We start from the raw sequence: 56,284 nt of genomic DNA on the forward strand, positions 1-56,284 counted from the left end.
CGGATCACCTCGTACTCGCCGAGGTTCACCTCCCGTGTCGCCCGGCGGAACTCCGCGGTCGTGCCCGGCCAGACGGTGGTGTTGCGTCCGGCGTCGTCGAGGTACCAGCTGGTGCAACCGCCGGTGTTCCACACTGTCCGGGCCATCCGTCGCTGCACCCGGTCGTTCCAGGCGCGCACGGCCGCCGGACGCGGCCCGAGCGCGACCCGTCCGGCGCCGGCGTCCCGGCCGCCGAGACCGTCCAACTGCCTGAGGTAGTCGGCCATATAGGCGAGCTGGGCCTCGATCATCAGGATCATCGAGGAGTTCCCGAGGCCGGTGTTGGGCCCGATGATCGTCATCCAGTTGGGGAAGCCCGCGGCGGTCGCGCCGCGCAGCGACCGCGCCCCGTCCTTCCACGCCTCGGCCAGTGTGATCCCGGCCGCGCCCACCACCCGCTCGGCGATCGGCATGTCGGTCACATGGAAGCCGGTGCCGAACACAACGGCGTCCGCCTCCGTCTCCGTACCGTCGGCGGCGACGAGTGTCGAGCCGCGCACCTCGGCGAGACCGGAGGCGACCACATCGACATCGGGACGGGCGAGCGCCGGGTAGTAGGTGCTGGAGATCAGGATGCGCTTGCAGCCGATGCGGTACGACGGGGTGAGCCGGGCCCGGAGCGCCGGATCCTTGATCGACTTCGCCATGTCGGCCTTCGCGAGCGACTCGACCAAGCCGAGCACACCGGGCCTCCTGGTGAACGCGTGGATCTGCAACTCCCGTATTCCCCAGAGTAGTTCACGCCGTATGCGACCGGTGAGCGGCAGTGCCCGGTGCAGCCTCCGCTCGATCCCGGAGATCGCCCGGTCGGCGCGCGGCATCACCCAGGGCGGAGTGCGCTGGAAGAGGGTCAGGTGCGCGGCCTCGGGCGCTATCTCGGGGACGATCTGGATCGCGGAGGCGCCCGTACCGATCACGGCGACACGCTTGCCGCGCAGGTCGTAGCCGTGGTCCCAGCGCGCGGAGTGGAAGACCTTGCCGGGGAAGGAGGCGAGCCCGGGGATCTCCGGGATCTTCGGGTCGGAGAGCGGGCCGGTCGCGGAGACGACCACATCGGCCGTGAACGTCCCGCGCGAGGTCTCGACCTCCCAGCGCAGCTCGTCGGTGTCCCACCGCATCAGCAGCACCTCGTGCCCCAGCCGCAGATGCGGGCGGAGGCCGAAGGTGTCCGCGACATGCTCCAGGTACGCCCTGATGTGCCGCTGCCCGGAGAAGGCGCGCGGCCAGTCGGGGTTGGGCGCGAACGAGAAGGAGTAGAGATGCGAGGGGATGTCGCAGGCGCACCCCGGATAGCTGTTGTCGCGCCAGGTGCCCCCGACGGAGTCGGCCCGTTCCAGTACGACGAAGTCCGTGATCCCCTCCCGCCGCAGCCGCACGGCCGCGCCGAGCCCCGCGAACCCCGACCCGATCACCGCCACACGCACATGCCGACCGTCGCCCCGACCATCACCCCGGCCGCCGTCGCCCCGACCACCGCCGTCCCCCTGCCCGGCGCTCCGCCGCCCGGCACTCCGCTGCCCGTCGTCCCGCTGCCCCATGTCGCCTCCGACCCCACCGCCGAACTACGCCAGCAATCACTGGCACAGTCCGGAGCGTAGAACAGTCGCGTATCCCTGGGTAGAGGTCGGGCGTTACCGGCAGTACGACATAAGCTGCCCGGCATGGCAGAGGGGCATACGGCCGACGGGCATATCGCCGACGGGCGCGGACACCGCGAGTACCGCATGGCGGAGCTGGCCCGCGAGGCGGGCATCACGGTCCGCACCGTGCGCTTCTACCGCGAACGCGGCCTGATCGCACCGCCCCGCCGCGAGGGCCGGATCGCCTGGTACGACGGGAACCACCTGGCCAGACTCCGTACGATCACCGCCCTCCTGGAGCGCGGCCACACCCTCAACGGCATCGCCGACCTCGCCACCGCCTTCGAGACCGGCCGGGGCGTCGGCGAGGTCCTCGGCCTGGGCGGGGCCCCCGGCGAGGAGACCCCCGTCCGGCACTCCCCCGAGGAGCCGGCGGACCGTTCCGGGGCCGAGGTCACCCCCGAGAACCTCACGACGGCGCTCGCGCTCGGCCATCCGGCCACCGACGGCACCGACGGCACCGACGGCACCGACGGCACCGACGGCACCGACGGCACCGACGGCACCGAGATCATCCACCTCGGCCGACACCTGCTCGACGCCTCGGCAGCCCTGGTCCGCGAGGGCATCCCGCTCGCCAAGGTCCTGGAGGCGGGCGGCCGGGCCCGGGTCCACACCGAGGCCCTGGCGGAGATCTTCGCCTCGGTCATCCGGGAGAGGACCACCACCACGACCGTTGCCGAGCTCAGACCGCTGGCCCAGAGCGTCGTGGCGGCGGAACTGTCACTGGCACTCGACCGCCACCTCCGGAACGACAACGACCGCATCCGGAACACCGCGGACTGAACACGGACCGAACACACGGACCGAACACACGGGCTGAACACACCGGCTGAACACACGGACCGAACACCGATCACACCCGGGGAAGCCGGGGCACACTCGCGATCAACTGCCGTGTGTACGAGTGGGACGGCGTCCCCAGCACCGCCGAGGTCTCCCCCTGTTCCACCAGCCGCCCCCGCTCCAGCACCGCCGTCCACTCGCAGAGCGCCGCCACCACCGACAGGTCGTGGCTGACCATCGCGATGGTCAGCCCCCTGGTCTCCTTCAGCTCGATCAGCAGATCGACGATCCTGACCCGTGTGGTCACATCCAGCGCGCTCACCGGCTCGTCCGCCAGCAGCACCCGTGGCTCGCACACCGTGGCCCGCGCGATGGCGATGCGCTGGCGCTGACCGCCGGAGAACTCGTGCGGATAGCGCCGCGCCGCGTCCGCCGGAAGCCCCACGGCCTCCAACGCGGCCCCGACCCGAGGATCGTCCGCCCGGGGCCCCCGGAGCACCAGAGCCCCCCGGGCCCGCCCCGCCGCCAACCCCAGGGAGCGCAGCGGCTCCGAGACGATCCTGCCGACGCGCTGGCGGGGATCGAGCGAGGAGTACGGGTCCTGGAAGACGCTCTGCACCCCGCCCCGGAACCGGCGCATCTGCTCCCGGTCGCGCAGCCGCAGCTCGTCCCCGTCGAAGAGGATCCGCCCGCTGGTCGGCCGGGCCAGCCCGAGCAGCAGCCGCAGTACGGTCGTCTTCCCGGCCCCCGACTCACCGACCAGCCCGACGCTGCGCCCCGCCGTGATGTCGAGCGAGACACCGTGCAGTACGGGCGGCGCGCCCCGGTACGCGAACCCCGCGTCATCGGCGGCGAGCACCGGGACACCGTCCGGCACAGGCTTCGGCACGGGCTTGCGCACAGGCTTCGGCACGGGCTCCCCCACGGGCTCCGGCAAGGTCATCGGATGATCCGTTCCAGTGCGCTTTCCAGGTGCCGGGCGCTGTTCACCAGGTCCCGGGTGTACGGATGCCGGGGCCGCCGCACGATGTCGTCCACGCTCCCGGACTCCACCGCCGAGCCGTCCTTGAGCACCAGCACATGATCGGTGACGGCGGAGACGACGGCCAGGTCGTGGCTGATGAACAGCAGCGCCATGTCCTCCTCCGCGACCAGCCCGTCCAGCAGCGCGAGCACCTCGGACTGCACGGTGACGTCGAGCGCGGTGGTCGGTTCGTCCGCGATCAGCAGCGCGGGTTCGCAGGCCAGCGCCATGGCGAGGGCCACCCGCTGGCGCTGTCCGCCGGAGATCTCGTGGGGGTACGCGCGCGCGATCCGGCCGGGTTCGGGCAGTCGTACGCGGTCGAGCGCCTCCTCCACCGCCCGGCGCAGCGCCGCTCCCCGCAGCCCGTGGCGCCGGCGCAGGGGTTCGGCGAGCTGGGCGCCGAGCCGCATGAGCGGGTCGAGGGCGGTCAGCGGCTCCTGGAAGACGACGGTGGCCACACGTCCCCGTACCCCGTTCAACCGCTGTTCGGTGGCGCCGACGATCTCGGTGGCCGGGCCGTCCGGGGCCCGGAGCCTGAGGGAGCCGGTGGCGGTCATCCCCGGGGGCAGCAGCCCCAGCACGGCCAGCGCGGTGAGCGACTTGCCCGAGCCGGACTCGCCGACGAGCCCGAGCCGGGAGCCCGCGCGGATCGAGAAGGAGACGTCGGAGACCAGGGTGCGCCCGTCTCCCGTACGAATGGACAGCCCGTCAACATCCAGCACATCCGGCACGTCCGGCACATCCGGCACGTCCGGCGCATGGACCGCGTCGGGCCGGCTCATCGTGTCCTCCGTCGGGTCGGATCCAGTGTGTCGCGCAGCCCGTCCGCGATCAGGTTCACGCCGACGACCAGCATCACCAGCAGGACACCGGGCGCGATGACCCCGGTGGGCGCGGTGAACACGGTCGCCTGGGCCTCCTGGAGCATCCGCCCCCAGGACGCGTTGGGCGGCGGGGCGCCCAGGCCCAGGAACGACAGGCTCGCCTCGGCCATCACGGCGAGGCCGAACTGGAGCGCGAGGTTGACCACCAGGGTGGGCCAGATGTTCGGCAGCACATGCCCGGTGATCACCCGGGGCCAGGAGGTCCCCGAGGTCCTGGCGGCCGTGATGTAGTCCTGCGCCAGCACCCGCTTGACCAGGACCCGGGTGAGCCGGGCCACCACCGCCGTCATCGCCAGCCCGATGGCCAGGATCGCGGAGCTGAGCGAGGCCGACCGGGCCGCGACCATCAGCATGGCCAGCAGCAGCGTGGGGAAGGCGATCAGCACATCGAGCAGGGTGGAGAGCGTGTCGTCGAGCCAGCGGGTCGCGAAGCCCGCCGCCAGCCCGATCGTGATCCCGAGCGCCGCGCCGATCGCGGTCGCGCCGAGCCCGGCCGCCAGCGCGATCCGCGCGCCGATCATCAGTTGGGTCAGCAGGTCGCGCCCGAGCTTGTCCGTACCGAGCAGATGGTCGAGTTCGGGCGGGGCCAGCCGGGTGCCGGAGGTGTCGTCCGGGGAGTACGGCAGCCAGAACAGCGAGACCAGCGCGATGGCGACGATCAGCCCGACGAGGACGCAGCCGGTCAGCAGCGCGGGCGAGCGCCGCCGCCGCGAGGGGCGGCGCTCGGCATCGTCGGGCCGCCCCTCGACCATCTCGACCAGCAGATCCTTCGTCTCACTCATCGGGAATCGCCTCCCGCCCCCGTCGACAGCTGCCCCCGCAGCCGGGGATCGACCAGCCGCTGGGCGAGGTCGCTGACGAACCCGATGACCAGCACCGCGAAGGTGGATACGAAGAGCACACCCTGAACGGTCGGATAGTCGTGCTGGGTGACGGCCTGCGCCAGCATGCTGCCGAGCCCCGGCAGCGCGAACACGGTCTCGACGACGACCGCGCCGAGCAGCGTGGTGGCCAGCTCGATCCCGAGGACCGATATCACCGGTACGGCGCCGTTGCGCAACCCGTGACGCCACATCGCGTGGTGGAAGGAGGAGCCGAGCGCCCTGGCGGTACGGAGGTAGTCGCTGCCCAGGACGTCCAGGGCGGCGGACCGTACGTACCGGATGAGCGAGGCGGACATCACCAGCGCGACGGTGACGACCGGCAGCACCAGCGACCGGAACGCCTCGCCCGGGTCCGACCAGCCGTCCTGCGGGAACCCCCCGGCGGGCAGGACGCCCAGCCGCAGGGCGAAGACGGTGATCAGGAGCAGCCCGACCCAGAAGACCGGCACGGCGATGCCGAGCTGGGAGACCCCGCTGATGACCGTGCCGTAGCGGGTGCGGGACTTGAGCGCGGCGACGTAGCCGACGGGCACCGCGACGACCACCGCGAGCACGAACGCCATCAGCGTCAGCGGCACGGTCACATTCAGCCGTGAGGTGATCTCCGGGCCGACCGGCAGCGAGCTGATGAAGGAGTTCCCCAGGTCGAAGGTGGCCAGCTGGTGCAGCCAGTGGCCGAACTGTTCGGGCAACGGCCGGTCGGAGCCGATCTGGTGCCGCGCGGCGGCGATCTGCTCCGGGCTCGCGCCGACCGAGAGCAGCGAGTTCGCCGGATCGCCGGGCAGCAGCCGCAGCAGCAGGAAGAGCACCACACTGGCCAGGAACAGCGAGCCGACCAGGAAGGCCAGCCGCCGCAGCAGGTAGGAGAGCATCAGGGGCGGACCCGATCGACGGAGGCGGTTGTTCCACGGTTTGTTCCACGGACTTGTTCCACGGACTTGTTCCACGGATCTATTTGCACGGATCTATTTGCACGGATTCCGCCGGGCGGCGGGTTCTCGTACACACGCCCGAGACCCACTCGCGCGCACGAGACCCACCACCCCAGGCAGAACCACACACCAAGAGAACCCGACTGATCAGCTCTTCTTGATGTCGTACGCGTAGAACTGCGAGTTCAGCCCGTTCAGCGGGTACCCCGACAGCTTGGTACTGGCCACCACGATCTGCGGGTACAGATACAGCCAGTCACTGGCCGCGTCCTCCGCGATCTTGGTGTTCACCTTCTTCAGCAGGGCCGTCTGCTGCTCGGTGGTGTCGGACCGCTCGGCTTCCTTCACCCACTGGATGACCTGCTTGTTGTCGTACCCCCAGTAGAAATTGGGGTCCCCGTACCAGACGATGTCCCGGTCGTTGACGTGCTCCTGGAGCGTCGCGCTGAAGTCGTGGTTCTTGTAGACCTTGGTGTACCACTCGTCTGGCGTAATGATGTTGATCTTGACCGTGATGCCGACCTTGGCCAGCTCCGACTTGATGAAGGTGGCGGCGGTCGGGTGCGGGTCGTAGTTCGGGGTGTCGAGCGTGAAGCTGAAGCCCTTGGCATAGCCCGCCTCGGCCAGTTCTTTCTTGGCGAGCGGGACATCGTACGGATTGACCTTGGTCAGGTCCTCGTACCAGGGGTCGGTCGGCGGGACAATCGAGCCGATCAGCTTGCCGTGGTCGCCCCAGACCGATTCGAGCAGCTTCTTGTTGTCGATCGCCGAGGTGACGGCCTTGCGCACCTTGACGTTGTTGAACGGCTTGACGCGGTCGTTGAAGGCCAGCAGCAGCTTGGTCGTCGAGTTGCCGTCGTTGACCTTGTAGTTCTTGTTGTTCTCGAACTGACCGAGGGCGTCCGGACTCTGCTCACTGGTGACCACGTCGACGGCGTTGGTGATCAGCGCGTTATTGAGCGCGGTCGCGTCCTTGTAGTAGTGGAAGACGACCTTCTCGTTGGTCGCGGGGGTGCCCCAGTACCCCGGGAACCGCGTCAGGCTGAGCGCCGAGCCGCGGGTCCACTTGTCGAGCTTGTACGGGCCGGTGCCGTCCTCGGAGGTCTTGAGGTTCTTGGCGGCGGAGTTGATGATCCACACGTAGCTCAGGTTGTACGGGAACGAGATCGACTTGGACGAGAGCTTCACTTCGACCGTGTCCGCGTCCGGGGTCGCGATCGACTTGATCATGCTGAAGCTGCTCTTGCGCGCCGACTGGGAGTCCTTGGCCGTCACCTTCTCGATGCTGTACTTCACATCGGCCGAGGTGAGGGCCTTGCCGGAGTGGAACTTCACGCCCTTGCGCAGGGTGAAGGTGTAGGTGAGCCCGTCCGCGCCGACCTTGTAGTCCGTGGCGAGCAGCTTCTCGACCTTGCCGCTGTCGGTGAGCTTGAAGAGGCCCTCGTACACGTTCCCGTTGAGCGCCTCGGTCACGCCCTGCCCGCCGCCCCCGGTGTTGTCCAGGTTCTGCGGCTCGTACAGCGATCCGATGTTGATGGTGGCGTTCTTGTCGTACGAACCCGATGACCCGGTGCCCTTGTCGCCCCCCGAGCCACCGCAGGCGCTGAGGGTGAGGGACAGGGCGACCACGAGAGCACCGCCGAGCAGCGGTACGGACTTCGTTCTCATCACTTTTTCTCCTGTTGCGCCGGCCGTGGGGTGAGCCAAGAGGGTGAGCCTGCGGCTTCGGCTCAGTGCACCGCGTAGCCGCCGTCGAAGACCGGAAGCCTCTCGCCCGCGAGGACGGGAAGGTGGATCCGGTTCTGTCGCGGCGGCAACGGACAGTTGTACTGGGCGGAGAAGCCACAGGGCGGCACAAACGCGCGGTTGAAGTCCAATACGACGGTCGAGCCGTCCTCGGCGCCCCGGTCCACGAAGAGGAACCGCCCGGCGCCGTACGTACTGTCGCCGTTGGTGGGGTCGCCGAAGACCAGCAGAAGCGTTCCGTCGTCGTCGAACGCGGACAGCGTGTAGTCGACGCCGTCCAGCGTGACCCGGATATCGCCCGGGACGACCAGTTCCCGGCTGCCCCCGCTGTCCCGTATGTGCTCGAACGGCACCCGGCGATCGGCGGCGACCGGCGTGAACACCGCCTCGACCACCCACCGGGGATCGAACGGGAAGGTGTCGATGTACGAGAAATGACGCATCGCCGGAGCGTCCGCGTCCCAGAACCGCAGCCCGTGCTCGGGCCCCCCGGTCCGCAGATCGGTCCGCCGCACCGAGGTCACGACGACCCCGTCCCCCGCTTCCCCCCGAGCCCGCTCCAGAGCCGCCCCGGCGTCAACGCCCACCGGCAGCCACCGCGTCTCGACCAACGCCAGATTCCCCGGACCACCCGCCACAGCGGCCCGCCGCGAGGCCCTCCAGGCGTCGTGTTCTCCCTGCGCTGAGGACATACGGGACCAGCTCCGGTCTTGTACGGAACGACGATCGATCCGGCGCACCGTCGCAGCCAGGTCTTCAACGGAAGAATCGTACATACGGAGAACATTTCGAGCCGCGACGCCCACAATCCGAGACGCCTGTCTCGTATCCGGACCCATACGGGATGCCACACCATTGACGGCCACGCGGAATCCCGTTTCGGGGAACATGCCCCCTGGCGTAGCTTCGGAAGCACGGCTACTGAACACGTGGGTGACCGCATCGCGAGATCACACCGCCGCGCCGGCCTCACCCGAGAGGCACTGGCGGCTGGACGCTCTGCCACGACGCCGAGTCCGGACGGCTCGTGGGCGTGTTCCCGGGGATCGTCGCGGACGGCCCGCCCGACGGCCGCCGCGGGCGGCGACGACGAGCGGGAACACACCGGCACGGCGGAGGGCGTCCGGGCGTGGGGCGGCGCGACACCGTCACTCGACTGACGCCCACTCACCGAACGAAGCGACGTCCTAATCCCTGACCTTGAGGGAGCGCATCCGGGTTGCGCCATTGCTGTCGGTGCCACCGGCCTCGGCGTTGGAGATCTTGCCGCCGGTGAGGACGAACATCAGGTGCAGGCGGACCGTCCGGGGGCCGGAGGCGACCGCGTACTCGGTCATGATGTGTGTGGTTCCGCCCTGCTGCTCCTGCCCCACCGCGTTGATCGCCGCGATCTGGGTGAAGCTCGTCAGGAGGGTGTCCGTGGTCTCGTCCCTGAGCCAGCCGATGATGTAACCGCTGCCGCCGGTGGCGGACCCGAGCGCGTACCGTACATCGCTGTCGATGTGGTACACCCCGGCTTCCGGGAGCACGATGTCGGACTCGGGGATCGGCACGTCGGTACCGGTCCGGGCCAGGAGGTTGGCGTTCTGCCGCTCGGCGTTGAGGAACGCGCTCACCGGCGTGAGGCGGGCGCCGATCTCCCACCTTTCGGGGCAGCCGGGCGTCCCGGTGACATCGATGTCCACCGACCGTTCGATGCTGCTGTTGCCGCCAGGAGCGATGCCCGTCAGGGCGATCCGCGGCACGAGCAGCCCACCGGTCGTGTTCCGTGCGGCATTGCACGGGGACGGGTCCAGAGCGGGCGTGTCGGGCGCGTACAGACACCCGTCACTGCCCCGAGTGATGGCGTTGCCCCGGTCGGTGGAGATGCACGGAGGGCGGGCGGTGGAGCATCCGTCCTGGCAGGAGGCGACCGGGACGACCGGCGGGACCGCGGCGTAGGGAGTCGAGCCGTCGAGGGTGTCGGTCGTACAGGTGACCGCGCCGTCGCAGTTACGGCAGGTCGTACGGAGGAACGACCTGCCGCAGCCCGGGGCGGACGCCTGGACGGTGAGGACGAAGCTGTCGACGGTCCACTGCTTGGGGCCGACTCGGCAGGTGTCGTCGTTGCCTGTCTCCAGGTTGAGCTCGACGACGATCTTTCCCGCGAGGACGTCCGCGAGGGACACGGTGGTCGGTGGGATGACGCCGTTGTCGTCGCCACCCGCCGGCAGATCGGGTGGGCCCAGGAGATCGGTACGGATCGGGGTTGTGCCGTTCCACAGGGCGAAGCGGCCGTAGAGCTGGCAGGCCGTGTTCCTGCCGTCGTTGTGGACATGGACCGAGGCGCTGATCGTGACGCTGGTGGGGTTGCCGCGCAGTGACGCGGGGTCGATGCGCACGACGCCGGCGAGCCAGGTGTGCTGGCCGTTGTGCGTTCCGTCGTCGGCCGGGAACGTGCCCGTGCCGCTGTTCAGGATGGTCTGGGCGACGACAGGGTCCAGTGCGGCATGGGTGTTGGCGATGGTGTAGTACGGCGTCGGGTCGGTGCTGCTCGCGGTCGCCACGACCCGGTACGGCGCGGAGTCGCGCAGTGGGGTCGTCTCGCAGTGCTCGCCCGGCTGGGAGCCGGGACAAGCAACGGGGGGACAGGCCGGCTTGGAGGGCTGACAGCCGCCGATGGTGATGGGGGACTGCCCGCAGCCGCATCCACTCATGGGTCAACTCCTTTTGTGAGGTGGGGTGGTGGCATTGGCGATGCACCCCGCGCCACTTGGCGCGGTTGGGCACGAGAGGGTGGTGCGCCGGCTCGTCGGCCGAAACGGATGAAGTCGAGCGGGCAGGCGCGTTGGGGGATACCGGCGGACCTGAAGTCGGCCGCGCAACCGGGGAGCGGACGAAGACCTCTGGCGGACCACTCACCGGGCCGTGGCCGACATGTCGTCGATCGTCATCCGGCTACGTGTTCCCGCAGCCGGTCATGTCCTTGAGGTGGGAAACAGAAGCGGCCGCGTCGGCCCCTCTTCGCGATTCTGCTACTGGTACTGGTACTGGGCAAACCGCGGTGGGCGCTCGGATATAGGAATACCTGAAGATCAGTCACTTGTCTTCTTCGTTGCCATCCCTAATGTACTATCCCGTGATCTGTCGGGCATTAACCCGTTAGGGTGGCTGATTTCACCGTCAAGATGACAGAGCGCTCGCGTTTCTGCCGACGTACGAGCCGGGAGCGAACAGCCGACCGGGCCCCGCTCCTCCCGGACCTCCATGCCGATGCCCAAAGGGGCGACCGGAGGCTTGGGAAGCGGGCTGCGCCCGCGTCTTCACCGACAGGGCGAGCGCACGGGTGGAGGACGCCACGGGGAGGGTCGGCATCCTGCGGGACGTGATCCCCGACTACGAGGACCCCGCCGAGTCCCCGGGGCTGCGCCGTAAGCGCCCTACGGCGTTCCTGTGGCCCGTGGGCGGGGGCGCTGAGTGGCTGGTGAACCCGGAGCACGTGAGGCGCGCCCGGTGAACCGTACGGCGAGACGGATGGCCGGCCGGATCGCACGGGGGACCGGGGTGACGGTCCGCTGGGGCCTCATCGCACTCGGCATCGTCCTGGCGGTCCGCACCGAATGAGCGAGCAGGACCGCAACGACGGACAGAAGCGCGTGATGGTCGCGCTGATGGCCACCGGACTGCCGGTCATCGCATGCCCTGTCGCTGTAGCGGCAGTCGTCATCGGACTGGTCGTATGGGCCGTGCCCCGTTCGGTCCCGTGCCGTTCGGGGCGTTCCGTTGCCCCTGCCTACAGGTCGAACACCGCCGTCACGGGGGCGTGGTCGCTCCACCGTTCGGCGTGGCCGGCAGCACGCTCCACGTACGCCTTGACCGCGCGGTCCGCCAAGCGAGGCGAACCGACGACAAGGTCGATGCGCCAGCCGGAGTCGTTGTCGAAGGCCCGGCCGCGGTACGACCACCAGGAGTACGGGCCCTCCTGGTCCGGGTGGAGCGCCCGTACGACATCGGTGTATCCCGCCTCGTCGAAGACCCGGGTCAGCCAGGCGCGCTCCTCGGGGAGGAAGCCGGAGGACTTGCGGTTGGCCTTCCAGTTCTTGAGGTCGGCCTCCCGGTGGGCGATGTTCCAGTCGCCGCAGACGACCACCTCGCGCCCGTCCGCCGCCGCGCGCGCCTTCAGCCGCTCCAGGTACGGCAGGAACTCGTCCATGAAGCGGATCTTCTCGTCCTGGCGCTCCGTGCCGACCTCCCCCGAGGGCAGGTACAGGCTGGCGACCGTGACCCCGGGGAGGTCGATCTCCGCGTACCGCCCGCTCGCGTCGAACTCCGCGCTGCCGAATCCGATCCGCGTACGCTCCGGCTCCCGCCGCGAGTACAGCGACACCCCGGCCCGCCCCTTCGCGGTCGCCGGCGCGTGCAGGGTGTGCCAGCCCTCGGGGGTACGTACCTCCTCGGCCAGCTGCGCGGGCTCGGCCCGTACCTCCTGGAGGCAGATCACATCGGCGGAGGTGTCCGCGAGCCACTCGACGAACCCCTTCTTGGCGGCGGCGCGGAGCCCATTCACATTCACGGTGGTCACTGTGAGCATTCCGGCACACTACCCGGCCGCTCCGGACCGCGTAAATTCGTGCGATTTCACCCAGGGCCGCGAGAAATGATCTCCGAGGTGTGCAATTCACACTCGGAGCGCCATAGAAGCAGCATCGGAGCGCCAAGAGACCACACCCCCGGAATCAGAAGTTCCGCGCTCCCCGGGAATCGTCGCCGTCGTCCGGGTCCCGGTCGGGACAGATCGGGTTCCCGCACCGGCACTTGGGCCACCGTAACCCTGAGCCTGGCACCAAGTCACTTCCATCAGCGGCCAGTTCGGCCTTCGGGAGAATCAGCACACCGTCCGAACCGAGAACCTCCGTCAGTTGGGAGAGGTACCGCCGAGCCTCACTACCGCCACTCATTCGCCAGCCGTTCCCATCCGAGCGCGACGCGCTCAATCAACTCCCCTGCGTGCACAGGGAAATGCCGGAGCACTCACTCCGGGACCGGTCCGTGCGCAATTCCACGTTCCTCCACCCAGAGTGACCGGTGACCACTATTCTGAATAGGGGAAACATGGTTCCAACCCATCCGGAACATGGGGGAGTTGAACGTATGAGCGAGTCCGCCGACCTTGAATCGGAAGAACCTCAGGACGGAGCCGCCTACTTCGGCCAGGAGGTCAGGTACGCGCGCGCGTTCGCCGGGATGACCCAACAGGAACTGGCGGACGCCAGCCACTACAAACGCCCGTATGTGACCAAGGTCGAGGGCGGCACACTGCTCGCCTCCGTCAAGTTCGCGGAGGCGTGCGACCGGGTCTTCAACACCCCGGGCGTCTTCGCGCGATTACGGCGCCGGGTGAGCGAGCGGGGGCATCCGGGGTGGTTCATCCCGTACATCAAGCTGGAGCGCGAGGCGACTTCGGTGGCGGACTACTCGACCACGTTCATCATGGGAATGTTCCAGACCGCCGCCTACGCGGAGGCGGTTTTCCGGGCCATGCACCCCCGCGCCGACGACGGGCGGATCGAGGGCTGGGTCGAGGCGCGGCTACGCCGCCGCGAGGTGATGGAGCGCGAGAAACCCCCGCTGCTGTGGGTCATTCTCCACGAGGGCGCGCTGCGCACCGTGGTGGGCAGCGGAAGCACCATGGCCGGTCAGCTCGACCATCTGACAGCCCAGACCGAGTCGCCGCACATCATGATCCAGGTGCTCCCGTTCAGGGCGGGCGCCCCCGCGTCGCACCTTCCGTTCAATCTGCTCACCCAGGGCGACGGGACAGTCGTCATGTATTCGGAAACCCTGGGCCAGGGGCGAGTGACCGACTCGGCGACGATCGTGTCGAGCGCCCAGGCATCGTACGAAAGGCTGCGCGCCTCCGCGCTCTCGCCGGAGGATTCGTCAGCCTTCATTCGCAAGATCAAGAAGGAGTACGTCACATGATCAACTTCCAATGGGTCAAGAGCAGTTACAGCGGCGGCGACGGCGGCCAGTGCCTCGAATGGGCCCCCGCGCACACCGCCGCACACCACACTGTCCCGGTCCGCGACAGCAAAACCCCCCACGCCCCCATACTGCTGCTCGCCCCCAAAGCCTGGACCGACTTTGTCACCGCCCTTACCCACTGACCCGGACCCGCCGGCCCGGAACCGAAAGCGGTTCGGGGCCTGCGGGTCACACATACGCCGGAGTCATTGCATGCGCCGTACGGATATTCGATAGCCGAACATTCCCGGGCCCGGAAAACTGACCCCATGCGTATCAGGGAAGCCCGTATCGAAGAACTCCCCCTGCTCCAGGACATCGAACGGGCCGCAGGAGAGTGTTTTCGCGGTATCGGGATGCCGGAGATCGCGGACGACGATCCGCCGCCCATCGAGGAACTCGCCCGGTACCAGCGCGCCGGATGGCAGATCCCGCTGTTCTGCGTCGCCTCGTCCGTCGCGTTCGTGACGGGAATCGCCCGGGGCGACTTCGGCTGGCGCTTCTTGGGTCGCCGCCGTGGGCGTACTGGGAGCGGGCCTGCTCTGGGCGGGGGCGCTCCTGCCCGACGCCGAGAGGACCGAGCCCGCACAGCAGCCCTGACCGCCCGTCCCGGTCGGCCGCCCAGGGCCTGTCCGACAAATAGCGCCTGGCTCGCGGCGTCCGGCACGTACTCCCCCGGCCACCTCCCCCGGACTCCGCCCGGGTACCCCCACCGCCTGGCGATCGCACGCACCAGAACGCCGCCGGGCCCGCCCCAGGGGGCGGACGGCGCTATGTGTCGGACAGGCCTGTCGGACAGGCCCTAGTCGACGACGACGACCTTCGTCCCCTCCGTACCGAACGTCCAGATCGCGTCCCCCGCGTCCGTGTCCATCCGTATCGCGCCCGTGTTCAGCCCCGGCGACGGCGCGGGGGAGGCGCCGTCCAGCGCGTTGGAGAAGGCGATCGACACCCCGTCCTTGACGGTGAAGTACACGATGTTCTCGATGGCGACCCCATCGGACCCCGCGCCCTCGGCCCGCTTGAAGGAGACCTGGTACGGCCCCGTCTCGGGGCTGATGGTGCCGGGCCAGACGGCGTACGAGTCGTCGTAGTTGTTGTTGGGGTCGACGAGCCACACCCGCCGCTCCCCGAGCGAGTAAACGATCCGCCGGCCCACACCCGACGCCGTCGGTATCGCGTGCTCCGGGGGCTCGCTCGGCGCGATGGAGGCCAGCGGGCTCGGTGTGGTGGTGGGCTTCGTCCGCGCGACCGGCTCCACGGGCCGGGGGCCGTCATTGGCCTGCACAGCCAGTACGGTGACAGCCGCGAGAGCCCCGACGGTCAGAGTGGTAACCCAGGCCCACGAGGGCGGTCGACGGCCAGACACAGGTGTGGATCTCCTCAACTCTCCTACCAGCAACGACAATCTAGCCGCTGCCCGACACGCGTTTATCGCTGCCCCATGAATTTTCTCACCTCGTGGACGCCGGACCGCCCGGCCCTACGGGACCGTTCGGCCCTAGCGGTGCGCGGGCCCGGCTCGGTTCACTGCCACACCTGAACTTTAAATACGATGATCCGATGCGAGCTGGGAGGGCAACGCGGTGATTTCGGCCGGCGGACACAAGGCTCCGCCCGTACGCGTCTTCGTCCTCGACGATCACGAGGTGGTACGACGTGGTGTGCGCGACCTGTTGGAGGCCGAGGAGGGCATAGAGGTCGTCGGCGAGGCGGCCGACGCCCGCGAGGCGCTGGCCCGGGTGCCGGCCGCGCGGCCCGATGTGGCCGTACTGGACGTACGGCTCGGTGACGACCGGGACGGTGACCACGCGGGCATCGAGGTGTGCCGGGAGCTGCGGGCCCGGATGCCGGACCTGATCTGTCTGATGCTGACCTCGTTCGACGACGACGAGGCCCTCTTCGACGCCATCATGGCGGGCGCGGCGGGCTATGTGCTCAAGCAGATCAACGGCGCCGATCTGGTGGCCGCCGTCAGGACCGTGGCCACCGGCGCCTCGCTGCTCGATCCGCGCACGACGTCCCGGGCGATGGACCGGTTACGCGGCCCCCGGGACGACCCCGCCGCCGCGCGGGAGCCCGAGGCGTCGGAACTGGACCGGCTCTCGCCGAGGGAGCGCCAGATCCTGGATCTCATCGGCGAGGGGCTGACCAACCGCGAGATCGCCGAGCGGCTGTTCCTGGCGGAGAAGACGGTGAAGAACCGGATCTCCACGATCCTGTCCAAGCTCGGCGTGGGCCGCCGGGTGCAGGCGGCGATGATCGTCGGCCGGATCAAGAACCGCCCGGCCCTCGGCGCCCCGCCGCAGCCCGCCCCCTGGCGGCCCTGACCGGGCCGCCGCCGCTCGGCCGTCTCAGCAGGGCAGCGGCACCCGCCACACCACCCGGGTGCCGCCGCACTCCGGCTCCTCCACCGTCAGCGTGCCGCCATACAGCTCGGCGCGGGTGCGCATGTTCGCCAGGCCGCCGGAGTCGTGTCCCGTACCGGACCCGATGCCCACCCCGTCGTCCGTGACGGTGAGGATCACCGTGCACTCCGCGACCAGCGTGACATCGATACGGCTCGCCCGCGCGTGCCTGGCCGCGTTCGAGAGGGCCTCGACGGCGACCGCCAGGATGTGTTCCGCCAGCTCGTCGGGGACGTTGGTGTCCACCGGTCCGTCGATCCGCAGGGACGGCCGGAAGCCGAGCGCGCGGGCGGAGGTCTGCGCGATCTCGGCCATCCGGCGGCGCAGCCCCGACAGCCCGGGGCGGTCCGAGGTCCGCAGGTCGAAGATGGTGGACCTGATGATGCGGATGGTGGTGTCGAGGTCGTCCACGGCCCGGTTGACGCGCTCCGCCGCGTCGGGCCGGTCCGCGATGGAGCGGGTGGTGCTCTGGAGGGTCATCCCGGTGGCGAACAACCGCTGGATCGCGAGGTCGTGCAGGTCCCTGGCGATCCGGTCCCGGTCGTGCAGGACCGCCAGTTCCTCCGACTCGGCCCGCCGCTGGGCCAGTTCGAGCGCTATCGCGGCCTGGTCGGCGAAGCCCGAGACCAGCTCGATCTCCGTCTCGTCGAACGGCGGACTCCCCGTCAGCCGCCCCAGCCGCAGCGCCCCCAGCGCCCCGGTGTCGATCTGGAGCGGTACGGCGACGACGGGGCCGATCCCCTGCTTCAGACCGATGGAGTAGGCCCGCGGATCGGTCCGTACATCGGTGCTGTCCACCGGCCTGCCGGTCCGCGCGGCGATCCCGACGAGCGAGCGCGCGGCCGGTACGGAGAGCCCGATCGCCAGCTCCGCGCCATGGCCGTGCGCGACCTCGACGGTCAGCCAGTCGGCGTCGGGCGACGGCAACAGTACGGACGTGCAGTCGGCGCCCGCCACCTCCATCGCGCGCTCGGCGATCAGGTGCAGCGCCTTGCCCGCGTCCGCCCCGGACAGCAGGGTGCGGGTGATCTCGCCCAGCGCTTCGAGACGGCGCTCCCGACGGCGGCTCTCGTCGTACAGTCTGGCGTTGTCGATGGCGACCCCGGCGGCGATGGAGAGCGTGGTCAGCATCGCCTCGTCGTCCGCGTCGAAGCCCGCGCCGCCGCGCTTCTGGGTGAGGTAGAGATTGCCGAACACCTCGTCACGCACCCGGATCGGCACCCCCAGGAACGTGTGCATCGACGGGTGGTGCGGGGGAAAGCCGTAACTGCGTGGGTGTTCGGTGAGATCGGTGAGGCGCAGCGGTACGGGGTGGCGGATCAGCTCGCCGAGTATGCCGCGCCCACAGGGGGTCTGGCCGATGCGCTCCGCCAGCGGGCCGGGGATGCCGACGGACAGGAACTGCGAGAGGGTCTGGCCGTCACCGACGACGCCGAGGGCCCCGTACTCCGCGTCGGTGAGGGTGACCGCCGCCTTGGCTATGCCGCGCAGCACCTCGGGCAGTTCGAGGCCGTGGCCCAGGCTCATCACGGCGTCCAGCAGGCCGCGCATCCGGTCGGGGCGGCTCGGCTCGGGCCATAACGCGGCGCATCCGCCCCGCGAGTCGTCCGCTGTCTCGGCCATTCCCGCTCCCCGGTCCGGTGCGGTGTCCGCCACCGGTGACTGTTTCCCTGCTCGGTGCGCAGCCTACGACAGCTCCCTGTCATTCTGTCGGCCAGCCCCCGCCCGACGGGCCATAGGGCCGATCGGCCCTATGCGCTTGGCATACACACGCCGAATCATGGTGCAGCCGGGAAGCGCTGGCCCATGTCCCCCGCTTAACCAGTCTTCCCGGCGCATACACGTGGTGCGGCTCCCGGTGGCCCCGAGGCGGGCACGGCAAAGGCCCGGTCCGGCGTACGAAACGCCGGGCCGGGCCTTGCGAGTGTGGGGCAGATCAGTTGTTGCCCGCGCCGTTGCCGGACAGGATCGGGATGTTGTCCAGGATGTGCGACAGCGGCTCGTCACCCTTGGCCTGCGTCGAGTTCTCGACACACTGCTGGTTCTGCGGGTTGGACAGGACGTTGACGTCCTGAACGGCGATCGGGATGAGACCGATGAGCGAGCCCACGTTGGCCTTGAGGGGCAGACCGATGCAAGGCTTGTTCAGCGAGCCCTGGACCAGGCTCAGCTGGGGGCTCATCGCACCCTTGGTCACCTGGTTGCCGAAGGACTGCTCGGCACCGTTACCGCTGAGCGAGATCGGGCCATCGTCGTTACCGATCGCGAGCGCCGGCGACACCGCGGCGGCCGTGGCTCCGACGAGGGTCGCGGCTACAGCAGCGGTTGCCCACAGCTTCTTCATTTAAATGCCTTTCCAGAAGGTCGGATTCCACCGGCGGAATCCGAGCTGTTCAACTTGGGGACAGCTGGATTAGTTTCGGCTGTTCCCTCTAATGGAGTACTGAAAGAGCCGAGAAAAAACCGGCCCGCCGCGAAATTCCAGCAGCGGGCCGGTCAGGTCTGCCCGTGACTCAGTTGTTGCCCGCGCCGTTGCCGGACAGGATCGGGATGTTGTCCAGGATGTGCGACAGCGCCTCGTCGCCCTTGGCCTGCGTCGAGTTCTCGACACACTGCTGGTTCTGCGGGGACGACAGGATGTTGAGGTCCTGGACGCCGATCGGGACGAGGCCGATGAGGGAGCCGAGGTTCGCCTTGGCCGGCAGGGCGATACAGGGCTTGTTGAACGAGCCCTGGATCAGCGCGATCTGCGGGCTCATGTTCCCGTGCGTCGCCATGTTCCCGTACTGCTGGGTGGCGAAGTTGCCGCTGGCGGACGTGGGGCCGCCGTCGTTGCCGATGGCGAGCGCCGGGGCCGCGGCCGCGGCGGACACGCCGACGACGGAGGCGGCGACGGCCGCGCCGGCCATAACCTTCTTGATCACGATCTGAGTCCCCTTCTGAAGGATGCCCCAAAGTCCCCGGGGCTCCCTGAGCAACTCCCCACCACCGGTTTGGTTCCGGCCCTTCACTCCAACGGCCTATTACCCACGATTACGGCCGTGGCAAGGCCACGCCTATCGGCAAGCCGATCGAGTGAAGCAGGAGAACCAAACCGGCGCCGCCCGGTTGTTCAGGTCGCTCCATCTGCTCCATATGTATTTCCTTCAGGAAAAGGAACACACCGTGATCAAGAAGATTATGGCCGGCGCGGCCGTGGCCGTCTCCGTAGTCGGCGTTTCCGCCGCGGCCGCAGCTCCGGCTCTCGCCATCGGTAACGACGACGGCCCCATCTCCGCCAGCGGCAACGGTGCCAAGAGCAAGTTCGGCAACACCGTTACCACCGGCGACATGAGCCCCCAGGCGCAGCTGATCCAGGGCTCGCTGAACAAGCTGTGCGTCGGCGCCCCGGTCAAGGCCAACGTCGGCTCCCTCGTCGGCGTCCTCGTGCCGATCGCCGTCCAGGACGTCCAGGTTCTGTCCAACCCGCAGAACCAGCAGTGCGCCGAGAACTCCACCCAGGCCAAGCAGGACGAGCCGCTGTCGCACCTCATCAACAACATCCCGGTGCTCTCGGGCAACGGTGTGGCCAACGGCTGATCGAGCCCGGCACGCACGACCCCCGGACCCCGGTCCGGGCCGACGGGCCGGCCCCGGGGCAACGACGCCCCCGGTCGGCCCGCCTTTTCACGGCCTGTCCCCCGCCCGTGCCAATCGAGTGAACCGGCTCGGTGGCCCGGCGCGGGACAGTTTCCTCGTACTCGCGCACTCGTTGGACCTCCCGCAGCGGAGACGAGGGAGCCGAGACCCGGGCTCACGCCCCACGACCGTCGTGCGGACGTATTCGCCGCTGCGGAAAGGGCTCAACGATGAAGTGCAAGAAGGCCGCAACGATCGTCGCCGGACTGGTCCTCGCCCTGGGCGCAGCCGCCCCGGCCATGGCCGACGCCCACGCGGACGGCATCGCCGTCGGTTCGCCGGGTGTCCTGTCGGGCAACGTGATCCAGGTACCCGTTCACGTTCCGATCAACCTCTGTGGCAACAGCATCAACATCATCGGGCTGCTGAACCCGACCCTCGGCAACACCTGCATCAACGCCTGACGCTGTAAGGACGCCCCCACGGGTGTCCTCGGCCGGTCACCGGCGCGCCTGTTCGGCAGTCGCGCCGGGGCCGGTCCCCTGTTGCACCGCCCCCACCCAGGAGAACCAGATGCGAGACCTCATCAGCAAAGGACTGCTCACGGCCGCCGCGGCGTCCGGCGTGCTGTCCATGAGCGGCGGCTACGCCCAGGCGGCCGACGCCTCCGCGACGGCGGTCGGTTCACCTGGCGTGCTGTCGGGCAACAGCGTCCAGGTGCCCCTGGACATCCCCGCCAACATCTGTGGCAACACCATCGATGTGATCGGCCTCCTCAACCCCGCCTTCGGCAACGTCTGCGCCAACGTGTCGAGCGGGCCCGAGCAGCACCACGGCGGCGGCTACGAAGGCGGCTACGGCGGCTCCTACGAGAGCGCCTACGGGCACGAGACCCCCGCGGGCGGGAACCAGGGCGCCAGCTCCACCGCCATCGCGAAGGGCTCCCCCGGCGTCGGCTCCGGCAACGGGGCTCAGGTCCCGATCGACATCCCGGTCAACGTCTGTGGCAACTCCATCGACGTGGTCGGCCTCCTCAACCCGGTCTTCGGCAACGGCTGCGAGAACGGCGCCCCCGCCGCTCCCCCGGAGCTCCCGGAGCGTCCCGTGCTGCCCGAGCCCGAGACCCCGGAGGAGGAGCCCGAGGAGTCGGAGCTCCCGCCGACCGACGGCCGTGTCGTGACCCCGTCCACCCCCGGCACCCCCACCGTCCCGGCGAAGCCGCCCGTCACGGAGACGGTCGTGCAGACCCCGCAGGCGCCGCAGGTCGAGTCGGCCGTCCCGGCGGCCCCCGAGGCGCACGCGCCCACCGGTTCACTCGCGTCCACCGGCAGCGACGGCAGCCTCCTCGGCGCCGCCGCGGCGGCGAGCGCGGGTCTGCTGCTCGGCGGAGTGCTCGTCTACCGCAGGAGCACCGCCTCGGCGCGCGTCTGACCCCGCCCCACCCGGCACACCGGCCCCAGCGGCCGTCCGGCCGGGAGAACCGTCGCGAGCGACGCGTTCTCCCGGCCGTCCCCGTTCAGGGCAGCCGCGCCTCCCGGTGCGCCGACGCCGTCTGGACCGCCCGCCGCTGCCGCTGGCCGACCAGCACATCGGGTGACCCGCCGCGCGGGCCGACGCGCTCGCCCAGCCGCCGCCGTACCCCTCGTACCAGACGCTCGGCGGTGTACGACGCGCCGTACACGAAACGCATCGAGGGCCCGAAGGACGGGGCGCTCAGCAGGCCGGCCACGAACAGGCCCGGGTGCGAGGACTCGAAGACCGCGCTCGCCTCGGGGGCGGTGCTGGGGCGTACCGTGCGCAGCCCGTCGCGCAGGGCGTCGTCGAGCAGGCCGAGCCGGTCGAGGCCCGGGGTGAACCCGGTGGCGGCGATGACATGGTCGGTCTCCACGGTCTCCACCCGACCGGTGGTGGCGACGAGTTCCAGCCGTACGCGACCGCCCGCCAGGGCCGCCGACGCCACGCTCTCGCCGAGCCGCGTCTCCACCGCGGGCTCGAAGCGCTCCCGCAGCCACCACGCGCCGGCCGGTCCCAGCGCGGAGGTGAAGACCCGGGTGCGGGTCGGCCCGGGGAGCCGGCGGAAGAGGCCGGGGCTCTCGGCGTACAGCCAGTTCTTCCAGCCGCAGCCCAGGCCGGTGTGGGGGGCGCGGGCGGCTTGGCGGAGGGGGCGGTTCCTGGGGGGCGGGAGGGTGTTCCAGTTCAGCCCGCCGGAGCGGGCCACCACCCGTACGGAGGTGCCCTGTTCGGCGAGGAGCGCGGCGGTCTCCAGCGCCGCCTGGCCCGCGCCGACGACGGTCACGTCGCCGCCCGCGAAGCGCGTCAGATCCGCGTGGTGGCTGCTGTGCGTCACCCGCTCGGGGCCGAGTCCGCGCAGGGCGTCCGGGATGTCGATGAAGGGCATCACCCCGACCGCGAGCGCCACCGTACGGGCGGACACCGTCTCGCCGTCCTCGGTCGCGAGCCGGAATCCGCCGGGGCAGGGCCGGACGGAGACGATCATCCGCTCGTCGACCGGCGGAGCCGCGCGTTCCGCGAACCACAGTCCGTACGAGGCGAAGAAGCCGACCGGCAGCGGTACGCCGTGCCGGGCCGCCACCCCCTGGACGGCCGCGTAGGCGGACAGGCCGTAGACGCCCTTCGGGTCGGAGAGGTTCGACGCCCAGGGCTCGGACTTCAGGAACATCCCGGGCGGCATGTGGTCCCGCCACGAGGCCATCGGTCTGCCGAACACCCGCAGATCGAGGCCGGCCGCCGCGGCGTGCGCGGCGATGGAGAGTCCGTAGGGGCCTGCGCCCACCACTACCAGGTCGTGCATCGTGTCTCCCACTCTCGGGTCGGTGGAGTTCGTGGAGTTCGTGGAGTTCAGAGGGTGGTCATCGGACGCGCCTCGGGACCGGGGCTCCGGTGGTCCGGCTGCCCCTCCGTTGCCGTGCGGGAGGGGTGCGCGAGCGCCCGGTGCCGCCGCCGCTCCGGTGCGGCGGCAGCGTGCGCACCAGGCGGCGCCAGCCCTTCCGTACCGCGTGCAGTGCCCAGGCGGCGGCCATCGCGCACGCGGGCAGGGGATCGTCGGGGGCGAACCACGCGGTCTCCCGGGAGCGCGGCCCGCCGCCGCGCTCCGCGCTCCGCCGGGCGGTGCCGGAGCGGCCGGTGGAGAGGGCGGAGAGCAGCGCGTAGTTCTCCACCACGAAGGTCCTGCCGTGCGCCGCGTCCTGCGCGGGCACGGGCCGGCCGGTGAGATCCAGATGCAGCGCGCGTACGACGTCGAGGCCCGCCCGGTCGGTGAAGAGCCGGAACTGCGCGCCGGGCCTGGGGTTGAAATCGAGCAGGTGGTACGCGCCCGTCGCCGGGTCCCGGCGGAAGTCGAGGTCGAGGATGCCCCGGTAGCCGAGCGCCGCGACCAGCCGCCGCGCCGCCCGCTCCACCTCCTGGTTGGGCAGCCAGCGGCCGACGGCGGTCAGCCCGGCCCCCACCGGCCAGGCCCGTTCCTTGCGCCCGGCGGCGCCGACCGGGCAGCCGGGTCCGGCGCCGCTGTAGCCGTGGAAGAACCAGTCCAGATCGCGTCCGTACGGCAGGAGTTCCTGGAGCAGCAGCCTGCTTCCGGCCTCCGCGCTGCGGCCGTACAGCTCGCGCGCCTCCTGCGAGGAGCGGAGCACCTGGGTGCTGCGCAGCCCTGCGCCGTCCGGCAGGAGCCACGGTTTGCTCCACTTGGCGACGACGGGCAGCCCGAGCGACCAGGCGGCCGCCGCGGCCTCGTCGGCGCCGCCGGGGACCACCGTGCGCGGGTGGGGGATGCCCAGCTCCCCGCAGATGCCCGCCAGCTCGGCCTTGTCCGCGACCCGTTCCGGCAGCCCCGCCGGCTGATCGGGCAGCAGATAACGGCCCGCCAGCCGCTCCCCGAGCCGCCCCACGGCGATGGCGCTGAGGTCGTCCATCGGGATGAGCACCGCCGGGGAGCCGAACCCGTCCGCGATGTCGAGCAGCAGCCTGCCGGTCTCCGCCAGCCCCGAAGGGTCCGTCAGATCCGGTCCCCGCTCGGGCCGTAGATGGGCCGCGCGCAGATAGCGGGAGCGCCCCACGGGGCTGTGTCCCGCCTCGATCACCGCGTGCACCTCGATGCCCGCTCGGCCGAGGGATCTGACGGCGCCCAGCGTGCCGTGGTGGAACGGGTTCCGGTCCAGCCTCATGACGACGGCGGGGACACGGGTGTCAAAGCTCGGCACGGTGGTTGTCCTTCGTCTCGATGGCCCATGCGGGGGATGTAATTCACGGATGGACTACTGGAACGCCGGGCCGGGTTCCCGATCGGCTTATTAGAAATACTTTTGCGCTCAAAGTGACCATGCGGAACTGAGGAGCTGAGGAGCTGACATGTCCCATCGACGTCGACGGCGGCTGACAACCGCTTGCCTGGGTGTGGTCACGGCCGGTCTCCTTTCCTCCGGAGCGGCGCTGGCCGCGCCGGCTCCGAAGCCCGTCCCGGAATCCGCGCCGGATCCGGTCGCCGAATCCGTACCGGAATCCGCACGGGAAGCCGTATCGGATCCGGTGCCCGTTCCGGTGCCGGCGCCCCAGCCCGTACCGGATCCGGTAACGGCTCCGGTCGCCGAATCCGTACCGGAGCCCGCGCCGGTCCCGGAATCCGTACCGCAGTCCGTACCGGAATCGGCCGCGCAGTCGGCCGCGCCGGAGAAGGTCCCGGAGTCCGTCCCCGGTCCTGCCCCGGATCTCGCGCCGGAGCCGGTCCCCGAGGCCGTCCCTTCCGCTCCTCCCGTGCTTTCCTCCGGTGCGGAAATTCCCAGCGGTACGGAGAAACAGAAACCTCCGAGGGCTCCCTCTCCCGCGCTCGGCGCGTATCTCGACTACGGGCCGAAAGGCGTTCAGCGCATCGCCGCCATGGAGAAATGGCTGGGCGGTACGGATCTGCGCGTCGGGCACACCTACCTCCCCGGTGACGTGTGGTCCAACATCGAGGGAAGCCCCGGTTTCCTCGCGGACTGGGCCGCGTGGCGCCAGGCGAGGGCGGACCGGCTGTTCGTCCTCAACGTCCCCATGCTGGAGCGCGCCGAGGGGCGCGTGCCCGACCGTATGGTCCGCCGCGAGTTGCACAAGGGCTCGGCCGGGCAGTACGACAGCCACTTCAGGAAACTGGCGGAACGGCTCGTCGGGCTGGGAGTTCCCGACACGGTGATCGTGCTCGGCTGGGAAATGAACGGGACGACGTACACCCATCGTTGCGGGCCCGATCCGGAGGCGTGGAAGAAATACTGGCATCGCATCGTCACCACCATGCGGGACGTGCCCGGACAGAAGTTCCGTTTCGACTTCGCCCCGAATCGCGGACGGGACGCCATCCCCTGGACCGAGTGTTATCCCGGCGACGACGTCGTGGACATCATCGGTATGGATTCGTACGACCAGCCACCGGGCCGGACCTTTGACGAACAGGTGAATGAGCCGTACGGACTCCAGGAACACGTGGACTTCGCCGCCGCGCACGGAAAGGTTATCTCCTATCCGGAGTGGGGCCTCTTCCGCAACGGCGACAACCCCGAATACGTACGACGCATGATCCAGTGGATCGATACGTACAAGCCGGTGTACAACACGGTCACGGACTACTGCCCGCACGGTATTTGGCAGTGCGACAAGAATCCGAAGTCGTCGCAGGTGTTCCAGTCGATGCTGTACGGCCGCCAGCAGGAACCGGAGACACCGGCGACCCCGGAGCCGGAAGCGCCCGTGACCCCGAAGCCCGAGCCGACGCCGGAACCGAAGCCGACACCGACCCCGGTGCCGACTCCGGTCCCCGAGCCCGCCCGGCCGCAGCAGCACTGCGCCCCGCTGGACCTCGGCCCCTGGGTCGAGAAGTGGCTCGGCGGCAAGCTCTGCGTCCGGCTCGGCCGCTGGGAGCACTGGCGCGGCTGACCCCGGCTCATGGGCCGGTACGGGGCGGTGGCGAGGTCATTCCCGGTCGCCACCGCCCACGGGGTCACCGGCCCCGCCCGTACCGGCCCCGGCGCGCAGCCGTTTGACCAGCGCCGCCGCCCGGTCCCGCCCCGCGGCCCGCGCGACCAGCAGCCGCAGCGACAGCCGCAGGGCGGGCCTGGCCAGCAGCAGCCGCTGGTTGCGGACGGTCTCGGGGCGCCAGTGGTGTTTGTACGGTTCGTTGCCCCGCAGCATGCTCAGCGTCGAGCAGCCGCTCGTGCCGACCCACTCCGCGCCGCTGCGCAGCAGCATCGTGGCCACATCGGCCTTCTTGGCGCGGAGCACCGGATCGGCCCCGTACAGATAGCCGCCCGCCAGGGCGCCGGACATCAGGGTGAGATCGGCGGCCACCACCGTTCCCGACAACCGGAATTCGGTGATCCGCGCGTCGCCGCGCTCGGCCATGGCCCGTACCGACCTGGCCAGGTGCTCGGCGAAGCGGGTGCTGAGGTGTTCGGGGGTGACGCCCCGGCCCTGCCACTGGAGCCGGTGCAGCGCCAGCAGCCGGCCGACCGCGAGGGGGATCTCGTCCCCGGGCACGGCCCGTTCCTCGATGCCGAGGGCGTCCAGCTTGCGCAGTTTCGCGCGGACGCGCTGGGCGCGGGAGGCCGGGAGTCTGCCGAGCAGTTCGTCCATGGGAACGGCGGGCAGTTCGAGGCAGGGCGAGTCCGCGAGCCGCCTGCGCGGGCCGGTCCAGTGGGCGTAGACGCGCTCGGCGGCGGCTCCCGGGCGTACTTCGCGCAGGTCGATCACTGCCGTACGGGCCACCGCGGCGAGGGACTTCGCCAGTTCGGCGGCGACGGTGTCGCCCGCGCCCTCGCCCGCGGTCGCGTAGTCGTCGTCCAGCAGGACATCGGAGAAGTCGGAGATCGTGCCGCCGAGCGGTACGAGTACGGGCAGCGGCCGCAGCACCAGCATCAGGGGCGCCGCCGCGATCAGCTCGCCCCGTTCGCGGACGAGCACGATCCGCAGCCGGCCCGCCGTGCCGTACGACAGCCACCAGGAGTGCAGCCACGCGTGGCTCTGGAAGGGGGTGGCCGCGCGGGAAGCGCGGTGGAGGGCGTTCCACTCCGGGGCGATCTCGGCGAAGCGGGCGGGGTCGGTGCACAGTTCGGTGGTGAAGACGGGGCCCGACCGGGAGGCGGAGAGCAGCGCGGCGACGGGGACGGAGGAGACGGGGGGCCGGAGGGCCACGACGGTCGCGCGCGCCGGGGCGGCCATCAGACCGTTTCCGGCTGCGGTGGCGCGGACACGGGCTGGTTCGGCGCGGCGTGGCCCGCCACCTGGTTCGCTCCCGGCTGGTTCGGCGCGGCCTGGTGGGAGCCGCCCGTCGACGGGCCCGGCACCGGCGCGTGGATCCCCTCGGGCCGCCGCTTGGGCCGGATCAGCAGGGCGAGCCCGCCGAGCAGCCCGCCCCCGCAGCCGCCGACCAGCGCGGCCAGGGGCGCGGAGGGGGAGCTGGGAGCTGTCGGCCTGACCGCGCGGGAGAACTGGACCACGCGGACGTTCGTGCTCTCCTGCATCTGGTTGCCGTTGACGACCAGGGAGCGGGCGACGCCGTTCGCCATGTTGACCGCCGTCGAGGGGCGCGGCGAGGTCGCCGTCACGGAGATCATCGGGGCGTCCGGCGAGGTGGAGGTCCGTACGCTCGCGCGCAGGGTCCGCGCGGACACCCCGGCCCAGACCTGCGCGTCGCCGACCACCGCGACCTGCGAGGCGACCCGTCCGTACGCCGTCGCGAAGCCGAGCGCGGCGGCCGCGTCGGCGCGGTCGGTGGGGACGATGACGACGTAGCTGGTGGCGGTGTACTGAGGGGTACGGAGGATTCCGTACGCACCGCCCGCCAGCGCGCCCGCGAGGACCGCGCCGGGCACGATCCACCGGGCGGCCGGGATCTTCCGCCGGCCCTTCCGCCGGTCCGCCCGCCGGGCCTTCGCCTGCGCCCTGGCCTCCGCCCGCCGGGCCTTCGCCGCGGCCCTGGCGGCGGCCTGCTGGGCTTTCGCCGCGGCCCTGGACTCGGACTGCTCCGCCTTCGCCGCGGCCTTGACTGCGGCCTGCTCCGCCTTGACCTCTGACTGCTGCGCCTTCACCGCGGCCCTGGCTGCGGCCTGCTCCGCCTTCGCCTCGGCCTTCTGCGCCTTCACCGCGGCCCTGGACTCGGACTGCTCCGCCTTCGCTGCGGCCCTGGCTGCGGCCTGCTCCGCCTTCGCCTCGGCCTTGGCCTCCGTCTGCTGCGCCTTCGCCGCGGCCCTGGCTGCGGACTGCTCCGCCTTCGCCGCGGCCCTGGCCTCCGTCTGCTGCGCCTTGGCCGCGGCCCTGGCGGTGACCTGCTCGGCCTTCGCCACGGCCTGCTCCGCCTTCGCCTCGGCCTTCTGCGCCTTCCGGTCCTTCTCCGGGGCCGGTTGGGGGTCCGGGGCGGGGCTGGTCTTCCTGGTCATGAGCAACTCACTTCTCGGGTGGGGGACGCCGGGCCGCGGACGGCGCGCTCATAGACGGCCATCAGCTGTTCGGCACTGTGGGAGATGTCGTAGTGGCGCGCGGACGGGGGGACGGGCAGCCGGGGCCTGCGCGGACCGAGCCCCCGGAACGTCGCCTCGAAGAGCCGCAGCTCCTCGGCCAGTCCCGGCACGGAACCGCTGATCCGGCGCGCCCCCGGCGCGTACCCCGGGGGCAGGTCCTGGAGCGCGGGGCAGGTCACGTACAGCAGCGGCAGTCCGGCCGCGAGGGCCTCGACGGCGGCGAGCCCGAACGCCTCGTCGGGGGAGGTCGAGACGAAGACGTCCATGGCGGCGAGCAGCGCGGGCAGTCCGGGGGCCCCCGGCGACCTCGGCGGATCCTCGCAGGCGCCGGGCAGCAGGATCCGGTCGGCCGCGCCCCGTTCCGCGGCGAGCCGCAGCAGGCGTTCGCCGTCGGGGCCCTCGCCGATCAACAGGAGCCGTGCGCAGGGCAGTTCGGCGACGGCTCGGACCAGCCGGTCGAAGTGTTTGCCGGGGGTGAGCCGTCCGACCCCGCCGACGACGAAGTCGTCCGGTGCCAGTCCGAGCCGCGCGCGGGCGGCCGTGCGGGCGCCCGCGTCGAAGGCGAAGCGCGCGGCCTCGATGCCGTTGGGCACGACGTGGATACGGTCGGGGCGCACCCCCCAGCGCTCCAGCCGCCGCGCGACGGTGGCGGAGACGGCGACGGTGGCGGTCCCCATGCGCTCACCCAGGAGATAGAGGGCGCGGGCGCCGGGGGTCAGGGGGCGGCCCTCGATCTGGACGGCGCCCAGGGAGTGTTCGGTGGCCACGATGGCGCGTACGCCCGCGAGCCTGGCCGCGATCCGTCCGTACAGGCAGGCGCGGTAGAGGTGGGTGTGCACCAGGTCGTACCGGCCCTGTCCGACCAGTCGGGTGAGCCGGGGCAGCGCGCCGAGGTCGCGGTTGCCCGCCATGTCGAGGTCGCGGACGCTGGTGCCGTCGGCGACGATGCCGTCGGCGACCGCGCCCGGGTTGGTGAGGGTGACGACCTCACTGTCGGTCGGCAACTGGCGCAGCAGGAGCCGTAGTTGCTGTTCGGCGCCACCGATGCCGAGGCCGGTGATGACATGCAGGACCTTCACCGGGACGCCACCGTCACATACGCGTGCGAGACGGCCGGGACGGGTTCCCGGCGCCAGCGGTGCAGCCGTCGTTTGAGGTGCAGCATCGGGCCGGTGTCGCGCTCGCCCACATGGACGCGGGGCAGCGCGAACCGGCCGGTGAGCGGGCCGGGGCTGATGGCGCAGGCGTAGCCGTACCCGGCCGCGCGTACGGCGGCGGCGGCGCGGGCGTCGACGGCGCCGTACGGGTAGCAGTAGCCGGTCACCTCGCGGCCGGTGAGGGTACGCAGGAGGGCGCGGCTGTGGACGGTGTCGGCGGCGAGCAGGGTGTCGTCGGCGGTCGTCAGGTCGGTGTGGCGCAGTCCGTGCGAGCCGATCTCCATGCCGGCGTCGGCGGCGGCGCGGATGCCGTCCTCGGTGAGGAGGGGCTTGCGGGGGCCTTCGGGGTCCCATTCGTTCGTACCGCCGGGGCGGCCCGGCAGGACGAAGACGGTGGCGGTGTGTCCGTACCGCTTGAGCAGGGGGACGGCCGCTTCCAGGAAGTCGGCGTAGCCGTCGTCGAAGGTGAGCCCGACGAGACCGGCGTCGCGGCCTTCGGCGCGGGCGCGCAGCAGCCGTTCCATGGCGACGCCGGTCAGCCCCCGGCGGCGCAGCCAGCGCAGTTGCCGGTCGAGGCGGCCGGGCGAGACGGTCACGCGGTAGGGGTCGTCGGCGGGGTCGGCGACCGAGTGGTACATGAGGGCCCACAGGGGGCGGGGGGACACCGGGTCAGCGGGCATGCGCGGGCTTTCGTGAGACGGGGCGGAGGAGGGTGTCGGTCTCGGGCGCCCGCAGGACGTGGGCGAGGAGGAGGAAGACCGCGGGGACGACGAGGCAGGCGGCGGTGACGCCGAGCGCGGGGACGGGGACGAGCGTTCCGCAGAGCCAGCCGGAGCCGGTGGCGGCCGCCGCCGCCGCGGCGAGCTTGAGGAGTCCGCGGGTGACCGCGCGGATGTCGACGGGCACGCTGTGGCGGCCGAGTCCGCGCAGCAGGAGTACGGCGGTGAGGGTGATCCCGAGGGCGTTGGCGGCGGCGATGCCGAGCACGCCCCAGACCTGGACGAGCAGCAGGCCCGCGCCGGCGGTGAGCAGCAGCCCGGCGGCCATGGCGAGCGCCGGGAACCAGAGCGGCCGGGCGGCGGAGAAGTAGCAGCGTACGAGCGCTCCGACGAGGGTGTGGCCCAGCAGTCCGAGCGCGTACACCCGCATGACGTCGGCGGTCGCGGCGGTGTCGGCGGCCGTGAACTCGCCGCGCTGGAAGAGGACCGCGATGAACTGCGGCGCGCAGGAGATGACCAGGGCGGCGCCGGTCAGCACCATCATCGCGGCCAGCGCCAGGTCGCGTTCGACGCGGCGCCTGGCCCGGTCGGTCTCGCCCGCCGCCATGGCGCGCGCGACGACCGGGAAGGTGACGGTGCACAGCATGAGGGAGAGGGTCATCGGGATCTGCGCGACCTTCTGCGCGTAGTTCAGGTGCGAGATGGCCCCGGCGGGCAGCGGCGCGGCGAGGAACCGCTCGATGAGGACCTGCGACTGGCGGCCCGCCGCGAACACGATGACGGGCGCGATCAGCCCGAGGGCGACGGACGACCCGGCGGCGAGGGCCTTCCGGCTCACCGGCGCCGCGAATTGACGTTTCCTCAGTTTTCGCCAGAGTTCCGGCAGTTGGATGAGGACCATCAGGACTCCGCCGATGACGACCCCCGCGGCCGCCGTCCGCACGCCGTCGTCCCGGGCGCCCGAGCCGCGTACCGCGAGCATCGTCGTGATGATGCCAACGTTGGAGGCGATGTAGATCGCGGCGGGCGCCACGAAGCTGCCGTGCGCGCGCAGGGCCGCGCTGCAGTATCCGGCGAGACCGTAGGTGAAGGCGCAGGTGGCGGTCAGCCGGGTGCAGTCGACGGCGAGCCCGGGTTCGTCCAGTCCGGGCGCGAGCAGCGCCACCACCCAGGGCGCGGTGGCGATCAGCAGGGCCGAGCAGGCACCGAGGGCGAGGAAGAGCCGGGGCAGGGTCGTCCGGACGAGGTGCAGGACGGGATCCGGTCCGGCGGGCGGCTGAGGGTCCGCCCGGCGGGCGAGCGCCAGGCTGAACGCCGGTACGAGGATCAGCGCCATGGCGTCCTCGATGAGGAGCGTCGCGGACACCTCGGGGATGGTCCAGGCGACGAGGAACGCGTCGGTGCCGGGCCCCGCGCCGTACAGATGCGCGATGGTCTGGTCGCGTACGAGCCCGAGGACGGATCCGGCGGCCGTCAGCAGCGCGGTGAGGAACGCCGCGCGCGCGAGGAAGCCGCCGGCGGACCCCGCCGCCTCCGCCGGGGCCGTCCTGGCCGGGCCGCCGGGCTGCGGGGGGAGCGCGGGCGCGGACTGCCGGACGCCGCTCACGCCGCACCGGCCCCGCCGTCCGGGTGCGCGGGCGCCAGTGCCCACCACGCGGCCAGCCCGAGCATCACGGCGGTCAGGACGGTGGACGGGCCGCCGATGTCCGCGTACCCGAAGTCCGCCAGCTGCCACACCAGCAGCCCGGTGACGACGAGCCCGCAGTCGACTGCGGTGGTACGGGCCCGGCGTGCCCCGCGCAGTCGGCGCAGCGCGCACACCAGGAGCGCGCCCCAGCTGCCGATGAGCGCGACGGCGCCCAGCAGCCCCTGTTCGCCGAGGACGAGCAGATACATGTTGTGCGGGGAGAGCAGTGGCTGGCGCAGATAGCCGACCCCGGCGCCCGCCGTATCGCTGCCGGAGGAGAGCGCCAGCGCGGCGTGGCTGTCGCGGTGGGCGGGGAAGCCCTTCAGGCCGACGCCGGTGACCGGGTCCGTGCGCCACATGTCGGTGGCGGCGGCCCACATCGTGTAGCGGTCGGTGACGGACTGGTCGGGCGCGTCGGTGACCTGCGCGATGGAGTCGAACCGTTCGGTGACGAGCTGCGAGCCGGCGCCGAACCCGCCGACGAGTACGACCCCGAGCGCCCCGGTGGCGAGCACGACGACGGCGGCCCTGCGCGGTCCCGCCAGCGCGAGCTGGAGGAGGACCGCCAGGCCGGTGGCGATCCAGGCGCCCCGGCTGAAGGAGAGCGCGAGCGGTACGGTCAGCAGCCCGGCGCAGACCAGCGCGGCGGCCCGCTGCCGGCGCGGCACCCCGGCCCGGTCGGCCAGCGCGAACCCGACGGCGATGACCAGTCCGTACGCGACGACGGTGGCCATGCCCATCACATCGGTCGGCCCGAAGGTGCCGACCGCGCGGATGTCCTCGCCCCGGTACGAGGCGCCCGTGCCGGTCAGATACTGCGTGACCCCGACCGCGCCCTGGACCAGCGCGAGGGCGACGATGGATCCGGCGACGATCCGGAAGTCCCGGCGGTCGCGCAGGAGGAGCAGCAGCGCGGCCGGGACCAGCACGAAGATCTGGAGGTAGCGGGCGACCCCGGGCAGGCTGGACGCCGGGTCGTGGGAGGTGATCGACGCGACGGTCACGCCCAGCACGGGCAGCCCCAGGACGAGCGCGGCCCCCCGGGTCAGCGGCCGGGCGCGGGTCCGCAACACCCGTACCAGACAGTGCAGTACGAGCAGCGCGGACGCCACGTCCGCCGGGTTCCCCGCTCCGGCGGAGCCGTCGCCCGCCGGGGTGACGGGCACGGCGAGGAGCGCGACGACCGCCACGGCGGGCAGCAGGGGCGCGGCCCGGCGCAGGATGTCGGGCAGGCGGGGGGCGGAGGCGATCCCCGGGGCGGCGGTGGCCATCAGCTGCCTGCCGGGCGGACGAGGGAGACAACGGTTCGCACGAGGATGCACACGTCCTGCCAGAGCGACCAGTGGTCGATGTAGTGGTTGTCGAACCGGGACCGCTCCTCGATGGAGGTGTCCCCGCGCAGGCCGTGGACCTGCGCCAGCCCGGTGATGCCGACGGGCATCCGGTGCCTGGCCGCGTAACCGGGGTGGGTCCTGCTGAAGCCGGCGACGAAGTAGGGGCGTTCGGGCCGGGGCCCGACCAGGCTCATGTCACCGCGCAGGACGTTCCACAGCTGCGGCAGCTCGTCCATCGACGTACGGCGCAGGAAGTTGCCCACCGGGCTCATCCTGAGGTCGTTGGCGATGTTCCAGCGGGTCTCCGACTCGCGTGGGTCGGACGGGCACAGGGTGCGGAACTTGAGCAGGGTGAAGGGGCGTCCGTACTGGCCGACGCGCTCCTGCCGGAAGAGCACGCCGGGGCCGTCGCAGAGCCGTACCGCGAGCGCGCACAGCAGTAGTACGGGCGCGGCGACCAGCAGGATCGGGACCGTGATCAGCAGGTCGAGCAGTCTCTTGGCGGACGCGCCGAGCCGGCGTCCCCGGGCGCCGGGCGGCTCCACGCGGCGGGCGGGGAACCCCCACAGGTGCCGTTCCATCCCCGGGGAGGGCGCGGCGGCGTCCCAGGGCCCCGCGCCGACGAACCAGGTGGCGCAGCCGTACGCGTGGAACAGGGCGACCAGATCGGCACCGGTGGCCCCCGGCTCGCTCTCGTCGGCTCCCGGCCCGCTCTCGGCTGCGCCCTGCTCCCCGGCCCCCGTTCCACCGGACCCCGTTTCACCGAACCCCGTTCCACCGAACCCCGGCTCGCTGAAACCCGTTTCGACGAACAGCGCCTCCTGGACGCCGTTCTGGACGACGGCCCGGTGGATGTCCTCGGCGGTGGTCAGTACGGGAAGGGCCGGGGCGTCCTGCTCCGTGTTCTGCGCGGCGGGCTGCCCGCCGTGCTGGGCGGGAGCGGGCAGGACGGGCATGGCGATCCCCACGGGCCGCAGCCCGTACTCCGGATGCCGGTCGAGCAGCCGGGTCAGCCGGCGCGCCGTCGGCCCCGTACCGACGACCAGCGCCGAGCGCAGCCGGGTGCGGGCGGTGGCGCGGCGGCGGGAGTGGATGAGCGCGCGGCAGCAGCAGGCGACGGCGAGCTGTACGGCGCCCCCGCCCAGCAGTGCCGTCAGCCCCAGGGCGTTCGCGGGGAAGAGCGCGGCGAGGACCGCGGCGGCGGCGCACCACGCGACGGCGATACGGGCGGCGAGCGCGGGCAGTTGATCGAGCCCGGAGACGACGACACCGGGGCGGTAGAGCCCCGCCAGCGCGTTCAGCGCGGTCACGCAGACGATCAGCTGGACGATCAGCACGGCGTCGCGCTGCTCGGGGCCGAGGACCGCGGTGGACAGCAGCGCCGCCAGCGCGTCCACCGCGACCAGCGGCAGGGCGAAGCGCGGCGCCGAGCCGGTACGCCGACGGAGCGCCGGGAGCGCGACGCGGTCGGGGGCGCCGCGCGCGCCGCGGATGTCGCGGGGCGCCGCGACCGGGACGCGCCCCCGGAACTGCCGCGCCACCTGGCGCCGCCTCGGCTGCCGCTCATCGGTCCGCGCGCGCCCGGACGGCGGGGGGACGCTGGTGCTTTCCGTGGTCACTGGGGAATCGGCTCCCTGCGCTCGGGGCACGGCACGACGGCGACATCCCGGTACACGTCCGCGATGGCCTGCGCGGTCTGCCGCACGTCGTAGGTGCTGAGTACGTGGCTACGTCCCTGGCGGCCCAGCTCCGCGCGGAGCGGCCCGTCGTGGAGCAGGGCGCTCACGGCGGCGGCCAGCGCGGCCGGGTCCTCGGGCGGGGTGAGGCAGTGCGCCTCGCTGCCGGGCGGCAGGCTCTCGCGCGCGCCGTCCACATCGCTGAGGACGACGGGCCTGCCGCTCGCCATCGCCTCCAGCGGCGCCACGGCCATCCCCTCCCAGCGGGAGGGCAGGACCACCAGATCGGCCGCCCGGTACCAGGGCGCGGTGTCCGGTACGGCTCCGGCGAAGAGCACCGAGGCCGGCGCCACCGCGCGCAGCGCCCCGGCGTCGGGCCCGTCGCCGACCAGGACGAGCCGCGCCGGGGGCAGTTGGCGTACGACCGTTTCCCAGGCCCGGAGCAGGACGTCCTGCCCCTTCTGGCGGCAGAGCCGGCCGACGCACACCACGACGGGCGTACCGGGCGCCAGGGGGGCCAGCAGCGGAAGGGCGGCCCGCGCGCCGGCCGCCGCGCCGGGGGCGGGCACGGGGGCGAACCGTCCGGCGTCGACGCCGTTGTGGACGACGGACCAGGAGGCGTCGATCCCGGCCCGCTCCCCGGTGCGCCGTTCTGCCTCGCTCACGCAGACGATCCGGTCGGTCCAGCGCACCGCCCACCGCTCCCAGGCCCCGGCAAGCCGGGCGGTCGTCCCGCCGACCGCCTCGAACGACCAGGCGTGCGGCTGGAATACGGTCGGGATCCGGCCCCGGACCGCCAGCCGGCCCGCGAGTCCGGCCTTGGCGCTGTGGGCGTGGACCAGATCGGGGCGTACCCGCCGGACCAGCCGGGCGGCCTCCCGCACCTCCCCGAGCAGTCCGGGCCCCGGCGCGCGCGTCGCCCGCCAGAGCTGGACCTCGGCGCCCCGGCGGGCCGCCTCCGCGGCGAGCGGCCCTCGGCCGGGACAGCAGACGACGGTACGCACCCCCGCCGCCACCTGCGCTTCGACCAGATCCAGGACCACTCGGGCCACTCCGCCGTCGGCCGGCTGGACGAGGTGGAGCGCGGTGAAGCCGGTTCCTGGCCGGTGCCGTTGTGGCTGCACGCGCAACTCATTCCACTCGCGAATATAAGGAAATCGAGGCGCAGATAATCAGCTCTGTGCGTCTGCCTCTACGAAGAACACACCGAGCCAGACCCCGTCACGTCCGGTGTTGAATCGAACGCTAAGCCGGTCACCGCCGGAGATCAGCGCGCCACGCAGATCGAACACGTCGGAGTCATACCCAAGGGTGTTCACATAAGCGGGATTTCGCTCCATCGGCTCAGAAGAAGCGTCCGATACGCTCGAATTCATCGCATCATATGGATTATTAGCGTTGTTGCTCAGCACCGTGTGCGGTACGACTTTCCCGCGCGCGTCCCCCGCCCTCCCCGTCTCCACCATGAGCGCGTCACCGGTGACCCCCCGGTCCCCGTCGTACGCCACGACCCCCAGCCCCCCGGTGGCCCCCTTGGGCATCCGCATGTCCCCGAAGTCGAGGCGCAGCTCCGCACTGCCCGCGTCGAGCGTCTCGAAGCCGTCCCAGACCGCGAGATGCCGCAGCGGAGCGTCGTACTTCTGATACGCGACGACCAGCGTCCAGCCACCCCACGCACCCACCGCGGAGCGCCCCATCGCCACATTGATCTGCGCCACGGTGTACGTCCCCGAACCGCTGTCCCGGACGAAGTCCGTCACCTCCGCCGACGCCTGATAGGCGTCCGCGCCACCGCTGGTCCGGTGTCCGATCACGGTGTCCGCGAGGATCTCCCGGTACGAACCGCCCTGTTCGGCGATCAGGACGCGGCCGTTGTCCCGCGCCGGCTTCTGCTCGCCGACCAGCAGGTTCCCGCCCCAGTAGAGCCGCGCGTAACTCACCCGGGCACCCCGGGGCACCCGTAGCTCGGCCGCGGTGGAGTTGTAGGTGTTCGGGTCGTCGTCGACATCCGAATAGAACATGTCGAAGTCCTGGTTGGCCGCGTCGCCCCCGGCCCGCGCCGTCGCGCAGGCCGAGACCGTGTCCCCGGCCACGGCCCGGCAGCTGATCGCCGCGTTGGCCGCCCGGACGATCCCGCCGTGCTGGAGCGCGTAATAGCGCCGGGCGAAGGGGATCCGCTCCGTCTCCGTGACCTCGGCGCCCTTGAGCGGCGTACCCGCATGGGTGGGAACGGGCGCGGGGGCCGGAGGAGGGACCGGGGCGAGCGCGTGATCGGCTCGGGCGGCGGCCCCGACGGCAGTCTTGGGAGCCTTGGGGGCGGCCCCGGGGGCCCTGGCATCGGTATGCGAAGCGGCGCGGACATCGACCCGGGACAGCGGCACCGCCGCCGACGCGAACATCATGCCCGACAGCCCGAGAACGGTAAGTCCGCACAACAGGCCGCGTCCCACAGCAAGAACCACTGAATTCCACATACCGGCTCTCCGCCTCGAAAGACCGAAACAAGAACGCACGATGGCAGAGCCCAGGATGAAAATCACGCCAGACGCGCTGAAACCTGCTGAACTTACTGTTGCACGTATATGACGGTCTGCCCGGTACCACCAGTTGGCAGATCAGTCGCGGATTCACCCGTTCGGGCGCGCAACCTCTGGGCGCGCACACCGTTGATGCATAAGTCAGGCAATCGCGCCCGGCACTTACCCCGTCTTCATACGACCGAGGAGCCCTTTCCCCATGTCGCGTATCGCCAAGGCCATCGTTCTCTCCGCCGCGGCCACCGCCGCTGTCGCCGGTGCCTCCGGTGCCGCCTTTGCCTCCTCGGACGCGGACGCCGTGGCCGCCGGTTCCCCGGGTGTCATCTCCGGCAACGTCATCCAGATCCCGCTGCACGTCCCGATCAACCTCTGCGGCAACACGATCGACGTCGTCGGCATCCTGAACCCGGCGTTCGGCAACACCTGCGTCAACGCCGGCTGAAGTAATTAGCCACCCGGCCCCGGCCGGGAAGAGCCGCCTCGTCCCCCCGGAACACCTCCGGGAGCGAGGCGGCTCTTCCGCGTTCGCTCATTCATTCGCATATGCCCGCTCGTGCACGCGCCGCTCGTGCACGCGCCGCTCATTCGGGTGGCCGCTCATTCGGGTGGCCGCTCAGAATTCCCTCCGCACGGAGTTTCCGGTGCGCCGGAAAATCGTTACAGATGTCGAGGCAGTGCGGGAACCCAAAGGACCTGCCCAGAGCGCGAGTTGTTCTCGCGTGTCGTTCTCGCGCGTTGTTCTCGCGCGTTGTTCTCGCACCGGATAGCCGAGAGATCCCCCGAGAGAAGGATTCACGATGAAGCCCCTGAAGGTCGCCGCAGTCGTCGCCGGTTCCATGATGGCTCTGGGTGCCGCCGCGCCCGCCTTCGCCGCCGAGACCCCCGCGCCCGCCGGGCCCAGCCTCAGCCTGAACGGCGGTGTCGACGAGCTGTTGAGCCACGGCCTGGAGGACCCCCAGGTGCTGCACACCAACATGCTGGACACCGAGCGCGAGGGCTCCGTGCTCAACGCGGCGAACGACGTCACGAACGCGCTCAACAAGAAGTCCGGGGCCAAGCCCCGGCAGACCCAGGCCCGCCAGTCCAACTCCGGCGGTCTGCTCGGCGGACTCCCCCTCCTCGGCCCGGTCAATTAGCCCCCCGCCTCCGGCAGCCCTTTCCCGCAGCGGTTACGGTCCGACCCGCCCCGGACCGTAACGCCACCGCCCCTCCACGGCCTTCCGTTTCCGACGAAGGCCATGGAGGGGCGGGCTGCTGTACGGACCCGGCGGACCGCTCCGGTCAGCTGGTCCAGAAGTCCCACCAGCGGGTCAGGATCAGCATGCCGATGATCCCGACGTGCAGCACGGGCGCCATCCAGGGGAACTCCCCGAGGAAGCCGCGCACCGCGTCCGGCGCGGGGATCACCCCGGTGCGGACGTTGTGGGCGGTGACGTACCAGAACAGGGTGATCGTGGCGACCCAGGCCAGACAGCACCAGAGGCAGAGCGAGTTGATGTTGTACAGCGACTGGTACTGGAGCCAGGCGCAGAACCCGACACCGAAGAGCGCGCCCGCGTTCAGCCCGAGCCAGAACCAGCGGCGGTAACGCGCCCCGGCCAGCAGACCGGCGCCGATACAGACGACCCCCGCGTAGGCGGCCAGCCCCAGCATCGGGTTGGGGAAGCCGAAGACCGACGCCTGCGCGCTCTTCATGATGTTCCCGCAGGAGACCACCGGGTTCAGACTGCATCCCGGGATGAAGTCCGGGTCCTCCAGCAGGGTGAACTTGTCGATGGTGATCACCCACGACGCCAGCACCCCGGCCGCGCCCGTGAGGACGAGCAGCAGCGCGAACGCCCGGCCGCCGCCCGGGACCGGGCCGCTGCCGCTGTCCGCCGTCCGTTCCCCGGCCGACGTGTTCTCGGCCAATGTCGTCGCCATGGCGCTCCGCTCCTCTGCTCTCCCAGCCGGTTCTGTCGGCTGTTTTTCCAGCTGTTTCCGTCAGCGCAGGCTGCGTACGGGAAGCAGGCAGTGCGCGGCGCTCAGGAGGGTCTCCTCGTCGCCGGCGAAGGCGCGCAGCTGCTCCTCGGTGACCGGCCGGCCAGGGACCGCCTCGGGCCAGGTCCGGGTGGCGATCAGGAAATAGACCTTTCCGGCGTCGCGCGCGTCGCGCTCCCACTCCGGGGGTACGGCGCACTGCGCGTTCAGGTACGGCATCGTCAGCACCGCCCGCCCGGCCTCCACCAGCAGCTTGATCGAGATCCCGGGGGTCTCCGAGGCGTCGACCACCTCGGTGCCCGCCGTCAGCCCGACCTCCTGGAGGACCGCGCGCATCGTCTCCTCGACTGCCTCGGGACCGCCCTTTCCGTCGCCGAGCGAATAGGCCAGCAGATAAGGCGCGCCACGTTCACCTTCGGAGGGGTCGGTGGTCCACGGAATCACCGAGAGGGTGCCCAGCAGGGAGGCGTATTGGGCGGTGTTGGTAGAGGTCATGGTTGGGCACAGTAGTGGCCCGGGGTTAATTTCTGTGAGTCAACGTCACTCGACTGGGCTATTGCGGTGGCTACTTGTAGACATCGACAGCTGAATTTCGCTTCTCAGTGCGAGACTTACGAATGTTTCCGCCTCCCCCTCATCCCCCTCATCCCCTCATCAGACATCGGGCATCGGACACCCGAAAGGATTTCAATATGACAATTCCTGTTCCCTCTCTCGCCGATCCGTCGTTCTGGCGGCTGCCCCATTCCGAACGTCTGCGCGTGTTCGCGTCGCTGCGCCGGCTCGACGCGCCTCCGTACGTCGTCGAGCGCCCCGGCAGCCGATGGCGACCCGAACGGGGATTCCACGCACTGGTCAGACACGCCGATGTGGTCGAGGCGAGCCGTACCGCCGAGGTGTTCGCGAGCGCGCCGGGCGCCACGACACCCGAGCCGGCCCGCTGGGTGCGCGCCCTGTTCGGCGACTCGCTGGTCAATCTGGACGACCCGGGCCACGCACAGCTGCGCCGGATCGTCTCCCGGGCCTTCACCCCGCGCATCCTGAGCCGCACGGAGGACGACATCCGGGCGGTGGCCACCCGCATCGTGGACGATGTCCTCGCGAAGCCGCCGGACGGCCGGGACACCGGCGACTTCGTCACCTCGGTGGCCTCCCGGATGCCGTTCGAGGTCATCTGCAATCTGATGGGCATCCCGGACCCGGAGCGCCCCGCGATCCTCGACCGGGTGAACCGCGCCTCGGACGGTACGGGCGTGGCGCGCGGCCGGTTGCGGGTGCCGGGGAAGGGGCTGCGGGCCCTGGCCTCGATGCAAGGGATGGTCGCGGATCTCGGCCGGGAGCGCAGGCGCCGCCCCACGGACGATCTGATCTCGGCCCTGGTGAGCGCCGATATCGACGGACAGGCGCTGACCGGGCGCCAACTGGGTGCGTTCTTCTCGCTGTTGATGGTCGCCGGGGTGGAGACGACGCGGAACGCCATCGCGCACGGCCTGGATCTGCTGAGCCGCCATCCCGACCAGCGCGCGCTGCTGCTGGCGGACTTCGACCGGTTCGCGGAGGGCGCGGTGGAGGAGATCGTGCGCCACTCCACACCCATCATCCAGTTCCGCAGGACCGTCACCCGCGACCACCGGATGAACGGCCACGACTTCCGCCGGGGCGACAAGGTGGTCCTGTTCTACGCCTCGGCCAACCGCGACGAGACGGTCTTCCCCTCACCCGACGCCTTCGACATCACCCGCTCCCCCAACCCGCACGTCGGCTACGGCGGCGGCGGTCCGCACTACTGCCTGGGCACCTATCTGGCCAAGCAGGAGATGAAGGCCCTCTTCCGCGAACTGCTCACCCGCTGCCCCGAGCTGCGCCCCACGGGCGACCCGGTCCTGGTGCCGTCGAGCTTCGACAACAGGGTCGGCTCCCTGCCGTACGCGCTGGCGGCCGAGCCCGGTCCCGGTGTCCTGGCGGGGGGTGGGGGCGTCGGACAGGAGGGCTCCGGATAGGTTCGCTTCATCCGGTTATCTGGATATTCGGATGCGGATATCCGGCTGACCTCCGCGATCAGAAGGAGGTGGCCCCTGTGAAGATCCTGGTGATCGGTGCGGGCGCGCTCGGACAGGTCTTCGGCCGGTGGCTCGCCCAGGGCGGCGCGTCCGTCACCTACCTGGTCAGACCGGGGGGCGAGCCGTGGGACGAGAACGGGCTGCCCCTGTTCCGGCTGCGCCGGCCGGGCACCCCGGTCGCCGAGCGGCTGCGGCCCGCCGCCGTCATCACCGACGCCGACCTCAAGGACGAGGGCTGGGACGCGGTCTGGCTGTGCGTGTCGTCGACCGCCCTGCACGAGCCCTGGGTACGGGGACTGCGCGACCGGATCGGCGGCGCGACCGTCGTCACCATCGGCCAGGACCCGCGCGATCTGCCCGCCCTCGCCGCGCTCTGGCCGGACGGGCGGATCGTCCAGGTGGTCCCGTCCGTGCTGGCCTATCAGGCGCCGCTGACGGACGAGGTGCCCTCGCCCGGCGTCGCGTACTGGGTGCCGCCCGGCATGCCGCACACGGTCATCGGCGAGGAGACCAGGACCCGCCGGGTGGCCGCGGCGCTGCGCGCGGGCGGCGCCCGCGCCCGGCGGACCGGCCGGGCCGGCTCCGCCGAGCTGGGCGCCGCCCGGATGATCCCGTACATCGCCGCCCTGGAGGGCGTCGGCTGGTCCCTGCCCGCGCTGCGCGCGCGGCTCGGCCCGGCCGCCTCGGCCACCCGCGAGGCGGTGGCGGTGACCGCCGCGCTCCAGCACCGCGAGCCGCCGCGCCTCTCCGTCCCGGCCCCGGCGGCCGGTGTCGTCCTGCGGGCGCTTCCGCTGGTCGCCCCGTTCGATCTGCCGCGCTATCTGGAGGCCCACTTCACCAAGGTGGCCGCGCAGACCCGGCAGATGCTGGACACATGGATCACCGAGGGCGCTGCGCGCGGGCTCCCGGTGGACCGGCTCAGGGAGCTGCGGGAGAACCTGGAGCGACGGGACGCCCGGATGCCGTAGCCCGGACCGGCTGCCGGCGGCCCCGCGGACCAGCCCGTTCCCACCGGCGTCTGCCGCTCGCCGCAACGCCTCCGGGGAGCCCGGCGCGCCATCCGGCAGATAACCGGACCGCGCACCCGGCTCCCGCTCCCGCCCGTGCGCCTGCACCGCGAGCACGGACAGGGCAAGGCAAGGGCGCCGAGCGGCAGCAGGGTCCTGGGAACGGGATCGGGTCCCACGCTCTCCCGGTGCGCGTCGAGCCGGGCCACAAGCACCTCCTCGAAGGCGTACCGGTCGTCGTCGAGGAGAACGAGGAGAAGGCGCTGATCCGGCGTCAGAGGCCCGGCCGCGTCCAACCGCCGCCATCCCCCGTCGAGCGCCCGCCCCATGCGCTCCCCGCCGGCCTCGTGACACACCACGCCCCGCACGCGCCGCTGTCCTCTCGCGATCTTCCCACTGAGCGCGGCACGCCATCAGCGCCCTCGGGCATCGCCCCGGCCCCCGCACGACAAAGTCCCGCCCGATCGCGATGATCGGACGGGACTTCGTTCTGTTGTTGTGGGGTGTTCACGAGTGGGGCTGACGTGCGGCGAGAAGAGGCCCTGGAGATCGTTCCCCGCGTCATCGAAGATCGTTCCCCAGCAGCGAACGGAACCGGTTGCAGCACGCCACTGAGGTCCACCCCGACCCGGAACCCCTGGCCGCGCCGAGGCAGGGACCACGGCGAAGACTACGGCCCGGTACCAGACCCTCAGGACGTCGTATGACCGCGAGCGGAGTAATTGTCAAGACCTGTGGATGATGTGGATGTCGTGGCCCATGCAGCGGTGGCCTCCCGCCGCCTGACCAGGGCCAGTAGAGTGCGCGGATGATCATCCGTATATGGCGGGGCTGGACGACGCCCGAGAACGCCGACACATACCAGTCGATCGTCAGCACGCGGGTCTTACCGGCCATTGCTGACCTCAAACTCGCCGGTTACCACGGTGCGTACTTGCTTCGCCGCCCGCTCGCCAGCGGCGAGGTCGAGTTCTCCACGGTCATGCTGTTCGACTCGATCGATCCCATCCGGGAACTCGTCGGCCCGGACTACGAAGTAGCTCACGTGCCGGCCGAGGCAAGGGCCGTCCTGGCCCGGTTCGACCCACGGGCTGCCCACTACGAGACGCTGTTGACCCCGGACAGTACTCGGCCTGCCTGACCGGTAGCTCACGCTGCGCTGCGCTCGGGACGTTCGACGAGTTGGCCGCGTTCGAAGCGGGCGCGGACGAGGGCGACGAGGTGGGGTGCGTTCACGGCCCGCCAGCGGGCCTGGGCGGACTCGACAAGTCTGAACACCATGGCCAGGGCGGCGGCCGCGCTGCCGGCGCCTCGGGTGACCTTGGTCCGCAGGCGGACGGTGGCGAAGGTCGACTCGATCGGATTCGTGGTCCGCAGGTGGAGCCAGTGCTCGGCGGGGAAATCGTAGAACGCCAGCAGCTCGTCGATGTCGTCGGTGATCTTCTTGACGGCCTTGGGCCATTTCGCGCCGTACGTCTTGTCGAACGCGGCGACGGCCTGGACCGCGGCTCGCAGTCCTCGGCGTTGTAGATGTCCTGCAATGCCTTGCGCGCGCCGGGCTGGGCCGACTTCGGCAGGGCGTTGAGCACATTGGCCGTTTTGTGAACCCAGCACCGCTGATAGCGAGTGTCGGGGAACACCTCCGCCAGAGCCTTCCAGAAGCCCAGTGCGCCATCTCCGACCGCGAGGACAGGGGCACGCATCCCGCGCCGGGCGGCATCGCGCAGCAGATCGGCCCAGGACTCGGCGGACTCGCGGTAGCCATCTGCCATCGCGATCAGCTCCTTGGTGCCGTCCGCACGCACGCCCATGACGACCAGCACACAGGACTTGGCCTCGGTCAGGCGGACGCGCAGGTGGATGCCGTCGGCCCAGACGTAGACGTAGTCGGACCCGGCCAGGTCGCGCTCGCCGAAGGCTTTGTGGTCGGTCTGCCACTGCGCGGTCAGCCGGGTGACCGTGGCCGGCGAGAGCCCGGCGGAGGAACCGAGGAACTGCTCGAGCGCGGGCACGAAGTCCCCGGAGGACAGGCCGTGCAGGTAGAGCAGTGGCAGCACCTCGCTGATCTTCGGGGACTTGCGGCACCAGGGCGGCAGGATCGCCGAGGAGAACCGCTTGCGCTCACCGGTCGCCTCGTCGACGCGCTTGTCGTTCACCCGCGGGGCCTTAACCTCGACCGTCCCGGCGGCGGTGGTGACCTTCCGCGGCTGGTGGTAGCCGTTGCGCACGACGAGACGGCGACCGTTGTCGTCCTGCTGGTCGGCCAACTCGGCTATGTAGGCATTGACTTCGGCCTCCAATGCGGCGGCCAGCATCCGCCGTGCGCCCTCGCGGACGATCTCATCGATCAGGGAGCCGTTCGGAGTGGAACCATCGGCATTGACTAGGCTGAGCACAGGCGTGCCTTCCCGACCGACGTTCGCAGCGTCGGCCTACTCGGTGACCTTCAATCGATCACTCGGGAAGGTACGCCCTTCGCGCGCTCCCCGAGCCCCAATCCACAGGTCCTGAGCATTGCTCCGCGAGCGCGGGCGACCGCACCCCCAGCACCAGACGGTCACTGGGAAGTCCGGTTCGTTGACGCGGCCTCGGCCAAGGGGTGGGAGAATCTCGCCCAACAGGCCTGCGAGAACACCTACCCCGCCTGAATCACCATGTGTACCGCCCCAGACCGGGCACCGAGACACCTCGGCACCACCGCCTCAAGGGCGGACTGGCGCAGGGCAACCACCGCGGACAGACCCGCGAGCAGTGGCAGATCGAGGTGACCGGCGGCAGCCGCATCTGCTACCTCCTCGACACCGTCCGGGAGACTTGCTGGATCACCTTCGCAGGTACGGGGCACCCGCGAGCCACGGACCGACGCTGAGCCGGGACAGCTGGGTGGTGGATCACTTCCCGTACTGGAAGTGATCGTTTCCATGCCTCCCAGCGCCCTGCAAGGACGGACCGAGGACGCTCCAAGGACACTCCTCTCTAGGTTGATCAAGTCCTCGGCTTGACGCTCATGGGCATTCCGACCAGCAAAGGTCAGCAGATCTCGACCTGACATGAGCGGGCAGGCGATGCCCGCCGGAAGGACAGCGATGGGTAGGACACTCGCGGAGAAGGTCTGGGACGACCATGTCGTCCGGCGCGCGGAGGGCGAGCCCGACCTCCTCTTCATCGACTTGCACCTGCTGCACGAGGTGACCAGCCCGCAGGCCTTCGACGGTCTGCGCCAGAACGGCCGTAAGGTGCGTCGCCTCGACCTCACCATCGCGACCGAGGACCACAACACCCCGACCATCGACATCGACAAGCCCATCGCCGACCCGGTCTCCCGGGTCCAGCTGGAGACGCTGCGCAAGAACTGCGCCGACTTCGGTGTGCGGCTGCACCCGCTGGGCGACGTCGAGCAGGGCGTCGTCCACGTGGTGGGACCGCAGCTGGGGCTGACCCAGCCGGGCACCACCGTCGTCTGCGGCGACTCCCACACCTCCACGCACGGTGCCTTCGGCGCGCTGGCGTTCGGTATCGGCACCTCGCAGGTCGAGCATGTGCTGGCCACCCAGACGCTGCCGCTGGCGCGCCCCCGGACCATGGCCATCACGGTCGACGGCGACCTGCCCGACGGCGTCACCGCCAAGGACCTCATCCTCGCGATCATCGCGAAGATCGGTACGGGCGGTGGCCAGGGCTACATCCTGGAGTACCGCGGCCCCGCCATCGAGAAGCTCTCGATGGAGGCCCGGATGACCATCTGCAACATGTCGATCGAGGCCGGCGCCCGCGCGGGCATGATCGCCCCCGACGAGACCACCTTCGAGTACCTCAAGGGCCGCCCGCACGCGCCCGCCGACGCGGACTGGGACGCGGCGGTGGAGTACTGGAAGACGCTGAAGACCGATGACGACGCCGTCTTCGACGCCGAGGTCGTCATCGACGGTGCTGGGCTGTCGCCGTTCGTCACCTGGGGCACCAACCCCGGCCAGGGCGCGCCGCTTTCGGCGGACGTCCCCGACCCTGCTTCGTACGAAGACGCTTCGGAGCGCCTCGCCGCCGAAAAGGCCCTGGAATACATGGGGTTGGAGGCCGGGCAGTCGCTGCGCTCCATCAAGGTGGACACCGTCTTCGTAGGTTCGTGCACCAACGGCCGTATCGAGGACCTGCGTGCCGCCGCCGAGATCGTCGGGGGCCGCAAAGTCGCCGACGGCGTACGGATGCTGGTCGTCCCGGGCTCGGTGCGGGTCGGTCTGCAGGCCGTCTCCGAGGGCCTGGACGTGGTCTTCAAGGAGGCCGGCGCCGAATGGCGGCACGCGGGCTGCTCGATGTGTCTGGGCATGAACCCCGACCAGCTGGCCCCCGGTGAGCGCTCCGCGTCCACCTCCAACCGCAACTTCGAGGGCAGGCAGGGCAAGGGCGGCCGTACGCACCTGGTATCGCCGCAGGTCGCCGCCGCGACGGCCGTACTGGGCCACCTGGCCTCCCCGGCCGACCTGTCCGACGCCGACGCCCGTACGCCCGCTGGAGTCTGATCAGCCATGGAAGCATTCACCACGCACACCGGCCGGGCCGTCCCGCTGCGCCGCAGCAACGTCGACACCGACCAGATCATCCCTGCTCACTGGCTCAAGAAGGTCACGCGGGACGGGTTCGAGGACGGATTGTTCGAGGCCTGGCGCAAGGACGGGAACTTCGTCCTCAACCGGCCCGAGCGCAAGGGTGCGACGGTCCTGGTCGCCGGCCCCGACTTCGGTACGGGCTCCTCGCGCGAGCACGCCGTCTGGGCGCTGCAGAACTACGGCTTCAAGACCGTCATCTCGTCGCGCTTCGCCGATATCTTCCGCGGCAACTCACTCAAGAACGGCCTGCTCACGGTGGTTCTGGAGCAGAAGATCGTGGACGCGCTCCAGGAGCTGACGGAGAACGACCCCGAGGCCGAGATCACGGTCGACCTGGAGTCCCGCGAGGTGCGTGCCGAGGGCATCACCGCGGCCTTCGAGCTCGACGAGAACGCCCGTTGGCGGCTGCTGAACGGGCTGGACGACATCTCCATCACCCTGCAGAACGAAGCGGACGTGGCCGTCTACGAAAACTCCCGGCCTGCCCACAAACCCCGGACGCGGGAAAGGGTGGCCACCCGCCGCCTCGACCTGGGGGTGATTCCGGGTGACGGAATCGGACATGAGGTCGTGGGCCAGGGACTCAGGGTCCTCGCTGCCGTGCTTCCGGACGACGTGAGACTCGACGTCACGCGGTACGACCTCGGCGCACGCCGCTGGCACGAGACCGGGGAGACCCTTCCGGACGCGGAGCTCGAAGCCCTCAAGGCGCATGACGCGATCCTGCTCGGTGCGATCGGTGACCCGTCGGTGCCTTCAGGCACCCTGGAGCGGGGGTTGCTGCTGAGGCTGCGGTTCGCTTTCGACCACCACGTGAATCTGCGGCCCAGCAAGCTACTGCCGGGTGTGGCCTCGCCGCTCGCGGGGAGCCCGCAGATCGACTTCGTGGTGGTGCGGGAGGGCACCGAGGGCCCGTACACGGGCAACGGCGGATCGATCCGTACCGGGACGGCGCACGAGGTCGCCACCGAGGTGAGTCTCAACACCGCCTTCGGCGTCGAGCGGGTGGTGCGTGACGCGTTCGCCCGTGCGCTGGAGAGGCCCCGCAGGAAGCTGACGCTGGTGCACAAGAACAACGTGCTGGTCCACGCCGGGCAGCTGTGGACGAGCATCTTCGCGAAGGTGGGCGCGGAGTTCCCCGAGGTCACCACCGACTATCTGCACGTGGACGCGGCGACGATCTTCCTCGTCACGCAGCCCGAGCGGTTCGACGTGATCGTCACGGACAACCTCTTCGGTGACATCCTCACCGACCTCGCTGCCGCCGTGTCCGGTGGCATCGGAATCGCCGCCAGCGGCAACATCGACCCGAGCGGCGAGTTCCCGTCGATGTTCGAGCCGGTGCACGGCTCCGCACCCGACATCGCGGGGACAGGGAAGGCCGACCCGACCGCCACGGTGCTCTCGGTGGCCCTGCTCCTACGTCACCTCGGCTTCGACGCCGAGGCCGCACGGATCGACGAGGCGGTCACCGCCGACCTGACCGGCCGCGGCGGTACGACCCGTACGACGGAGGAGATCGGCGACGCGCTCGCCGCCGCCGTCACCGGACAGGTCTGACGCGAGTCGACGGCCGTACAGAAACCGCTGAGGGAGTTCAGGTTCGTGGGCAGGCACGTCGTCATCATCGGCGGAGGCGCTACCGGAGTGAGCCTCTTCTCGAGGCTGTCCGGTGTGACCGGCATGGCGTCGATCTCCATCGTCGACCCGAACCCCGTCGGGCTGGGTACGGCGTTCGGCACCACCGATCCGCTGCTGCTGTGCAACACGTCCGTGGACGTCACGTCCATGGACCCCGACGGCGAATCGGACCTGCTCGGCTATCTCGCCGGGCGCGGCTGGCCCGTGCACCGCGACGACTTCGTCCCCCGCCACCTCGTCGGCCAGTACTGTCGCGAGCGCTACCTCCAACGCCGTCGCGAGGCCGAACAGGCCGGCGTCCTGGTCCGGCACCACCTGTCCAGAGCGCGGACGGTGAGCCCGGTCGGCGCCGAGGGGTACGCGGTGGAACTCGCCGACGGCACGAAGCTCACCGCCACCGACGTCTTCCTGTGCCCCGGCCTGGACCGGCCGGTCGTCCCCGAGGTGGTGGCCGGCCATCTCGGCCACCCCGCGCTCGCCACCTCCCCCTACCCGGTCGAAGAGCTGCGGCGCCTGCCGGTGAACTCCCGGGTGCTCGTCCTCGGAAGCAAACTGACCGCCGTGGACGCGGTCCTGGTCCTCGGCCGTGACCGGCACCGCATCGTGATGGCATCGGAGTCCGGAGCCCTGCCCGCCGTCCGTACCCGGCTGCGGCGGCCGCGTACGCCTCGGCTCGACTCCGCCGCCTGGAACGCGCTGTCGCCGCACTCGCCCTCCCTCGATCGGGAGGTGACCCGCCTTGTGCTGACCGCCGTGGCACAGGCGGGCAACGGCACGGCCCTGCGCTCGCAGACGAGTACGGCGGCGGGACCCGTCGAGCGGCTGGCCGAGGACCTGGAGATCGCCACGAGCGGCCGGGCCCACTGGCAGGACGCCATCGCGGAGATCATCCAGACGGTCAACCACATTTCCACGGGCTGGCGGCACAGCACCCGAAGCGCCGTCCTGAACCAATACCGGCACCTGATCACCCGCTACATCTCCGCCATTCCGGTACGCAACGCCCGGCTGCTCCTGGGATACCTCACCGACGGAACGCTCTCCATCACCCCTGGCATCCCGCGGAGCGTCACCCCGGCACCGGACGGGCCCGGATGGCAGGTCCACTGGGACGGAGCGCCTGTCGAGCACTTCGACCACATCGTCTGTGCCACCGGCTACCACAAGCCAGCGCTCAGCCGTCTCCCGGACGGCACCCTGTGCCTCGACGGAGCCGCCGGACCGGGCGAGGACCCGCACATCTCCGGCGACCTGCGCGTCTGCGACCCGCTGACCGGCAGGCCCGAGCGGGTCTGGGTGCTCGGCGCCTCCTCGCACCGGCGTACGGCCATCGTCAACTACCTCAACACGGCCGCCCACCAGAGCAAGGCCGTCGCGGACCGGTTCGCCGCCGCTGAACCCGAGAGCACGTCACTCGCAGGAAGGCTCGCCTGATGTTCATCCTTGTCGACCCCGTCTCCACCGGTAGGACGCTGGCCGAGGCGTTCCGTGAGGAGGGAGCGGAGTGCCTGCACCTCTACGACGCCTCGCTGCGCGCCGCCTACGACGCCGACGACTCGCCCCGCACCATGGTCCACGAGAACCTGGCGAAGACCCTCGAAGTCCTCGGGGCGCTGCCGGTGACCGCCGTGATCGCCGCCAGTGAGTACGGGGTCCTTCTCGCCGACGAGCTCGCGGCGGCCCTGGGACTGCCCCACCACCGGCCCGAACTCGCCGCCGCACGGCGGGACAAGGAGTTGATGGTCCGCGCCCTGGAGCGGGCCGGGGTGCCGTCGGCCCGCACGGCCCCGGTCCGCACCGAGGACGAACTGGACCGGGTGCTCTCCGACTGGGACAGCTATCCGGTGATGATCAAGCCGCGCAACAGCGCGGGCAGTGACGGCTGCGTGATCTCCCGGGACCGGCACACCGCGCTCCGGGCGTTCCGCGACATCGTCGACCGCCGCAACCTGATGGGCGAGGTCAACGAGGACGTACTGGTCCAGGAGTTCCTGGCCGGCACGCAGTACATCGTCAACACGGTCAGCCTCGAAGGCCGACACCTGGTCAGCGACGTGTACGCCGAACGCATCGACCACGTCGACGGCGCGCCCGTGCTCCGCCACATCATCTCCCGCCCGCTGCTGGAGCCCGCGGAAGCAGGCCTGGTCGACTACGTCCTGGAGTGCCTCGACGCACTCGGCATCCGGGAGGGCGCGGCTCACACCGAGGTGATGCTGACCCCCTCCGGGCCCCGTCTGGTGGAGGTCAACTCCCGTGTCATGGGCCCCTCGCTGGCCCCCGACGCCTATCACGCCGCCTTCGGGTACAGCCATCAGCACCTGGTGGCGGAACGCTTCCTGCGGCCCGACGAGTTCGCCCGCCGCCTCGAACTGCCCTACGCAGCCACGCGGACCATGGCCAAGATCTTCCTGCGGCCGCACCGCTCCGGCGTCCTGCGCTCGGTCGACGGGGCCCGGGTACTGCGCCGGATGCCCGGCTTCCACAGCATCGACCGGCTGCCCGTCGTCGGTGAGGCCGTCAAGGACCGCTATCTGACCACCGGAGCGGGCGGTATCGCCTACCTGGTGCACGAAGACGAGGAGCTGCTGCTGAGTTCGCTCGGGTTCATCCACTCCCTGGAGGACACCGGCGGCTTCTACCGATTCGACGAACAGGACTGACGCTCGTGCCGATCGCCCTCATCCTTGTCTCCGTCTTCCTCCAGGCCTGCGCCGAAGGCTTCCTCTCAGGACGGCTCGACGTGACGGCGAGCCTGCGCTTCTCCGCACTGGCCTTCCTGGCGACGACGGTCGTCTTCACCGTGATCACCTGGCTGAGGGGGCGCTCCCGGCACGCCCGCACCAGGCCACAGGCCACCGCCGCACACCGCAGGCAAGTACGACGGCTGCTGTGGTGGATGAACGTCGCCAGTGCGGTGACCTTCCTGGGCTTCTATCTGGCCATGGCCTGGGTGCCGGCGGCGCTGGCCGCCAGTCTGGTGGCCGGAGTCGGTCCGCTCGCGGTCGTGGTGATGGACGCCGTCAGCGGTACGAACGCGAGCGGCCGGGCGGGCTGGGCGCGTGCCGTCCTCCTGCTCGGGGTGTCCTTGGCCACCGCGACGTACATCAACCCCGTTCCCGTGTGGACAGCCGGGTACCTGGTCTACGTGGGCGGGGCGCTGGCCGTGCTCGCCGGGTTCGGTGCGGCGTGCCTGGCGGTGCTGTCGCGCCGCCTGGGTGGTCTCGGTGTGGATCCCACGCGGGTGATGGCCCACCGGTTCCACCTCACCTATGTGCTGGCCGGAGTCGTGCTCGGCTTGCTTGGCGGAGGCGGCTCCTCGGAATTGTCCCTGGGCGCCACCGCCCTCGCGGCGCTGCTCGGCGTGGTGGTCCCGCTGTACCTGCTCCAGATCAGCATCCAGCGCTGTCCGCCGATCGTCACCATGGTCCTGCTCACGGCCCTGCCGGGGCTGACCTATGTGGCGCAGGTGGCGTTCGGCGACGCGTTCCGGCTGCCCGCCGCCGTGATGGTGGTGGTGCTGGTGGCCCTGACCGTGGGCTCGGCTCTGCTCGAGGGGCGTGCCCCGCGCGGCGCCCGGCCCGAGCCGGAGTCGGAAGTCCCGAGTGCCGAGTCCGCATTCGCAAGTCCGAGTTCCTGAGCTGAGGAGATTTTGATGACCACTGTCCTCGTCATCGGTGGTGCGGCGCCGAAAGAGTCCGGATTCGTCCGGGACATCTGCGAAAGGGCGATGGACCAGTTCCTGGCCCGGAACGTCACGGTGATACTCACCGACACCAAGGAGAACCTGGCCGCCGCCCCGGAACTCGTCGGCAGGGCGGCGGCCTCCCACGAACTGGACTTCGCCGACGCCGCCGCCTGCCGTGACTGGGCGACGGCGTTCAACCGGCACACGCCCGTCGACGCGGTGGTCGGCTTCCGCGAGTACGCCGTCGTCAGCGTGGCCGAGGTGGCGTCCGCACTCGGACTCGCGGGCAACCCGCCCGAAGCCGTACGCCGGGTCCGCACCAAGGACGAGTGCCGCGAGTTCCTGCGAGAGCACGGGCTGCGGCAGCCGGAGTTGACGCTGTGCGCCACTGAACGGGAGGCGCTGGAGTTCCTCGCGGCCCACGGCCCCGAAGTGGTGGTCAAGCCCCGGCGCGGTTCCAGCAGCGAGGGCGTGCGCAAGGTGTCCGATCCGACGGCGATGGCCACCGCGTTCGTCGAGGCCCTGGACGCGGAGGGGCTGGTGCTGGTCGAGGAGTTCGTCCACGGGACCGAGTTCAGCGTCGAGGGCATCTTCGAGGCGGGCGTCCCGAACGTTCTGGCAGTGACCCGAAAGCACCTGGCGGCCGAGGGGTTCGTGGAGATCGGGCACGTCATGCCCGCACCGCTTCCCGGTGCCGTGGAGGGAGAGGTCCGGGCCACCGTGATCCGGGCCCTGGGCATCCTCGGCCTGGGCCGGGGGCACTTCCACGTCGAATGCTGGGTCACCGACTCGGGCGTCGTGCTGGGCGAGGTACACGCTCGCCAGCCCGGTGACTGGCTCCACGCGATGCTGGAGTGGATCCACCCGGGACTGGAGCTCTACGGCCGCTGGCTCGACGACCTGCTGAGCGTCCCGGCCGCCACCGCTCTGCCGCTGCGCCCGGCCCGCGGCGCGGCCGCCCGCTTCCTGGCCCCACCCCCCGGCGTGGTCCAAGCGGTCCACGGCTGGGATGAACTGAGCGCCCACCCCTCGCTGCTGGCCTCTTCCTGCGCGCTGTCCCCCGGCTCGACCGTCCAGCCGGTCCGCTCCAACCTCGAGCGGTCCGCAGCCGTCGTCGTCGGCACGGAGGACGCCGTCACGGCCGAGTCGCTCGCCGCGCGGCTCCTGGCCGGACTGCGCATCGACTTCCGTGTGTGAGGACGGATCAAGGACGGCACGGGGAGCTTTGCCCCTAGCGTCACCCAGGTCAGGAGCGATCAGCGTCAGCAGGCGAAGGGCAAGTAAGCGGGCATGATGACCGAACCGGTGAATCTGCAAACGACCATTGGCTCCTTCAGCGAATTGTGGAGTCCTCGCATCGTCGCCCAGTTCAATGATTACGACGTCCGGGTGGCGAAATTCCATGGCGAATACATTTGGCATGCGCACCAGGACACCGACGAGCTGTTCATCGTCGTGGCTGGAGAGCTGGTCATCCACCTGCACGAGGGCGGCGCGGAGCGCTTCGTGACGCTCCACCAGGGGGATGTGTATGTGGTGCCGCGCGGCACCGAGCACAAGCCGGTGTCCAACGAGGAGTCCCACATTCTCATGGTCGAACCCTCCGGAACACTCACGGTCGGGGACACTCACGAGGACGTTCCCGACTACGTCGACTCGACCACCGGACACCACGTCGGCTGAGCCGAGGAGAGCCGCACGAAAAGCGGGCCGGACTTTCCGAGAAATCAACGGTCCGGCCCACATTCATTTCCGATCAGGAGACTGGATCACGAGATCGGATCACGCGGCTGAATTCTGCCGGCGCCGACGCATGGCGAGAATTTCCGCACCGACGGCTCCGAGTACCTCGTCCTCGCACTCCCGCAGATAGTGGTGGCCACCAGGGAAGAGCCGCACCCGGGCGCCGGCGGTGGTGGCCTCCTCCCACGAAGGCAGCTCCGTGACCGGGCACGTGTCGTCGCTCTCGCCGCCGAACACCGTCAGGGGCGCCTGTAGTGGGTGCAGCCGCTCGGGCCGGTAGCGGTCCAGCAGGGCGAGGTCCGCCCGCAGCGGGGGCAGGATCAGCGGCAGCAGTTCCGGGTGGTCGTAGACCGCCGCGTCCGGACCGCCCAGTCGGCGCATCGCCGCGACCAACTCCTCGTCGTTCAGCCGGTGCCGGTGCTCCCCGTCGATCCGGTGCGGCGCGGGCCGGGCGGAGAGGAAGAGGTGGTCGGCCACGAACCCGTCCGCGCGCTCCAGGCGGCCGGCCACCTCGTACGACAGGCCCGTGCCCATGCTGTGCCCGAAGAAGGCCATCGGAAGGTCCAGCAGTGGCCGCAGTGCCTGTGCCACCTGGTCGGCCATCTCGGCCATGTCTCCGATCGGTGTCTCGGCCAGCCGGTCCTGCCGGCCCGGGTACTGGACGGCGATCAGCTCCACCTCGGCCGGCAGTCGGCCGGCCCAGCTCGCGAAGGAGGCGGCGGTGCCGCCCGCATGCGGCAGGCAGACGAGACGGCTTACGGCAGGTTTGTCCACCGGGAAGCGGCGCAGCCAGTTGCCCATGATCGTCACTCCCCGGTCCGTGCGTTCGCGCGCAGCTCTTCGAGCGCCTCACCGAGCCGGTTGATGCCGTCGGCGACGGTCCATTCGTCGGAACTGAGGCTCAGGCGGATGCAGCGTCTGCCGTGCGTGCTCAGGAACGGCGTGGTCAGCGGTTCGACAAAGAAGTGGCGGCCGGGGACGATGAACATCTGCCGCCGTTTGAGGAACTCGTACAGCTCCAGGTCGTCGAACCAGTCGTGATCGATGAGCAGCCAGCAGAACATTCCACCGTCGCTGGAATGCAGCCGCCAGTTCAAGGAGTCCGGCATGGCCTCGAAGAGCAGTTCCTCGGCCATCGCCCGCTTGGCTTTGTAGTACGGCCTGATGTACTGCTCGGTGAGTACGTCGATCTCCTGGGTCGCCAGGGCGCGTTCGACCACGGCTTGAAGCAACTGTGGTGCGTGCAGCGTCGCGTTCGCGATGAACGACACCATGGGGTCGATCAGCTCCGCCGGGCCGATCGCGAAGGCGATCCGCTCACCGGGCAGGCCTGCCTTCGACAGGGTGAAGAGGTTGATGACGTGGGGGTGCAGCACGGGGGCGAGCCGGGTCCGGACGACTCCGGGGAAGGGCTCCCCGTAGGCGTGGTCGACCACCAGGGGCACGTCGCGATCCTCGGCGGTCGCGATCAGCGCCTTGAGCTCGGCGGCCTCGATGCTGCTGCCGGTCGGGTTCGCGGGGTTGGAGAGCAGCATCATGCCCATGTCGCTCTGCCGCGCCAGGGCCTCGGTGTCCACGGCGTAGTGGAAGGAGTGCGAGCCCTCCGGGACGACCAGGGGCTCGATGCCGACGATGCCACCGCGGTCCGGGCTCAGTCCCTGGTATCCGGTGTAGTCGGGCAGGCGTGGCAGGACCAGCGGTCGCAGCACGCCATCCGGGTCCGGGCCGGTGAACAGGCTGGTCGTGATGAACGACAGCATCTGGCTGCCGGGCCCCACGACGACGTTCTCGGGCCCGATCGACCAGCCGTAGGTGCGGTTGAAGTACACGACGACGGCCTCCACGAGGCCGGTCGTGCCGCGCGAGGGACCGTACCGGGTGCTGGACTCGACGAACCGGTCGTCCAGGGCTTCCTGGGTGAGACGGGTCCAGGCGGCGACGACCTCGGGGATGTGGGAGGGGTTACCCGGGCTGAGGTTGAGCCAC

51 protein-coding genes and 4 pseudogenes (2 of these 55 only partly in view) are annotated in these 56,284 nt (G+C 70.7%); 25 read left to right on the forward strand and 30 right to left on the reverse strand.

Annotated elements, in window-relative coordinates:
* Positions 1–1,457: the 5' portion of a flavin-containing monooxygenase gene (locus tag ACIP8W_RS16145; RefSeq protein ID WP_401951331.1), read on the reverse strand. Its footprint begins 52 nt before the window's first position; 1,457 of the gene's 1,509 nt are visible here — the first part of the coding sequence; the start codon lies at positions 1,455–1,457; its stop codon lies beyond the left edge, outside the window.
* 6 nt (positions 1,458–1,463) lie between these two features.
* Here ACIP8W_RS16145 and ACIP8W_RS16150 point away from each other — a divergent pair, with 6 nt between their 5' ends.
* Positions 1,464–1,637, forward strand: coding sequence for a hypothetical protein (locus ACIP8W_RS16150; RefSeq protein WP_401951131.1), 174 nt, complete (start codon positions 1,464–1,466; stop codon positions 1,635–1,637).
* 93 nt (positions 1,638–1,730) lie between these two features.
* Positions 1,731–2,465 carry a MerR family transcriptional regulator gene (locus tag ACIP8W_RS16155; protein ID WP_402203477.1) on the forward strand — a complete coding sequence of 245 codons (735 nt, stop codon included), beginning with the start codon at positions 1,731–1,733 and terminating at the stop codon, positions 2,463–2,465.
* Positions 2,466–2,535: 70 nt separating this feature from the next.
* Here ACIP8W_RS16155 and ACIP8W_RS16160 read toward each other — a convergent pair whose 3' ends face one another.
* The 7 genes from ACIP8W_RS16160 to ACIP8W_RS16190 all read right to left on the reverse strand — a co-directional run bounded on the left by ACIP8W_RS16160 (position 2,536) and on the right by ACIP8W_RS16190 (position 10,631).
* Positions 2,536–3,378 (reverse strand): ABC transporter ATP-binding protein, encoded by an 843-nt coding sequence (locus tag ACIP8W_RS16160; RefSeq protein WP_402203421.1) that lies wholly within the window; start codon positions 3,376–3,378, stop codon positions 2,536–2,538.
* Between the two features lie 26 nt (positions 3,379–3,404).
* Entirely contained in the window at positions 3,405–4,271 is an 867-nt protein-coding gene (locus ACIP8W_RS16165) for an ATP-binding cassette domain-containing protein (protein WP_402203422.1), read from the reverse strand.
* A complete protein-coding gene (locus tag ACIP8W_RS16170; protein WP_402203424.1) occupies positions 4,268–5,155 on the reverse strand; it encodes an ABC transporter permease in 888 nt (295 codons plus the stop codon). The genes ACIP8W_RS16165 and ACIP8W_RS16170 overlap by 4 nt, the downstream gene beginning before the upstream one ends.
* Positions 5,152–6,129: an ABC transporter permease gene (locus ACIP8W_RS16175; RefSeq protein WP_401951123.1), complete on the reverse strand. Its 978-nt coding sequence runs from the start codon at positions 6,127–6,129 to the stop codon at positions 5,152–5,154. The genes ACIP8W_RS16170 and ACIP8W_RS16175 overlap by 4 nt, the downstream gene beginning before the upstream one ends.
* A 207-nt stretch (positions 6,130–6,336) precedes the next feature.
* A complete protein-coding gene (locus tag ACIP8W_RS16180) occupies positions 6,337–7,857 on the reverse strand; it encodes an ABC transporter substrate-binding protein (RefSeq protein WP_401951121.1) in 1,521 nt (506 codons plus the stop codon).
* Positions 7,858–7,919: 62 nt separating this feature from the next.
* Entirely contained in the window at positions 7,920–8,627 is a 708-nt protein-coding gene (locus ACIP8W_RS16185; RefSeq protein WP_401951118.1) for a DUF1684 domain-containing protein, read from the reverse strand.
* A 495-nt stretch (positions 8,628–9,122) separates the two neighbouring features.
* A complete protein-coding gene (locus ACIP8W_RS16190) occupies positions 9,123–10,631 on the reverse strand; it encodes a hypothetical protein (protein WP_401951116.1) in 1,509 nt (502 codons plus the stop codon).
* Between the two features lie 629 nt (positions 10,632–11,260).
* On the opposite strand from ACIP8W_RS16190, the gene ACIP8W_RS16195 reads away from it, so the two are divergent.
* Complete coding sequence (locus tag ACIP8W_RS16195; protein WP_401951113.1) at positions 11,261–11,431, forward strand: hypothetical protein; 171 nt, start codon at positions 11,261–11,263, stop codon at positions 11,429–11,431.
* Positions 11,432–11,707: 276 nt separating this feature from the next.
* On the opposite strand, the gene ACIP8W_RS16200 is transcribed toward ACIP8W_RS16195, so the two are convergent.
* The gene (locus ACIP8W_RS16200) at positions 11,708–12,505 is read right to left on the reverse strand and encodes an exodeoxyribonuclease III (protein ID WP_401951110.1); all 798 of its coding nucleotides are present in this window, start codon (positions 12,503–12,505) and stop codon (positions 11,708–11,710) included.
* A 560-nt stretch (positions 12,506–13,065) separates the two neighbouring features.
* On the opposite strand from ACIP8W_RS16200, the gene ACIP8W_RS16205 reads away from it, so the two are divergent.
* From ACIP8W_RS16205 to ACIP8W_RS16215, 3 genes and pseudogenes are all read left to right on the forward strand, one after another.
* Positions 13,066–13,896, forward strand: a complete 831-nt coding sequence (locus tag ACIP8W_RS16205; protein ID WP_401951107.1) for a Scr1 family TA system antitoxin-like transcriptional regulator — start codon at positions 13,066–13,068, stop codon at positions 13,894–13,896.
* On the forward strand, positions 13,893–14,081 hold the full coding sequence (locus ACIP8W_RS16210; RefSeq protein WP_401951104.1) for a DUF397 domain-containing protein: 189 nt from the start codon (positions 13,893–13,895) through the stop codon (positions 14,079–14,081). The genes ACIP8W_RS16205 and ACIP8W_RS16210 overlap by 4 nt, the downstream gene beginning before the upstream one ends.
* A gap of 126 nt (positions 14,082–14,207) precedes the next feature.
* Positions 14,208–14,360, forward strand: a pseudogene (locus ACIP8W_RS16215) (GNAT family N-acetyltransferase); the annotation flags it as partial.
* 380 nt (positions 14,361–14,740) lie between these two features.
* Here the strand turns inward: ACIP8W_RS16215 and ACIP8W_RS16220 are convergent.
* Positions 14,741–15,307: a hypothetical protein gene (locus tag ACIP8W_RS16220; RefSeq protein WP_401951101.1), complete on the reverse strand. Its 567-nt coding sequence runs from the start codon at positions 15,305–15,307 to the stop codon at positions 14,741–14,743.
* A gap of 217 nt (positions 15,308–15,524) precedes the next feature.
* Here ACIP8W_RS16220 and ACIP8W_RS16225 point away from each other — a divergent pair, with 217 nt between their 5' ends.
* Positions 15,525–16,268 carry a response regulator gene (locus tag ACIP8W_RS16225; protein ID WP_401951098.1) on the forward strand — a complete coding sequence of 248 codons (744 nt, stop codon included), beginning with the start codon at positions 15,525–15,527 and terminating at the stop codon, positions 16,266–16,268.
* A 24-nt stretch (positions 16,269–16,292) separates the two neighbouring features.
* Here ACIP8W_RS16225 and ACIP8W_RS16230 read toward each other — a convergent pair whose 3' ends face one another.
* The 3 genes from ACIP8W_RS16230 to ACIP8W_RS16240 form a co-directional block, all read right to left on the reverse strand.
* Positions 16,293–17,897, reverse strand: a complete 1,605-nt coding sequence (locus ACIP8W_RS16230; protein ID WP_401951325.1) for a GAF domain-containing protein — start codon at positions 17,895–17,897, stop codon at positions 16,293–16,295.
* A gap of 385 nt (positions 17,898–18,282) precedes the next feature.
* Complete coding sequence (locus ACIP8W_RS16235) at positions 18,283–18,690, reverse strand: rodlin (RefSeq protein ID WP_401951096.1); 408 nt, start codon at positions 18,688–18,690, stop codon at positions 18,283–18,285.
* Positions 18,691–18,859: 169 nt separating this feature from the next.
* Entirely contained in the window at positions 18,860–19,270 is a 411-nt protein-coding gene (locus tag ACIP8W_RS16240; RefSeq protein WP_401951092.1) for a rodlin, read from the reverse strand.
* Between the two features lie 244 nt (positions 19,271–19,514).
* Between ACIP8W_RS16240 and ACIP8W_RS16245 the strand changes: the two genes are divergently transcribed.
* The 3 genes from ACIP8W_RS16245 to ACIP8W_RS16255 all read left to right on the forward strand — a co-directional run bounded on the left by ACIP8W_RS16245 (position 19,515) and on the right by ACIP8W_RS16255 (position 21,395).
* A complete protein-coding gene (locus tag ACIP8W_RS16245; RefSeq protein WP_401951322.1) occupies positions 19,515–19,925 on the forward strand; it encodes a rodlin in 411 nt (136 codons plus the stop codon).
* 269 nt (positions 19,926–20,194) lie between these two features.
* Positions 20,195–20,428 carry a chaplin gene (locus tag ACIP8W_RS16250; RefSeq protein ID WP_401951089.1) on the forward strand — a complete coding sequence of 78 codons (234 nt, stop codon included), beginning with the start codon at positions 20,195–20,197 and terminating at the stop codon, positions 20,426–20,428.
* A 109-nt stretch (positions 20,429–20,537) separates the two neighbouring features.
* The gene (locus ACIP8W_RS16255; RefSeq protein WP_402203430.1) at positions 20,538–21,395 is read left to right on the forward strand and encodes a chaplin; all 858 of its coding nucleotides are present in this window, start codon (positions 20,538–20,540) and stop codon (positions 21,393–21,395) included.
* A gap of 85 nt (positions 21,396–21,480) precedes the next feature.
* On the opposite strand, the gene ACIP8W_RS16260 is transcribed toward ACIP8W_RS16255, so the two are convergent.
* Both ACIP8W_RS16260 and ACIP8W_RS16265 read right to left on the reverse strand, forming a co-directional pair.
* Positions 21,481–22,776: an NAD(P)-binding domain-containing protein gene (locus tag ACIP8W_RS16260; RefSeq protein WP_401951083.1), complete on the reverse strand. Its 1,296-nt coding sequence runs from the start codon at positions 22,774–22,776 to the stop codon at positions 21,481–21,483.
* Between the two features lie 58 nt (positions 22,777–22,834).
* Positions 22,835–24,145 carry an ATP-grasp domain-containing protein gene (locus ACIP8W_RS16265; RefSeq protein ID WP_402148909.1) on the reverse strand — a complete coding sequence of 437 codons (1,311 nt, stop codon included), beginning with the start codon at positions 24,143–24,145 and terminating at the stop codon, positions 22,835–22,837.
* Positions 24,146–24,329: 184 nt separating this feature from the next.
* Here ACIP8W_RS16265 and ACIP8W_RS16270 point away from each other — a divergent pair, with 184 nt between their 5' ends.
* Positions 24,330–25,886 carry a glycosyl hydrolase gene (locus ACIP8W_RS16270; protein ID WP_402203432.1) on the forward strand — a complete coding sequence of 519 codons (1,557 nt, stop codon included), beginning with the start codon at positions 24,330–24,332 and terminating at the stop codon, positions 25,884–25,886.
* A 36-nt stretch (positions 25,887–25,922) separates the two neighbouring features.
* Here ACIP8W_RS16270 and ACIP8W_RS16275 read toward each other — a convergent pair whose 3' ends face one another.
* The 9 genes from ACIP8W_RS16275 to ACIP8W_RS16315 are packed head-to-tail and all read right to left on the reverse strand — an operon-like array spanning position 25,923 to position 37,437.
* Complete coding sequence (locus ACIP8W_RS16275; protein ID WP_401951077.1) at positions 25,923–27,167, reverse strand: GNAT family N-acetyltransferase; 1,245 nt, start codon at positions 27,165–27,167, stop codon at positions 25,923–25,925.
* Positions 27,167–28,384 carry a hypothetical protein gene (locus tag ACIP8W_RS16280; protein ID WP_402203434.1) on the reverse strand — a complete coding sequence of 406 codons (1,218 nt, stop codon included), beginning with the start codon at positions 28,382–28,384 and terminating at the stop codon, positions 27,167–27,169. The genes ACIP8W_RS16275 and ACIP8W_RS16280 overlap by 1 nt, the downstream gene beginning before the upstream one ends.
* Entirely contained in the window at positions 28,381–29,544 is a 1,164-nt protein-coding gene (locus tag ACIP8W_RS16285) for a glycosyltransferase (protein ID WP_402203436.1), read from the reverse strand. The genes ACIP8W_RS16280 and ACIP8W_RS16285 overlap by 4 nt, the downstream gene beginning before the upstream one ends.
* Positions 29,541–30,302, reverse strand: a complete 762-nt coding sequence (locus tag ACIP8W_RS16290) for a polysaccharide deacetylase family protein (protein ID WP_401951069.1) — start codon at positions 30,300–30,302, stop codon at positions 29,541–29,543. The genes ACIP8W_RS16285 and ACIP8W_RS16290 overlap by 4 nt, the downstream gene beginning before the upstream one ends.
* Positions 30,292–31,947 carry a murein biosynthesis integral membrane protein MurJ gene (gene murJ / locus ACIP8W_RS16295; RefSeq protein WP_401951066.1) on the reverse strand — a complete coding sequence of 552 codons (1,656 nt, stop codon included), beginning with the start codon at positions 31,945–31,947 and terminating at the stop codon, positions 30,292–30,294. Before murJ ends, ACIP8W_RS16290 begins: the two co-directional genes overlap by 11 nt.
* The gene (locus ACIP8W_RS16300; protein WP_402203438.1) at positions 31,944–33,299 is read right to left on the reverse strand and encodes an O-antigen ligase family protein; all 1,356 of its coding nucleotides are present in this window, start codon (positions 33,297–33,299) and stop codon (positions 31,944–31,946) included. Before ACIP8W_RS16300 ends, murJ begins: the two co-directional genes overlap by 4 nt.
* Positions 33,299–34,981: a sugar transferase gene (locus ACIP8W_RS16305; protein ID WP_401951061.1), complete on the reverse strand. Its 1,683-nt coding sequence runs from the start codon at positions 34,979–34,981 to the stop codon at positions 33,299–33,301. The genes ACIP8W_RS16300 and ACIP8W_RS16305 overlap by 1 nt, the downstream gene beginning before the upstream one ends.
* Complete coding sequence (locus ACIP8W_RS16310; protein ID WP_401951058.1) at positions 34,978–36,162, reverse strand: glycosyltransferase; 1,185 nt, start codon at positions 36,160–36,162, stop codon at positions 34,978–34,980. The genes ACIP8W_RS16305 and ACIP8W_RS16310 overlap by 4 nt, the downstream gene beginning before the upstream one ends.
* A gap of 48 nt (positions 36,163–36,210) precedes the next feature.
* Complete coding sequence (locus ACIP8W_RS16315) at positions 36,211–37,437, reverse strand: DUF3344 domain-containing protein (protein ID WP_402203479.1); 1,227 nt, start codon at positions 37,435–37,437, stop codon at positions 36,211–36,213.
* A gap of 337 nt (positions 37,438–37,774) precedes the next feature.
* Here ACIP8W_RS16315 and ACIP8W_RS16320 point away from each other — a divergent pair, with 337 nt between their 5' ends.
* Together ACIP8W_RS16320 and ACIP8W_RS16325 are read left to right on the forward strand one after the other, a co-directional pair.
* Positions 37,775–38,017, forward strand: coding sequence for a chaplin (locus ACIP8W_RS16320; protein WP_401951055.1), 243 nt, complete (start codon positions 37,775–37,777; stop codon positions 38,015–38,017).
* 355 nt (positions 38,018–38,372) lie between these two features.
* Positions 38,373–38,711: a hypothetical protein gene (locus ACIP8W_RS16325; protein ID WP_401951053.1), complete on the forward strand. Its 339-nt coding sequence runs from the start codon at positions 38,373–38,375 to the stop codon at positions 38,709–38,711.
* Between the two features lie 145 nt (positions 38,712–38,856).
* Here ACIP8W_RS16325 and ACIP8W_RS16330 read toward each other — a convergent pair whose 3' ends face one another.
* Positions 38,857–39,498, reverse strand: a complete 642-nt coding sequence (locus ACIP8W_RS16330; RefSeq protein ID WP_402203441.1) for a vitamin K epoxide reductase family protein — start codon at positions 39,496–39,498, stop codon at positions 38,857–38,859.
* Positions 39,499–39,558: 60 nt separating this feature from the next.
* Positions 39,559–40,050: a DUF5949 family protein gene (locus ACIP8W_RS16335; protein WP_401951048.1), complete on the reverse strand. Its 492-nt coding sequence runs from the start codon at positions 40,048–40,050 to the stop codon at positions 39,559–39,561.
* 197 nt (positions 40,051–40,247) lie between these two features.
* Between ACIP8W_RS16335 and ACIP8W_RS16340 the strand changes: the two genes are divergently transcribed.
* Both ACIP8W_RS16340 and ACIP8W_RS16345 read left to right on the forward strand, forming a co-directional pair.
* The gene (locus tag ACIP8W_RS16340) at positions 40,248–41,555 is read left to right on the forward strand and encodes a cytochrome P450 (protein ID WP_401951045.1); all 1,308 of its coding nucleotides are present in this window, start codon (positions 40,248–40,250) and stop codon (positions 41,553–41,555) included.
* A gap of 77 nt (positions 41,556–41,632) precedes the next feature.
* Entirely contained in the window at positions 41,633–42,583 is a 951-nt protein-coding gene (locus tag ACIP8W_RS16345; RefSeq protein ID WP_401951043.1) for a ketopantoate reductase family protein, read from the forward strand.
* 209 nt (positions 42,584–42,792) lie between these two features.
* Here the strand turns inward: ACIP8W_RS16345 and ACIP8W_RS16350 are convergent.
* Positions 42,793–42,951: pseudogene (locus ACIP8W_RS16350) on the reverse strand (hypothetical protein); the annotation flags it as partial.
* Positions 42,952–43,430: 479 nt separating this feature from the next.
* Between ACIP8W_RS16350 and ACIP8W_RS16355 the strand changes: the two are divergent.
* Positions 43,431–43,763 (forward strand): antibiotic biosynthesis monooxygenase, encoded by a 333-nt coding sequence (locus tag ACIP8W_RS16355; RefSeq protein WP_401951040.1) that lies wholly within the window; start codon positions 43,431–43,433, stop codon positions 43,761–43,763.
* Between the two features lie 8 nt (positions 43,764–43,771).
* On the opposite strand, the pseudogene ACIP8W_RS16360 reads toward ACIP8W_RS16355, so the two are convergent.
* Positions 43,772–45,018: pseudogene (locus ACIP8W_RS16360) on the reverse strand (IS256 family transposase).
* Positions 45,019–45,278: 260 nt separating this feature from the next.
* Here ACIP8W_RS16360 and ACIP8W_RS16365 point away from each other — a divergent pair.
* From ACIP8W_RS16365 to ACIP8W_RS16405, 9 genes and pseudogenes are all read left to right on the forward strand, one after another.
* The gene (locus tag ACIP8W_RS16365) at positions 45,279–45,491 is read left to right on the forward strand and encodes a hypothetical protein (RefSeq protein WP_401951037.1); all 213 of its coding nucleotides are present in this window, start codon (positions 45,279–45,281) and stop codon (positions 45,489–45,491) included.
* 217 nt (positions 45,492–45,708) lie between these two features.
* Positions 45,709–47,139 (forward strand): 3-isopropylmalate dehydratase large subunit, encoded by a 1,431-nt coding sequence (gene leuC, locus ACIP8W_RS16370; RefSeq protein ID WP_401951034.1) that lies wholly within the window; start codon positions 45,709–45,711, stop codon positions 47,137–47,139.
* Positions 47,140–47,145: 6 nt separating this feature from the next.
* Positions 47,146–47,727: pseudogene (gene leuD / locus ACIP8W_RS16375) on the forward strand (3-isopropylmalate dehydratase small subunit); the annotation flags it as partial.
* A 9-nt stretch (positions 47,728–47,736) separates the two neighbouring features.
* Entirely contained in the window at positions 47,737–48,786 is a 1,050-nt protein-coding gene (locus ACIP8W_RS16380) for a 3-isopropylmalate dehydrogenase (RefSeq protein WP_401951315.1), read from the forward strand.
* Between the two features lie 45 nt (positions 48,787–48,831).
* Entirely contained in the window at positions 48,832–50,301 is a 1,470-nt protein-coding gene (locus ACIP8W_RS16385; RefSeq protein ID WP_401951031.1) for an FAD/NAD(P)-binding protein, read from the forward strand.
* Positions 50,301–51,530 carry an ATP-grasp domain-containing protein gene (locus ACIP8W_RS16390; RefSeq protein ID WP_402148701.1) on the forward strand — a complete coding sequence of 410 codons (1,230 nt, stop codon included), beginning with the start codon at positions 50,301–50,303 and terminating at the stop codon, positions 51,528–51,530. Before ACIP8W_RS16385 ends, ACIP8W_RS16390 begins: the two co-directional genes overlap by 1 nt.
* Before the next feature lie 5 nt (positions 51,531–51,535).
* Complete coding sequence (locus ACIP8W_RS16395; RefSeq protein ID WP_401951026.1) at positions 51,536–52,507, forward strand: hypothetical protein; 972 nt, start codon at positions 51,536–51,538, stop codon at positions 52,505–52,507.
* Between the two features lie 15 nt (positions 52,508–52,522).
* Positions 52,523–53,752 (forward strand): ATP-grasp domain-containing protein, encoded by a 1,230-nt coding sequence (locus tag ACIP8W_RS16400; protein ID WP_401951023.1) that lies wholly within the window; start codon positions 52,523–52,525, stop codon positions 53,750–53,752.
* Positions 53,753–53,845: 93 nt separating this feature from the next.
* On the forward strand, positions 53,846–54,238 hold the full coding sequence (locus ACIP8W_RS16405; protein WP_401951020.1) for a cupin domain-containing protein: 393 nt from the start codon (positions 53,846–53,848) through the stop codon (positions 54,236–54,238).
* Positions 54,239–54,337: 99 nt separating this feature from the next.
* On the opposite strand, the gene ACIP8W_RS16410 is transcribed toward ACIP8W_RS16405, so the two are convergent.
* Positions 54,338–55,099, reverse strand: coding sequence for a thioesterase II family protein (locus ACIP8W_RS16410; protein WP_401951313.1), 762 nt, complete (start codon positions 55,097–55,099; stop codon positions 54,338–54,340).
* Positions 55,100–55,104: 5 nt separating this feature from the next.
* On the reverse strand, positions 55,105–56,284 hold the 3' portion of the coding sequence (locus tag ACIP8W_RS16415; RefSeq protein ID WP_401951017.1) for an aminotransferase class I/II-fold pyridoxal phosphate-dependent enzyme. The gene runs 65 nt beyond the window's last position; 1,180 of the gene's 1,245 nt are visible here — the last part of the coding sequence; its start codon lies off the right edge, out of view; it ends in the stop codon at positions 55,105–55,107.

The organism is Streptomyces sp. NPDC088554, assembly GCF_044752945.1.
In the GTDB taxonomy this organism is placed as follows: Bacteria; Actinomycetota; Actinomycetes; order Streptomycetales; family Streptomycetaceae; genus Streptomyces.

Coding starts and splice junctions, on each gene's coding strand:
- ACIP8W_RS16200 (WP_401951110.1), bottom strand. CDS start 12,505: ATGCTCACAGTGACCACCGTGAATGTGAATGGGCTCCGCGCCGCCGCC.
- ACIP8W_RS16150 (WP_401951131.1), top strand. CDS start 1,464: ATGCCGACCGTCGCCCCGACCATCACCCCGGCCGCCGTCGCCCCGACC.
- ACIP8W_RS16325 (WP_401951053.1), top strand. CDS start 38,373: ATGAAGCCCCTGAAGGTCGCCGCAGTCGTCGCCGGTTCCATGATGGCT.
- ACIP8W_RS16390 (WP_402148701.1), top strand. CDS start 50,301: ATGTTCATCCTTGTCGACCCCGTCTCCACCGGTAGGACGCTGGCCGAG.
- ACIP8W_RS16190 (WP_401951116.1), bottom strand. CDS start 10,631: ATGAGTGGATGCGGCTGCGGGCAGTCCCCCATCACCATCGGCGGCTGT.
- ACIP8W_RS16210 (WP_401951104.1), top strand. CDS start 13,893: ATGATCAACTTCCAATGGGTCAAGAGCAGTTACAGCGGCGGCGACGGC.
- ACIP8W_RS16280 (WP_402203434.1), bottom strand. CDS start 28,384: ATGACCAGGAAGACCAGCCCCGCCCCGGACCCCCAACCGGCCCCGGAG.
- ACIP8W_RS16175 (WP_401951123.1), bottom strand. CDS start 6,129: ATGCTCTCCTACCTGCTGCGGCGGCTGGCCTTCCTGGTCGGCTCGCTG.
- ACIP8W_RS16340 (WP_401951045.1), top strand. CDS start 40,248: ATGACAATTCCTGTTCCCTCTCTCGCCGATCCGTCGTTCTGGCGGCTG.
- ACIP8W_RS16275 (WP_401951077.1), bottom strand. CDS start 27,167: ATGGCCGCCCCGGCGCGCGCGACCGTCGTGGCCCTCCGGCCCCCCGTC.
- ACIP8W_RS16405 (WP_401951020.1), top strand. CDS start 53,846: ATGATGACCGAACCGGTGAATCTGCAAACGACCATTGGCTCCTTCAGC.
- ACIP8W_RS16260 (WP_401951083.1), bottom strand. CDS start 22,776: ATGCACGACCTGGTAGTGGTGGGCGCAGGCCCCTACGGACTCTCCATC.
- ACIP8W_RS16320 (WP_401951055.1), top strand. CDS start 37,775: ATGTCGCGTATCGCCAAGGCCATCGTTCTCTCCGCCGCGGCCACCGCC.
- ACIP8W_RS16330 (WP_402203441.1), bottom strand. CDS start 39,498: ATGGCGACGACATTGGCCGAGAACACGTCGGCCGGGGAACGGACGGCG.
- ACIP8W_RS16300 (WP_402203438.1), bottom strand. CDS start 33,299: ATGGCCACCGCCGCCCCGGGGATCGCCTCCGCCCCCCGCCTGCCCGAC.
- ACIP8W_RS16235 (WP_401951096.1), bottom strand. CDS start 18,690: ATGAAGAAGCTGTGGGCAACCGCTGCTGTAGCCGCGACCCTCGTCGGA.
- ACIP8W_RS16170 (WP_402203424.1), bottom strand. CDS start 5,155: ATGAGTGAGACGAAGGATCTGCTGGTCGAGATGGTCGAGGGGCGGCCC.
- ACIP8W_RS16255 (WP_402203430.1), top strand. CDS start 20,538: ATGCGAGACCTCATCAGCAAAGGACTGCTCACGGCCGCCGCGGCGTCC.
- leuC (WP_401951034.1), top strand. CDS start 45,709: ATGGGTAGGACACTCGCGGAGAAGGTCTGGGACGACCATGTCGTCCGG.
- ACIP8W_RS16355 (WP_401951040.1), top strand. CDS start 43,431: ATGATCATCCGTATATGGCGGGGCTGGACGACGCCCGAGAACGCCGAC.
- ACIP8W_RS16230 (WP_401951325.1), bottom strand. CDS start 17,897: ATGCGCGGCCTGCTGGACGCCGTGATGAGCCTGGGCCACGGCCTCGAA.
- ACIP8W_RS16250 (WP_401951089.1), top strand. CDS start 20,195: ATGAAGTGCAAGAAGGCCGCAACGATCGTCGCCGGACTGGTCCTCGCC.
- ACIP8W_RS16165 (WP_402203422.1), bottom strand. CDS start 4,271: ATGAGCCGGCCCGACGCGGTCCATGCGCCGGACGTGCCGGATGTGCCG.
- ACIP8W_RS16270 (WP_402203432.1), top strand. CDS start 24,330: ATGTCCCATCGACGTCGACGGCGGCTGACAACCGCTTGCCTGGGTGTG.
- ACIP8W_RS16335 (WP_401951048.1), bottom strand. CDS start 40,050: ATGACCTCTACCAACACCGCCCAATACGCCTCCCTGCTGGGCACCCTC.
- ACIP8W_RS16410 (WP_401951313.1), bottom strand. CDS start 55,099: ATGGGCAACTGGCTGCGCCGCTTCCCGGTGGACAAACCTGCCGTAAGC.
- ACIP8W_RS16400 (WP_401951023.1), top strand. CDS start 52,523: ATGACCACTGTCCTCGTCATCGGTGGTGCGGCGCCGAAAGAGTCCGGA.
- ACIP8W_RS16180 (WP_401951121.1), bottom strand. CDS start 7,857: ATGAGAACGAAGTCCGTACCGCTGCTCGGCGGTGCTCTCGTGGTCGCC.
- ACIP8W_RS16290 (WP_401951069.1), bottom strand. CDS start 30,302: ATGCCCGCTGACCCGGTGTCCCCCCGCCCCCTGTGGGCCCTCATGTAC.
- ACIP8W_RS16265 (WP_402148909.1), bottom strand. CDS start 24,145: ATGAGGCTGGACCGGAACCCGTTCCACCACGGCACGCTGGGCGCCGTC.
- ACIP8W_RS16185 (WP_401951118.1), bottom strand. CDS start 8,627: ATGTCCTCAGCGCAGGGAGAACACGACGCCTGGAGGGCCTCGCGGCGG.
- ACIP8W_RS16205 (WP_401951107.1), top strand. CDS start 13,066: ATGAGCGAGTCCGCCGACCTTGAATCGGAAGAACCTCAGGACGGAGCC.
- ACIP8W_RS16315 (WP_402203479.1), bottom strand. CDS start 37,437: ATGTTCGCGTCGGCGGCGGTGCCGCTGTCCCGGGTCGATGTCCGCGCC.